Origin of the sequence: Aeromonas sp. (assembly GCF_050633025.1) — a bacterium.
Taxonomy (GTDB): domain Bacteria; phylum Pseudomonadota; class Gammaproteobacteria; order Enterobacterales; family Aeromonadaceae; genus Aeromonas.
Map to the genome: position 1 here is coordinate 1 of NZ_JBODRQ010000005.1, position 57,671 is coordinate 57,671.

46 protein-coding genes (1 of these 46 running past the window's edge) are annotated in these 57,671 nt (G+C 58.1%); 21 read left to right on the forward strand and 25 right to left on the reverse strand.

The features are described 5' to 3' along the window. From hrpA to rplY, 3 genes are all read left to right on the forward strand, one after another. Positions 1–2,927: ATP-dependent RNA helicase HrpA (hrpA, locus tag ACRAUW_RS01265; protein WP_431360845.1), on the forward strand; the 2,927-nt coding region annotated here is incomplete at its 5' end. 86 nt (positions 2,928–3,013) lie between these two features. Continuing rightward, positions 3,014–3,847: a hypothetical protein gene (locus tag ACRAUW_RS01270; RefSeq protein WP_431360846.1), complete on the forward strand. Its 834-nt coding sequence runs from the start codon at positions 3,014–3,016 to the stop codon at positions 3,845–3,847. 115 nt (positions 3,848–3,962) lie between these two features. After that, positions 3,963–4,250, forward strand: a complete 288-nt coding sequence (rplY, locus tag ACRAUW_RS01275; RefSeq protein ID WP_042030867.1) for a 50S ribosomal protein L25 — start codon at positions 3,963–3,965, stop codon at positions 4,248–4,250. 110 nt (positions 4,251–4,360) lie between these two features. On the opposite strand, the gene ACRAUW_RS01280 is transcribed toward rplY, so the two are convergent. Continuing rightward, positions 4,361–4,756: a MerR family transcriptional regulator gene (locus ACRAUW_RS01280; protein WP_431360847.1), complete on the reverse strand. Its 396-nt coding sequence runs from the start codon at positions 4,754–4,756 to the stop codon at positions 4,361–4,363. A gap of 122 nt (positions 4,757–4,878) precedes the next feature. On the opposite strand from ACRAUW_RS01280, the gene ACRAUW_RS01285 reads away from it, so the two are divergent. After that, positions 4,879–6,042: a thiolase family protein gene (locus tag ACRAUW_RS01285; RefSeq protein ID WP_431360848.1), complete on the forward strand. Its 1,164-nt coding sequence runs from the start codon at positions 4,879–4,881 to the stop codon at positions 6,040–6,042. Here the strand turns inward: ACRAUW_RS01285 and ACRAUW_RS01290 are convergent. The 11 genes from ACRAUW_RS01290 to ACRAUW_RS01340 all read right to left on the reverse strand — a co-directional run bounded on the left by ACRAUW_RS01290 (position 6,039) and on the right by ACRAUW_RS01340 (position 18,328). Beyond that, a complete protein-coding gene (locus ACRAUW_RS01290) occupies positions 6,039–7,262 on the reverse strand; it encodes an EAL and HDOD domain-containing protein (protein ID WP_431360849.1) in 1,224 nt (407 codons plus the stop codon). The genes ACRAUW_RS01285 and ACRAUW_RS01290 overlap by 4 nt on opposite strands. Positions 7,263–7,376: 114 nt before the next feature. Further along, positions 7,377–8,636 carry an outer membrane protein transport protein gene (locus tag ACRAUW_RS01295; protein ID WP_431360850.1) on the reverse strand — a complete coding sequence of 420 codons (1,260 nt, stop codon included), beginning with the start codon at positions 8,634–8,636 and terminating at the stop codon, positions 7,377–7,379. Between the two features lie 251 nt (positions 8,637–8,887). Beyond that, positions 8,888–10,210, reverse strand: a complete 1,323-nt coding sequence (locus ACRAUW_RS01300; protein WP_431360851.1) for an outer membrane protein transport protein — start codon at positions 10,208–10,210, stop codon at positions 8,888–8,890. 402 nt (positions 10,211–10,612) lie between these two features. Further along, positions 10,613–11,392: a DUF3379 family protein gene (locus ACRAUW_RS01305; protein WP_431360852.1), complete on the reverse strand. Its 780-nt coding sequence runs from the start codon at positions 11,390–11,392 to the stop codon at positions 10,613–10,615. Further along, on the reverse strand, positions 11,385–11,984 hold the full coding sequence (locus ACRAUW_RS01310; RefSeq protein WP_005333245.1) for a sigma-70 family RNA polymerase sigma factor: 600 nt from the start codon (positions 11,982–11,984) through the stop codon (positions 11,385–11,387). Before ACRAUW_RS01310 ends, ACRAUW_RS01305 begins: the two co-directional genes overlap by 8 nt. Before the next feature lie 13 nt (positions 11,985–11,997). Further along, a complete protein-coding gene (locus ACRAUW_RS01315) occupies positions 11,998–13,509 on the reverse strand; it encodes a BatD family protein (RefSeq protein ID WP_431360853.1) in 1,512 nt (503 codons plus the stop codon). Between the two features lie 20 nt (positions 13,510–13,529). Beyond that, positions 13,530–14,981, reverse strand: a complete 1,452-nt coding sequence (locus ACRAUW_RS01320) for a VWA domain-containing protein (RefSeq protein ID WP_431360854.1) — start codon at positions 14,979–14,981, stop codon at positions 13,530–13,532. After that, positions 14,972–15,964, reverse strand: a complete 993-nt coding sequence (locus ACRAUW_RS01325) for a VWA domain-containing protein (protein WP_431360855.1) — start codon at positions 15,962–15,964, stop codon at positions 14,972–14,974. Before ACRAUW_RS01325 ends, ACRAUW_RS01320 begins: the two co-directional genes overlap by 10 nt. Beyond that, on the reverse strand, positions 15,961–16,500 hold the full coding sequence (locus tag ACRAUW_RS01330) for a DUF4381 domain-containing protein (RefSeq protein ID WP_431360856.1): 540 nt from the start codon (positions 16,498–16,500) through the stop codon (positions 15,961–15,963). Before ACRAUW_RS01330 ends, ACRAUW_RS01325 begins: the two co-directional genes overlap by 4 nt. Then, positions 16,485–17,387 carry a DUF58 domain-containing protein gene (locus ACRAUW_RS01335; protein ID WP_431360857.1) on the reverse strand — a complete coding sequence of 301 codons (903 nt, stop codon included), beginning with the start codon at positions 17,385–17,387 and terminating at the stop codon, positions 16,485–16,487. Before ACRAUW_RS01335 ends, ACRAUW_RS01330 begins: the two co-directional genes overlap by 16 nt. Continuing rightward, positions 17,378–18,328: an AAA family ATPase gene (locus ACRAUW_RS01340; protein WP_431360858.1), complete on the reverse strand. Its 951-nt coding sequence runs from the start codon at positions 18,326–18,328 to the stop codon at positions 17,378–17,380. The genes ACRAUW_RS01335 and ACRAUW_RS01340 overlap by 10 nt, the downstream gene beginning before the upstream one ends. A gap of 182 nt (positions 18,329–18,510) precedes the next feature. On the opposite strand from ACRAUW_RS01340, the gene fadI reads away from it, so the two are divergent. Both fadI and fadJ read left to right on the forward strand, forming a co-directional pair. After that, on the forward strand, positions 18,511–19,821 hold the full coding sequence (gene fadI / locus ACRAUW_RS01345) for an acetyl-CoA C-acyltransferase FadI (protein ID WP_319888796.1): 1,311 nt from the start codon (positions 18,511–18,513) through the stop codon (positions 19,819–19,821). After that, complete coding sequence (gene fadJ, locus ACRAUW_RS01350) at positions 19,821–21,968, forward strand: fatty acid oxidation complex subunit alpha FadJ (protein WP_431360885.1); 2,148 nt, start codon at positions 19,821–19,823, stop codon at positions 21,966–21,968. Before fadI ends, fadJ begins: the two co-directional genes overlap by 1 nt. Positions 21,969–22,136: 168 nt before the next feature. On the opposite strand, the gene ACRAUW_RS01355 is transcribed toward fadJ, so the two are convergent. The 4 genes from ACRAUW_RS01355 to ACRAUW_RS01370 form a co-directional block, all read right to left on the reverse strand. Continuing rightward, complete coding sequence (locus ACRAUW_RS01355; RefSeq protein WP_431360859.1) at positions 22,137–23,657, reverse strand: SpoVR family protein; 1,521 nt, start codon at positions 23,655–23,657, stop codon at positions 22,137–22,139. Positions 23,658–23,666: 9 nt separating this feature from the next. Beyond that, on the reverse strand, positions 23,667–24,938 hold the full coding sequence (locus ACRAUW_RS01360) for a YeaH/YhbH family protein (protein ID WP_431360860.1): 1,272 nt from the start codon (positions 24,936–24,938) through the stop codon (positions 23,667–23,669). Between the two features lie 23 nt (positions 24,939–24,961). After that, entirely contained in the window at positions 24,962–26,884 is a 1,923-nt protein-coding gene (locus ACRAUW_RS01365; RefSeq protein ID WP_005333223.1) for a PrkA family serine protein kinase, read from the reverse strand. A 591-nt stretch (positions 26,885–27,475) separates the two neighbouring features. Continuing rightward, positions 27,476–29,392, reverse strand: a complete 1,917-nt coding sequence (locus ACRAUW_RS01370; protein ID WP_431360861.1) for a RecQ family ATP-dependent DNA helicase — start codon at positions 29,390–29,392, stop codon at positions 27,476–27,478. A 354-nt stretch (positions 29,393–29,746) separates the two neighbouring features. On the opposite strand from ACRAUW_RS01370, the gene sstT reads away from it, so the two are divergent. Then, positions 29,747–30,997: a serine/threonine transporter SstT gene (gene sstT, locus ACRAUW_RS01375; RefSeq protein ID WP_431360862.1), complete on the forward strand. Its 1,251-nt coding sequence runs from the start codon at positions 29,747–29,749 to the stop codon at positions 30,995–30,997. A gap of 493 nt (positions 30,998–31,490) precedes the next feature. On the opposite strand, the gene ACRAUW_RS01380 is transcribed toward sstT, so the two are convergent. From ACRAUW_RS01380 to pabB, 3 genes are all read right to left on the reverse strand, one after another. Next, a complete protein-coding gene (locus ACRAUW_RS01380; RefSeq protein ID WP_431360863.1) occupies positions 31,491–32,789 on the reverse strand; it encodes a serine/threonine transporter in 1,299 nt (432 codons plus the stop codon). 217 nt (positions 32,790–33,006) lie between these two features. Continuing rightward, on the reverse strand, positions 33,007–33,573 hold the full coding sequence (locus tag ACRAUW_RS01385; protein WP_431360864.1) for a CoA pyrophosphatase: 567 nt from the start codon (positions 33,571–33,573) through the stop codon (positions 33,007–33,009). 42 nt (positions 33,574–33,615) lie between these two features. Next, positions 33,616–34,899: an aminodeoxychorismate synthase component I gene (pabB, locus tag ACRAUW_RS01390; protein WP_431360865.1), complete on the reverse strand. Its 1,284-nt coding sequence runs from the start codon at positions 34,897–34,899 to the stop codon at positions 33,616–33,618. Positions 34,900–35,193: 294 nt separating this feature from the next. On the opposite strand from pabB, the gene ACRAUW_RS01395 reads away from it, so the two are divergent. After that, positions 35,194–36,720: a fumarate hydratase gene (locus ACRAUW_RS01395; protein ID WP_431360866.1), complete on the forward strand. Its 1,527-nt coding sequence runs from the start codon at positions 35,194–35,196 to the stop codon at positions 36,718–36,720. A gap of 203 nt (positions 36,721–36,923) precedes the next feature. Here ACRAUW_RS01395 and ACRAUW_RS01400 read toward each other — a convergent pair whose 3' ends face one another. Next, a complete protein-coding gene (locus ACRAUW_RS01400) occupies positions 36,924–37,502 on the reverse strand; it encodes a PhnA domain-containing protein (RefSeq protein WP_431360867.1) in 579 nt (192 codons plus the stop codon). Positions 37,503–37,686: 184 nt separating this feature from the next. On the opposite strand from ACRAUW_RS01400, the gene ACRAUW_RS01405 reads away from it, so the two are divergent. Then, positions 37,687–38,937 carry a methyltransferase gene (locus tag ACRAUW_RS01405; protein WP_431360868.1) on the forward strand — a complete coding sequence of 417 codons (1,251 nt, stop codon included), beginning with the start codon at positions 37,687–37,689 and terminating at the stop codon, positions 38,935–38,937. A 155-nt stretch (positions 38,938–39,092) separates the two neighbouring features. Continuing rightward, positions 39,093–39,701 (forward strand): histidine phosphatase family protein, encoded by a 609-nt coding sequence (locus tag ACRAUW_RS01410; RefSeq protein WP_431360869.1) that lies wholly within the window; start codon positions 39,093–39,095, stop codon positions 39,699–39,701. 130 nt (positions 39,702–39,831) lie between these two features. On the opposite strand, the gene ACRAUW_RS01415 is transcribed toward ACRAUW_RS01410, so the two are convergent. Together ACRAUW_RS01415 and smrB are read right to left on the reverse strand one after the other, a co-directional pair. Further along, complete coding sequence (locus tag ACRAUW_RS01415; protein ID WP_431360870.1) at positions 39,832–41,127, reverse strand: sensor domain-containing diguanylate cyclase; 1,296 nt, start codon at positions 41,125–41,127, stop codon at positions 39,832–39,834. A gap of 57 nt (positions 41,128–41,184) precedes the next feature. After that, positions 41,185–41,709 (reverse strand): endonuclease SmrB, encoded by a 525-nt coding sequence (gene smrB, locus ACRAUW_RS01420; RefSeq protein WP_431360871.1) that lies wholly within the window; start codon positions 41,707–41,709, stop codon positions 41,185–41,187. A gap of 65 nt (positions 41,710–41,774) precedes the next feature. On the opposite strand from smrB, the gene prmB reads away from it, so the two are divergent. Further along, complete coding sequence (gene prmB, locus ACRAUW_RS01425; RefSeq protein WP_058051987.1) at positions 41,775–42,710, forward strand: 50S ribosomal protein L3 N(5)-glutamine methyltransferase; 936 nt, start codon at positions 41,775–41,777, stop codon at positions 42,708–42,710. A 12-nt stretch (positions 42,711–42,722) separates the two neighbouring features. Further along, positions 42,723–43,811, forward strand: coding sequence for a chorismate synthase (gene aroC, locus ACRAUW_RS01430; protein WP_431360872.1), 1,089 nt, complete (start codon positions 42,723–42,725; stop codon positions 43,809–43,811). Between the two features lie 91 nt (positions 43,812–43,902). Here aroC and ACRAUW_RS01435 read toward each other — a convergent pair whose 3' ends face one another. Then, on the reverse strand, positions 43,903–44,718 hold the full coding sequence (locus tag ACRAUW_RS01435) for a substrate-binding periplasmic protein (protein ID WP_431360873.1): 816 nt from the start codon (positions 44,716–44,718) through the stop codon (positions 43,903–43,905). Positions 44,719–45,058: 340 nt separating this feature from the next. Between ACRAUW_RS01435 and ACRAUW_RS01440 the strand changes: the two genes are divergently transcribed. After that, positions 45,059–46,462 (forward strand): DEAD/DEAH box helicase, encoded by a 1,404-nt coding sequence (locus ACRAUW_RS01440; RefSeq protein WP_431360874.1) that lies wholly within the window; start codon positions 45,059–45,061, stop codon positions 46,460–46,462. Between the two features lie 501 nt (positions 46,463–46,963). On the opposite strand, the gene ACRAUW_RS01445 is transcribed toward ACRAUW_RS01440, so the two are convergent. Then, on the reverse strand, positions 46,964–48,394 hold the full coding sequence (locus ACRAUW_RS01445) for a methyl-accepting chemotaxis protein (protein WP_431360875.1): 1,431 nt from the start codon (positions 48,392–48,394) through the stop codon (positions 46,964–46,966). 82 nt (positions 48,395–48,476) lie between these two features. On the opposite strand from ACRAUW_RS01445, the gene ACRAUW_RS01450 reads away from it, so the two are divergent. Both ACRAUW_RS01450 and ACRAUW_RS01455 read left to right on the forward strand, forming a co-directional pair. Then, on the forward strand, positions 48,477–48,749 hold the full coding sequence (locus tag ACRAUW_RS01450) for an acylphosphatase (protein WP_431360876.1): 273 nt from the start codon (positions 48,477–48,479) through the stop codon (positions 48,747–48,749). Between the two features lie 15 nt (positions 48,750–48,764). Then, a complete protein-coding gene (locus ACRAUW_RS01455; protein ID WP_431360877.1) occupies positions 48,765–49,631 on the forward strand; it encodes a CHAD domain-containing protein in 867 nt (288 codons plus the stop codon). 137 nt (positions 49,632–49,768) lie between these two features. Here ACRAUW_RS01455 and metG read toward each other — a convergent pair whose 3' ends face one another. Continuing rightward, the gene (gene metG, locus ACRAUW_RS01460) at positions 49,769–51,802 is read right to left on the reverse strand and encodes a methionine--tRNA ligase (protein ID WP_431360878.1); all 2,034 of its coding nucleotides are present in this window, start codon (positions 51,800–51,802) and stop codon (positions 49,769–49,771) included. Positions 51,803–51,999: 197 nt separating this feature from the next. On the opposite strand from metG, the gene apbC reads away from it, so the two are divergent. From apbC to ACRAUW_RS01490, 6 genes are all read left to right on the forward strand, one after another. Continuing rightward, positions 52,000–53,082 carry an iron-sulfur cluster carrier protein ApbC gene (gene apbC, locus ACRAUW_RS01465; protein ID WP_431360879.1) on the forward strand — a complete coding sequence of 361 codons (1,083 nt, stop codon included), beginning with the start codon at positions 52,000–52,002 and terminating at the stop codon, positions 53,080–53,082. Between the two features lie 110 nt (positions 53,083–53,192). Continuing rightward, positions 53,193–53,837, forward strand: coding sequence for a uridine kinase (gene udk, locus ACRAUW_RS01470; RefSeq protein ID WP_431360880.1), 645 nt, complete (start codon positions 53,193–53,195; stop codon positions 53,835–53,837). Positions 53,838–53,900: 63 nt separating this feature from the next. Then, positions 53,901–54,482: a dCTP deaminase gene (gene dcd, locus ACRAUW_RS01475; RefSeq protein WP_025326971.1), complete on the forward strand. Its 582-nt coding sequence runs from the start codon at positions 53,901–53,903 to the stop codon at positions 54,480–54,482. A gap of 376 nt (positions 54,483–54,858) precedes the next feature. After that, positions 54,859–56,328 carry an inorganic phosphate transporter gene (locus tag ACRAUW_RS01480; protein WP_431360881.1) on the forward strand — a complete coding sequence of 490 codons (1,470 nt, stop codon included), beginning with the start codon at positions 54,859–54,861 and terminating at the stop codon, positions 56,326–56,328. Positions 56,329–56,569: 241 nt separating this feature from the next. Further along, on the forward strand, positions 56,570–57,157 hold the full coding sequence (locus tag ACRAUW_RS01485; RefSeq protein WP_431360882.1) for a tetratricopeptide repeat protein: 588 nt from the start codon (positions 56,570–56,572) through the stop codon (positions 57,155–57,157). Between the two features lie 390 nt (positions 57,158–57,547). After that, a protein-coding gene (locus ACRAUW_RS01490) for an Arm DNA-binding domain-containing protein (protein WP_431360883.1) crosses the window boundary here: on the forward strand, positions 57,548–57,671 show its start. The gene runs 170 nt beyond the window's last position; 124 of the gene's 294 nt are visible here — the first part of the coding sequence; its start codon is at positions 57,548–57,550; the stop codon falls past the right edge of the window.

Here is a 57,671-nt window from a genome sequence, read left to right on the forward strand (position 1 = left end):
CCAACGCCGAGCAGAACAAGGTGTTTCAGCAACACGCCGGACGGCGCATAGTGCTAGCCACCAACGTGGCGGAGACCTCGCTGACGGTGCCGGGCATTCGTTACGTCATCGATCCGGGTACTGCCCGAATCAGTCGCTACTCCTGGCGCACCAAGGTGCAGCGCCTGCCCATCGAGCCGGTCTCCCAAGCCAGTGCCAACCAGCGTAAAGGGCGCTGCGGCCGGGTGGCGGACGGCATCTGTATCCGTCTCTACTCCGAGGAGGATTTCAACGGGCGCCCGGCCTTCACCGACCCCGAGATCCTGCGCACCAACCTGGCCTCCGTCATCCTGCAGATGCTGGCGCTCGGCCTTGGCAACATGGAGGCGTTCCCCTTCGTCGAGCCGCCTGAGTCGCGCCATTTCAAGGACGGCTTGACCCTGCTCAAAGAACTGGAGGCGGTGAGGGAATTGCCCGCTACCGGCGATCGCGAAGCCAAACTGCAGCTGACCGAGACCGGACGCCAGCTCTCGCGCATCCCCCTTGATCCGCGTCTGGCGAAGATGGTGATCAGCGCGGCGCAGACTGGCTGCCTGAGCGAGGTGATGGTGATCACCGCTGCTCTCAGTATTCAGGATCCCCGCGAGCGGCCCATGGAGAAGAAGCAGGCCGCCGACGAGCAGCACAGACGTTTTGAAGACAAGGAGTCCGACTTCCTCGCCTTCGTCAATCTGTGGAACTACCTGAAAGAGCAGCAGGATACCCTTGGCAGCAATCCGTTCCGCCGCATGTGCCAGAAGGAGTTTCTCTCCTACCTGCGGGTGCGCGAGTGGCAGGACATCCATTTCCAGCTGCGTCAGACGGTCAAGGAGCTGGGTTTTAAAGCCAACCATGAACCGGCAGATTTCAAGACGGTGCACTGCGCGCTGCTGACCGGCCTCTTGAGCCATATCGGCAACAAGGATCTGGAAAAGCCCGAATTCCTTGGCGCCCGCAACGGTCGCTTCCACCTCTTCCCGGCCTCGGGTCTGTTCAAGAAGCCGCCCAAGTGGGTGATGGCCGCCGAGCTGGTGGAGACCTCGCGTCTCTACGCCCGCATCAACGCCAAGATTGAACCCGAGTGGGTGGAGCCGCTGGCGGGTCACCTCATCAAGCTGCACCACAGCGACCCTCACTGGTCGAAGAAAAACGGCGCCGTGATGGCCAAGGAGAAGGTGACTCTGTATGGCCTGACCCTGGTCAACGAGCGTACCATCAACTTCAGCAGCATCGATCCGGCGCTGTGTCGTGAACTGTTTATCCGCCGCGCCCTGGTGGAGGGGGATTTCGAGACCCGCCACCGCTTCTTCAGCGATAACCGCAAGCTGCTGGCGGAGGTGGAGGCGCTGGAGCACAAGTCTCGTCGACGCGATATCCTGGTGGATGATGAGGACTTGTTCCGCTTCTACGATGCTCGCTTGCCGGAGGATGTGATATCAAGCCGTCACTTCGACAAGTGGTGGAAAGAGGCACAAAAGCAGGATCCCGAGCTACTCAACTTCGAAAAAGAGATGCTGATGAAGGGGGATGCCGCCCACATCAGCGATCTCGACTACCCCAACTTCTGGCAGCAGGGGCGCCTCAAGCTCAAGCTGACCTATCAGTTCGAGCCGGGGGAGGCGGCGGATGGCGTGACCTTGCATATTCCGCTGCCGCTCCTGAATCAGGTGGAGGTGAAGGGGTTCGAGTGGTTGATCCCGGGGCTGCGCCATGAGCTGTTGGTGGCTCTCATCAAGTCGATGCCAAAGCCGATGCGCAAGAACTTCGTGCCTGCGCCGAACTATGCCGATGCACTGCTCGCCAGCATCAACCCCGAGCAGGGGCCACTCTTGGACGAGATGGAGCGCCAGCTGCGCCGTATGACCGGTGTCACCGTGCCCCGTGAATCTTGGGACTGGGCAGCGGTGCCCGATCACCTGAAACTCACCTTCCGGGTGGTGGACGACAAACACAAGAAGGTGGCGGAAGGCAAAGATCTGGAGGCCTTGAAAGAGTCGCTGAGGGGCAAGGTGCAGGAGACCCTGTCACAAGTGGCGGACGATGACATCGAGCAGTCCGGCCTCACTCTGTGGAGCTTTGGCGAGCTGCCGAAGGAGTACAGCCAGAAGCGGGGCGGCTTCGAGGTGAAAGCCTATCCGGCGTTGGTAGACGAGAAGGATTCGGTCGCCATCCAGCTGGTGGAGAGCCCGGTGGTGCAGCAGCAGCTGATGTGGGCCGGTCAGCGCCGGCTGGTGCTGCTCAACGTGCCATCACCCATCAAGTATCTGCAGGAGAAGCTGCCCAACAAGGCCAAGCTGGGGCTCTATTTTAACCCCTTTGGCAAGGTGGCGGAGCTGATAGATGACTGCATCGCCTGCGGCTGCGACAAGCTGATTGAGCAGCACGGCGGCATGGCCTGGGATGAGGCCGGTTTCGAGGCGCTCAGGGAGTTTGTCCGTGCCGAGCTCAACGATGCGGTGGTGGAGGTGGCCAAGCAGGTGGAAGCCGTACTGACGCTGTCCCATGAGATCAAGAAGCGGCTCAAGGGGAAGATGCAGCTCGACACCGCTTTTGCCATGTCCGATATCCAGCAGCAGTTGGGTAACCTTATTCACAAGGGCTTTGTCACCGAGACTGGCTGGCTGCGGTTGCCTGATCTCTTGCGCTACCTGCGTGCCATCGAGCGGCGTCTAGAGAAACTGGCTATCGATCCCAATCGGGATCGGGTCTACATGCTCAAGGTGCAGAGTGTGGAGTCGGAGTACAAGGCGCTGCTCGCCAAGATCCCCAAATCCCAGCTGATCCCTAGCGAGGTGGCCAATATCCGTTGGATGATCGAGGAGTTGAGAGTCTCCTTCTTCGCTCAGCAACTGGGGACGCCATACCCCATTTCGGATAAACGGGTGCTGAATGCTATTGCGCAGTGTTAAGCTGATATCTGTCTGTTTTAACTACTTGATATAGAGTGTGGGAAGGGGTTGCCTGTCAGGCAGCCCCTTTTCAACCGGAGGTAAGGATGCTGGGTATCTGGTTGAGTGTGGCACAGGTGGTGATCAGCGGTTATCAACCCATCGCGGAACAAACCTGGGTGCAGTTGAACCCGGAATATTATCCGCTGGTGCGCACGCCGCCAGCGATGTTTGCGGCCTGGCGGGGCAATCAGTTTCCTCCGCTGGCCCAAAAGCAGAAGCATGGTCGTTGGCAGATCCTCTTTCCTGCCCGGTTGGTGCCTCCTTTCGAGTTGTTCGAGGGGGAGGCACAGCTCTCCAAAACTTATCTGGCAAGGCTGCGACGCATCGATGAGATGGCTTACGGGGTGGTCTCTGACCAGACTGTTGCGGCTGTGGTACCCGCATTGAAGGGGAGTGGTGAGCCTGGCTATAGCGAGCAATATATCGCCCCCTTTATTGCCGAATTTCGCACGCCTCAAGACGCTTTGGGTGGCGTTGAGATTCCTGACAACAGTGGTGAGAGCGAACCCCTGCTGGTTCAGCTTGGGTTGACGTTGCGCACTGACGGGATGAGGGGGGTCAAAGGAGATGAGAGGGGGATGAGTGCCGATATTGCACAGTCCCACTCGGCTGGCGGGACAAAAAGCCTGTGTCATCAGGTCGCCACAGGGGAGACGCTATGGCGTATTGCCAATCAGCTCTCCGCCGCCCGGGGAGCCGATACCTACAGCTATTTATTGGCATTGGTGGCGGAGAATCAGCAGTACCTTGGCCGGAGCATTCGGGTCAGAACGGGGGATGTGCTTTACTGCCCGCGCCCCGAGACGCTGGCGCAATTTGATGCGCTGAGCCCGGCCCAGCGGCAACAGCAATTTGCCCGCCTTGAGCAGGGGCGTTAAAGCGCGGGATGAGCCTTGTATCCGCGATTGGCCCATGGTAGTATTCGCGCTCGTTTTGCGAGGTGCTGACCGGTCGCAGTTAGCACCATAAATTCATCCAAAAGAGATACATACTATGTCTTTCGTATTCCAAGCTGAAGTCCGTTCTGACCTGGGGAAAGGTGCGAGCCGCCGCCTGCGTCAAGCTGACCAAGTTCCTGCCATCGTTTACGGTGCAGGCAAAGAAGCGCTGTCCGTAGCTGTTGACCACAAGAAAATGATCCTGGCTCAAGAGAAGCCGGAATTCTATGAGTCCGTACTGACTCTGGTCATCAACGGCGAAGAAGTTAACGTAAAAGTGAAAGCTATCCAGCGTCACCCGGTACGTTACAAGCTGGTTCACCTGGACTTCGTTCGCGTCTAATCGCGAGCCGTCAGGTTGAAAAAAAGCCACTCTCAGGAGTGGCTTTTTGCTATCTGGCGTTTGGTTGTTTTCACTGTGTGAAAAGAGGGCATATTTGCCCTCAGGCTTCATTACCCCAGCTGGCTCAGTGCCTGCTGACAGCGTTGTTCGGCGGCATCCAGCTCCAGCAACACCATTCTGATATCTTCCATCTGTTGCTGCAGCGTCTCGCGTTTATCCGTTACCAGTACCAGCATGGTCTGTAGCTGGGTGCGGCTGCTCTTGTCTGCATCATAGAGATCAAACAATTCGCGGATTTCGGCGAGGCTGAAACCAAGGCGCTTGCCACGCAGGGTCAACTTGAGACGAACCCGATCCTGCTTGCTGTAGATGCGGGTCTGGCCCTCTCGCGTGGGATTGAGTAATCCCTGATCCTCGTAAAAGCGGATACTGCGCGTTGTAATATCAAATTCCCGTGCCAGCTCACTGATGCTGTAGCGCCGGGCTTCATCCCTGTTTTTGTTCATACAGACTTCTTGGCGAACTAAATCCTGCTGGCACCTTACCTAAACGTAAACTGTACTGCAACTCTTGTTCCTGTGACGCAGAAAACCTATGTTATAGCAATGTAACGAAAAGAGACTGGCAAATGGATATTGCGATTGTGGCGGCAAAGCGGACTCCTATGGGTTCATTCCAAGGGGCTCTGGCAGAGGTGACGGCACCTGAGTTGGGGGCCTGTGTCATCGAGGCTGCGTTGGTGCAAAGTGGCCTGCGTCCCGAGCAGATAGACGAAGTGCTTATGGGCAACGTGCTGGCGGCGGGGGTGGGGCAAGCGCCAGCCAGACAGGCGATGTTGAAAGCGGGACTGCCGCCATCTATACCTGCAACCACAGTCAACAAGGTGTGCGGTTCGGGTATGAAGGCGGTGATGTTGGCTGCTGATTCTATCAGGCTTGGCGACAACAGAATCGTAGTCGCAGGCGGCATGGAGAGCATGAGCCGAGCCCCCTATCTGTTGGATAATGCCCGCAATGGTTATCGGATGGGCCACCAATTGCTACAGGATCACCTTTTCCGTGATGGATTGCAGGATGCCTATGATGGCCAGCTTATGGGAATACATGCCCAGCGCAGCGCCGATCAGCACGCTTTGACCCGCCATGAGATGGATGCGTTTGCTCTGGCCTCGCTACATCGTGCCCGTGAGGCTCTGCAGGGCGGTTATTTTTCCTTGGAGCTGGCCCCTGTCTTCCACAATGATTGTCTGCTGCTGGCTGAAGATGAACAACCGGGCAAGGGCCGGCCCGAGAAGATCCCGACCCTGAAGTCTGCGTTTGGCCAAGAGGGCACCATTACGGCGGCCAATGCAAGCTCCATCTCGGACGGCGCGGCGGCGCTGATCTTGATGGATGGCGCAACAGCGCAAGCCTGGCAGGTGCCTGTGCTGGCACGTATTGTCGGTTATCAGAGCCATGCAGCATTGCCCGCCGAGTTTACCTCTGCGCCTATTGGCGCCATTTCTCGGTTGCTGGCGCGTCTGGCATGGTCGGTGGAAGAGGTGGATCTGTTTGAGATCAACGAGGCTTTTGCCATGGTAACCATGCTGACCATGAGCGGGGTCGGCATCCCTCATTACAAGGTCAATGTGCATGGAGGGGCCTGTGCACTCGGTCATCCGCTGGGGGCGAGTGGGGCCCGCATTCTGGTGACGCTGATTGCCGCGTTGCGGCTACGGGGTCTGCGGCGGGGTGTTGCTGCGCTCTGTATCGGGGGCGGTGAGGCAACGGCTATTGCGGTAGAGACCACTTAATCATCGGTATTCATCGCGTGCAGTTGCTCGTTAACCCAGGTCGTCGCTGCGAGATAAAGGTGGCTTACCTTATCTTCATTAAGCCCCAGCTGGGCTGTTCTGGCCGTTACCTGTGACCAGTTGGCACTCTCGTAATCTTCACAAAACGCAAGGTAGAAACCGAGATTGCCTTTGTGCTCAAGTAGTGCCATACGAATGTCATCGATAAGGGGGATAGTGCCAAGCAGCTTGTCCATTGGCTGCTCCATCAGTACATCCAGCAGGGAGAAGAGACCGGTGATAAAGGCTTGTTGTGCCTGCTGGCTCGGAGCGTGGGCGTGGGCCAGCAGTTCACAGAATCGGGCACGGATCAGCGACATCTGGTAAAGCTCGGCGCTCTTGCCCTTGCCCGCACTGGTTGCCGCGACCAGCGAGACAAAGCGTTTTAGTTGGGTGTGGCCCAGATAGATGGCAGCTTGGCGAAATGAGGAAATGGGGTTGGCATGGCCTTTGAGATGATTGACGTAGCGCAGCAGCTTGAGGGAGAGGGAGATATCCTGGTTTAGCAGCTGTTCAATTTTGTTGATATCAGGCTCTGCCTCGTTGACCACGTTGAGCAACTGCATCACCACGACTTGCGCTGGCTCCATAGTGGCTTGCTTGACCATCTCAGGACGACTAAAGAAAAAACCCTGGAACAGCTGGATCCCTAGCCGTTTGACCCGCTCGAACTCCGCCTTGTCCTCTACTTTTTCCGCCAGATAGGTGAGCCCCAGCGCTTTATGACGCTGGATAAACACCTTGATCTGCAGCAAGGAGGTGGCGCGAAGATCAAATTTGATGATGTGGATAAAGGGGAGGAAGCGCTCCCAATCCGGCGACATGGTGAAGTCATCAAGCGCCAGCTGATAACCCTGTTGGTGAAGCTGCTTCACTTTTTCCAGCAGGGCATCATCCGGTGGGGCATCTTCCAGGATCTCAATCACCACTTTTTGGGGAGGCAGGCACTCTGCCAACCCTTCCAGCAGCAGTGAGTGGGGGAAATTGATAAAGCAGGGGTGGCCGCCCAACAGCTGATCGATATTCTGTTGCAGAAACTGCTCGACCACCAACCGGGAGGTGGCTTGTTGTGAGGAGATGCTGGGGAAGACATTATTCAAACTATCGCGAAAGAGCAGCTCATAGGCATGGGTATTGAGATCTCTGTCGAGGATCGGCTGTCTTGCAACGTAAGAATACATGCCTTGCTCCAGTATGGGTACTGGATTGATTTTATGGTGTTGCAGAACACTATGCCAGTGTTCCCCTTGTCGGGTAAGAAATAACTGGCATAGTGTTTTTCTGCAGGAAGCAATTTAGAAGAGATAGCTCACTTGTGCACCGGCCAGCCAGGCGTCTCCTTCGGAGGTACCATCAAAGCGGGATTGATAGTTGCCTTGAGTGAAGCTTTCATGCACGTCTACTTTCTTGCCATCGAGCAGGGTCAGTCCCAGATCCACGGTCAGGTCGGGGGTGAACTGATATCCCATCCCCAGGCTGTACCAGAGCCGATCTGCATCGGGGATCGAGATAGTGCGATTGACTGCAGGCACCGGACTCTGATCATATGCGAGACCGGAGCGAAGTTGCCATTTGGCATTCAGTTGGTAGGTCATCCCCAGAGCATAGCGCCAGCTATCTTCCCAGTGCTCTTCTTTAATGGGCAGGGTACCGAGGTGATCGAGATTGGCCGTCAACGATGTAAACTTGCTCCAGTCAGTCCAGTTGATGCTGCTATGGATCGCCAGTTTATCGTTTATCTGCTGGAATACCGCCAGCTCAGTTGTCGCGGGCAGCGGCAGAACCAGATTGCCTTGATCGCTGATGCTTACAAATTTACCCGGCGCCACTGGTTTACTCAGAGTGGCATCTCCCTTGAGCTTGAGATCGACACCATTGCGGTAGGAGAGGCCGATCCGGGTCTGTTCGCTGGGGGTCAACAGAATACCTGTGTTCCAGCCCAGTTCGCGGCCATCACCTTTAACATGCTTGGCAATGACGCTTTGACCATTGGTGAGGGTAGTGGGATAGGTGCCGCCTACTTCCCCTTCTCCCTGAATGAGAGAGAGCCCCACCCCAATGGAGAGCATGTCGCTGACGCGATAAGCCAGCGCACTCCCCAAATCGACGGTTCTGATGTCAGAGACATTACCGAAATGACCGGCGTGATAACCTTGGGGCATCTTGATCCCCAAGCCGTAGTGAGAGGTGGCAGATAGCCCCATGCTCAGACGTTCGTTAATCGGCGCAATGAAATAGAGGTTGGGGATCCAGGCATCATCCGCGATATCGTTGGCTATGGCATTCTGGGGGCCGAAATTGTCGTGTACCTGACCGCCGATATTGACATCCGGTTTCAGGTAGATAACGCCACTAGAAAGAGTTGGGCTACGAAAACGGGTGATAGCACCGGGATTGCGGCCCAATACTGAGGCATTGTCCGCAATAGCGGCCTCACCGGCAAAAGCGCGGCCAAGACCCGTCGCTGATTGTTCTGATAACTGGTAGCCCGCGGCATGGGTCTGACCCGCGATCACCAGCAGGGCGATGGCGGACGGTTTGATGATGGGATGCATGGCAAAATCCTTGCTTTTACCCGAAGGTTCAATAGGTCATATGAATGAAGACAGAATTTTATATGGTATGACCAGCAAGACAACGGTAATGTCCGGTATCTGGATAAAACAAGATTTAATGCTGGAATGGTGCGATCTAATAGCTTGATTAAAAAAGAAAAATAAACACGTGTGTGCTACATGTGTGCGCTGAAATGGATTTTTTGAACAAAAAAAGAGCGCCATAAGGCGCTCTTTTCGAAGCGTTCTAATTAGAACTTCATATTGAACTGGGCAGAGGCCAGGAAGGCGTTGCCGTGGGATGTACCTTGCCAGCGGTTCAAACTGTCGTGGTTTGGCAGGCCTTCATTGACATCTACTTCTTTGCCGTCCAGATAGGCCATACCAAAGTCAACGCTCATATCGGTATTGATATGGTAGGTGGCGCCAGCGCTATACCAGATACGGTCTGAGTCGGGGATACTCAGGCTGCGATATTCAGCTTCGATAGGGCTGTTGTCATAGGCGAAGCCCAGACGCGCTTCCCAAGCAGGGTTGATATACCAGGTACCACCGATGGAGTAGCGAGTAGAGTCTTTAAACTTTTCTGGCTTATAAAGACATACGCCTGGTTTACCCGGAGAGTTACAACTGGCGCTTGTGGCATTCAATTCTTGGAAAGCACTCCAGTCAGTCCAGTTGACGGAGTAATGAACTGCAAATTGCTGATTCAAACGGTGATATCCGGCAAATTCAGCTTGAGCTGGCAAGTCCAGCTTTAGATTGCCATCTACTGTTTTAAATACAGGCTTGCCATTCTGGAGACCGGCTACACCGGCAGTCGCTCCCTGAAAATCACCATTAAAGCTCATATCCACTTGTGAGCGATAAGTCAGAGCAAAGCGATGGTTTTCGTTAACTTCATAGAGAGTACCGATGTTCCAGCCAAAGCCCCAAGTATCCCCCTTAAGATGAGCGACATTGGTATCTTTGGGCAACGTTGTGCCAGTGTAACCCGCAAAACGGTTGAGTTCTGCAGCACCGTAAACGGCGTTGATACCGGCACCGACACTGAAGTGTTCATTGATACGATAGGCAATGTTCGGGTTGATATTGAAGGTCATCAACTCGGTATTACCAGCACCGGCACCAGCCGCGAAGGTTTCCGTATATTCGGTTGCGAGACCGTAGTTGGAGAACAACCCAATACCCCAAGCCCACTGGTCATTTAGTGGCTGAATAAAGTAAGAGGCGGGGACGAAGGCTGCCGGAGCAATGCCTGACTCGCTTGCATCGGTTAATTTGGCAATTTTGTTCCCGTTTGCATCAACCAGATTTATTGCACCATCCACATCCACATCCGGTTTGATGTAGGTGCCGGAGACAGAAACCGCCATCTTGTCGAAGGTGGTCATGGCAGCCGGGTTACGGGCCAGCACGGAGGCGTTGTCGGCGATAGCCGCTTCACCGGCATAGGCGCGACCCAAACCGGAGGCCGAGTGCTCGTTCAACTGGAATGCCGCAGCATGGACTTGACCGGTGGCCAGCGCGATGGTGGCGGCAATCAGGCTCTTCTTGAAAATTGTTGTCGTCATGGAGTTCTCTCTTGTAGGCAGATTTTTTTGCCGATATTGGCTGCATGTTCAATGCAAACCTCGACAAAATCCGTTTTTATTTCAGCTTCTTCCCAATCAATTCTGGCGTGATTCTATGGATCTGGTAGGAGGTAAGAAATCAGACCAGTGACAGCAGAATACATAAAAGTGATCAATGTGTTAATCATTTGTTTTAACTTGCTGTTTAATTCATCATTTTCAGGGTCTAAAGGCGGAATATTGACCTGGATTGCCGATCTCCGTCACAAAAATAATTTTGTCAATTTCTCGAAGTTTGGAGGCAAATGAGTGACAAAGGGGAGTAAACAGGGGGGAAACAGGCAGCGGATTGTGACCGCCGCCTGCTATTGAGGATGGCTCTGAGGTTGTTAACCAGCGATGTTAAATGTCCCACTGCAGACGTGACTGCAGGGCGTTGGCAACAGGGGCAAGTGGCTCTTTCATCTCGCCAATCAGTACCATATTGGCGCCTTTGAGCTGGACTATCTCCCCTTTGAGGGTGCCATCTTCAAAGGTGGCCTGTTGCAGGGTTAATGGCACATGTTTGGGCACTAAAAAGAGGGTGACAGGCCCCATCTTTCCCTGGATAACCATGTGCAAGGCTGGTCCCTGATAAAACGAGCAGTGATTGACATAGGTCACCTTGAGCCCATCCATCCCGCTTAGGGTGGCGCCATACTTCTCCATCTTGGCATTGATGTTATGCAGATTGACCTGCTCATCGACACCTTCAATAAAGGGGTCTTCGCCATAGACATGAGCCATCGCCACTTGTGCGAGGGAGAGGGCCGCAGGAGCCGTCTCTGGCAGCGTGATCCAGCGGGTGCTCATTCCCAGCAGGAAGGCGACCGATGCAGCCAGGGTGATCTGGCGCCAGGATGTCGATGTCCGGAGCTTGACCGGCGCCGTGCCAAGGGGGGGGGATGGCGGCATATCATCTTGCGCGTCACAGTCTTGCAGCATGGCTTGCCTGAGCAGGAGCCGTTCGGCCAGACCGACGGGAACTTCTACCTGCATGGCGCGCTTGAGGGTTCTGTCGAACTGCTTCATCTCGTCGAGGTAGTTCCGATTGGCCTGGCTTGCTTCAGCAGTTTTGAGAAAGTCCGGCAGTTGATCGTGGGGCTGGATCATGGCATTGCGGCGAAATTCGAGTTCATCCATGTCCGTGTCCTCTTGCTTGGTTCTTCTGCTCCATTGCCTCCTTGATCTGGTTGCGGGCGCGAAACAGTCGGGTCATAACGGTGTTCTTGTTGAGGCCGAGCATCTCGGCAATCTCTTCACCACTGAATCCTCCCACGACTTGCAGCAGCAGTGGTTCCTGGTACTCCTCGGGCAACCGGGCGATGTGACGGTGCAACCACTCGTTCTCCATCTCCTGCTCGCTGTGCAGCGCATCGTGCTGGGGCTGAGGGTGATCGTCGAGATCCACCAGCTCCAGCTGTTTGCGTTCAAAGCGGCGGGCGTTCTCCCGTCTGAGGATGGTGATCAGCCACCCTTTGGCCGCCTTATCATCCTGCAGGGTGTCGATAGCCTTCCAGGCACGCAGGAAGGTCTCTTGCACCAGATCTTCCGCCACGTTGGGATCCCGGGTCAGCCAGTAGGCATACCGATAGAGATCGCCATGCAGCGCATGAACCAGTGCTTCAAATTTGGTTTGTTTGTCAGCCATGGGATCAGAGACCGGCGAAGTGGCCGGATCATTTCCACCAATATGCTGCTGAGCACGTTTTTTTCTAAAAAACAGCAGTGCCATAGGGCAATCCTTGTCAGGGGGCGTGGCGGCGGGAGCGGGAACTCCCGTGCGCCAGCAGGTAAATCAGATGCGCAATACCGGCCGTTTCATCAGCACTGAGGGTTCGCGCCAGAGCGCGCCACTCGATGGGCTGGCCAGAAGAGGGCCGCGCAAAACAGGCTCGCTCGAGTGCGGCGAGCGCGTTGCCGAGCCGATTATGCCCAGCGTCGGGCAACTGGCCTAATTGATAATAGGAGACCTGCCAGCGCATGGTCGCCCACTTGATCAGCGCCTTGCGACTGCCATCCGGCTGGTGTTGGGCAAGGGCACGTTGCAGTTGATAGAAGGCGCGCCAGCGGGGCCAGTGGCGCCATAGTGCACGCAGCGTTATGGCCAGCACGACCCACCAAAGGCTCTCTCGCAGTGCCACCTGCGATGTCTGCGGATTAGGTTGCCGATTGGTCGTTGCCTGAAACGTCAGCGTAATGGCGGGCAGGCTGGCCTGTTCAATCCGGCCGCTTTGGGTATTAAACCAGGGCAGATCAATGGGGGGGAGCTGATAGTCGCCGCTCTGCTCCGCGACCAGAGTCTGGCGCCACTGTCGCTCAAACAGCAGCTTGCCATCTCGGTAACGCTCCTGCTGTTGCTCGCCATCGGGATGTGCCTGTATGCCGCTTGGCAGTTGATGGGCCATCAGGGGGGCAAGCTGTATCTGGCCGCTGTCACCATTTTCCATGGTCAGGGTGAGGATCCGGATCAGCGGTTCACCCACTTCCCCCTTGGTGGCTGGTTCAAACCGTTGACTCAGGGTCAGCCGGGTGGCCACCGGCGTGGCGGGGGCCTTGTCGACCCTCACCTCGAGCGGTGCCGCACGGGCCGAGAGTTTTTGCGCTTTTCCCCCTTGCTGCGTGAGCTGCCCCTGCAAGCGGGGTGAGTCGAGGAGCCATAGCCCTGGCGCTTTTGCCTGAACGAGCCAGCTGCGGGTGAGCCGACCGGGTAGACCAGCCTGAACGGGGGCGATCCACTCGTCGCTACCGAGGCGACGTATGGTGAAGTGGGCAGAGCTAAGCTCGCTTAGCGCCGGGTTTTGCATGCTGGTGGGCAGCCACAGTGTCAGCCGGTAGATCACCGGCTGGCCGGGATAGAGTGGGCCCTGATGATCAAGGCTGGCCTGCATCTCGAGGGGCGAGGGGGCTGCGGGTTGCGGCAGCGCCGCTGTTTTCACCTCTCTCAATGGCAGGGTGAGCGAGGGGGTAAACTCATTTCCGAGCTTTAGCGGGGCAATTACCACCTTTGTATTAGCGGGTGAGTCGCTCTGGTGCAGCGGGATCTGCCAGCGAGTCAGTTGTTGTACCGGGGTGGTGACCCGGCTCATGGTCACTCTGCCCACTGCAAACTGGCGCAGTAGGGGGGAGATCTCCAGCTCGCTGCTCTGGCGCTCGCCATCCGCTTCGATGATCAGCAGCCAATCGCTGGGGTCGGACCCCGGCAGCAGCTCTGCCCGGGGGGGCAGGGCCCAACCAAGTGGACTCGTCAGTGCGAGCAACAGCCCCCATCCTGCCCGCGTCACCAGGACTCCTCCACCTTGATCAGATCCCGGCGCAGCGCCTCTTTGCGCAGCCGCTGCTCCAGCAGCAACACCGGGGGGGAGGGGGGCAGGGGCATTGCCGTCGCCTGCTGAGCTGCCGATGGTTCGTGCTGTTTGCTGCTGTTGGTGTCGAGAGCTGCGGCCGCTCCTCCCTGTAACAGTGAGAGGTTATAGAGCGCATCTTCATGGCCGGGTTCAAGCGCCAGAGCGGCCAGATAGGCCTCTTTGGCGGCCGCAAACTCCCCCAGTTGCAGCAGGGCATTGCCACGGTTGTAGTGGGCGGTGGCACTCGTCGCTTCCTGATAGGCTGAGATAGCTTGCCGGTAGGCACCAGCTCGATACCAGGCGTTGCCGCGCCAGACTGGATCGTTGAAGGTGCGGGCAGCCCGCTGAAAATCCCCCTCTTGATAAGCCTGCATCGCTTGCAGGTCTACCCTCTCTGCGGCTTGCAGGTCTTGTGGCGCAAGCAGCTGCGCTCCCACCATCAGCGCCATCATCAACCGTGCGCCGACTCTGGCCAGCAAGGCAAGCGGTAACAAGGGGATCAGCAACCAGGGGCCAAGATCCAGTGGCGCCGGGGTGAGGGCCGAGGTCGTGGTGGGCAGCGGTGCAAAGCGGGAGGCGTCGCTGCCAAGCCACTGCAGCTCACCACCGAGACGGTTGGCCAGAGCAGCAATGGCCTGACTATCGGGGGCGGGCAACTGAGCGGGCATGCGGGCGGCAAACCCCAACTCATTGGCCGGAATGGCGGGCATGGGGGCCGGTTGACCACTGCTGGCAAGCAGAATATCGAGGCGTGCCGACTGGGTGTCGCGGCAAAGAAGGCGTTGCTGGCAGGGCCACAGGGCGGCGATTTGGGTCATCTGATTCTGGGTGAGGTCGTCGGTGATCAGCAGCAGACGCGCTTGTTCTCCAGGGGCCAGCTGCTTCATGGCAAGTTCCACCGCCCGTGCCGGGTTGCTGCCCTGCAGAGGCATGATATCGGGGCGCAAGTCGGGCAGCAGCAGCGAAAGGGCCTGATGATCCCGGGTTGGCGGCATGGCGAGGTAGGCATCACCTGCGTAGAGGATCAGCGCAATGCGCTCGCCCTTGGCGCGGCTCAGCAGCTGCTGCAACTGCCATCTGACCCGGGTCGCCCGATCCGGTTTGAGGTCGGTGGCGGTCATCGAGCGTGACAAGTCGAGCAGCCAGATATCGAGCGGCGCCGCAGGCTGCTGTTGCAGCTCACCGCGCAGTGCCGGTCCGCTCAGGGCCAAAATGACGGGCAGGGTTGCCAGCCAGAGCCAGGGGCGCTGAGGACGGGAGGCTGGCAGCAGATAAGCCTGCATCGCAGGTGCGAGCAGCGGGGGCTGGCGACGGCGGCGCCATCCTTGCCAGAGCCAGGGGATGAGTGCGATCAGCCACAGGGGGCGGAGCAAGATCAGCTCCATCTGCGCGCGCCTCGTGTCAGCCAGCTACGCACCATGCGAAACTCCAGTCTGCCTTGCCCTGATGGCAGAAGCAGCAAGCCACAAAGCAGTGCCAACGGCCAGGGGTAGAGCTCGATCACCGGCTGGTACTGGGCAATCGGCATGGGGGCAGGTTCAAGGGCATTGAGAGTCGCGTTGATGGCATCGAGATCGCTTTGGGTGCGAGCCCGAAAGTAACGCCCCTGGCCTGTCTGGGCCAGCTCTTTTAGGAGTGGCTCGTCCAGTTCGCTGCTGGGATCGGCCTGACCGCTGCCTGCCTCATCATAGGGTTGGATAAAGGTATCGGGATCGGCCCCGACCCCCAGCGTGTAGATCCGTATTCCCTGCGCCGCGGCGAGTTTGGCCTCCTGCAGCGGGTCGGCATTGCCTGCGGTATTGCGGCCATCAGTGACCAGCAGCAGGGCGGTGGGGCGACCCGGATCCCCATGCTGACGTGCCAGCTGGATGGCTTCGCCAAGGGCGGTGGTTCGGCCGACCAGATCAAAATCGAGCTCGTCGCTCAAGGTCAACAGCGCCGGGATCTCCTGAGTGAGGGGAGAGAGCAGGTAGGCGTGATCGGCAAATACGATGAGGCCCACCCTGTCTCCGGCCCGTTTGGCGATCAGCGCCTTGATCTGCTGGCGCACCGCCGTCAACCGAGCTTGCTGCTCGCCGTTATCGAGCATATCAGGGGTGCGCATGCTGTCTGACAGATCCACCGCCAGCAGCAGATCCCGACTCCCCTCATATTGGATCACCGGTTCCCCCCACCACTGGGGGCGGCAGAGGGCGAGGATAAGGGCGCACCAGAGCAGCATGGCGCGCCAGAGCGGCAATCCGGCCTGAGGACGCAGCAGCGCAAACCCGGGGTGAGCCAGATAGCCGCGGCGCAGGGGCGGCAAGCCGAATCGCACCAGCAAGGGCAGCACCAGCGCCAGCGCAAACCAGGGCCAGGCCAGGATCATGGATGCCTCCGTGCGGCTTTACGCCCCGAGCGGGGAGAGCGTTGCAAGAAGAGGGTTTGACCCCAACGGCGATAATGTTGCCGAAGCTGTTCGCTCTGCTCGCTGCTCGGCTTCTGGCTGCCATAGAGCCAACTGCTCCAGTGAGGGGTGAACTGGCTGAAATCGCTGCCGCCGTGACGATCGACGAAGGCGAGCCACGCCTCTCCCTGCAACTGGCGCGCCTCGGGCCAGCGTTGTAGCGATTCGTGGCGCAGGGCCTCCTGTATGCGTGCCACCAGCAGTGCCGGATCTCCCTCCAGCTGACGACACCAGCGGCGATAACGTATCACCCTCTTGGCAATCAGGACGATCATCAGCAGAAGAAAACCGGCGATCAGGAGCCACAATAGCGCCTGCACTCTGGGATCAAGACTCTGTTCAATCAGATCCGGCCCCGGGTGGATGTCTCGCATCAGGGCGGCCAGCGGCGGAGTGATGGCGTCGGAGGCGGGACTGGCGCTGTCGAGTTCGGCGGGCGAGATCATCCCTGATGACATAACCCCTCCTGCCACTGCTGTTGCAGCGTCTGGCTGTTATCGAGCAGATAGAGGCGCTGCACCAATGGCAACAGCAACTGTTTGCCGTGGGCCAGCTGTTGCTCGGCGGCATGCCGGTAGCGCAGGGAGAAACCGGTATGGCTCCCATCCAGCCAGCCCTGATAGTGCTGCCCTGGCCGATCGATGGCCACTGGCAGCTGGCCGTCAGGAGGAAGGGCTGCCTCGAGGGGGTCACGGATCTGCCAATAGTGAATATCGTGGCGGCGGGAGAGCTGCTGCAACTGTTGGCAGAGCGCCGACTCGCAGGGTCTGTGATCGGTGATGATCGTCAGCTTGGCTCCGTGAGGCAGCTTCACGCCGGACAAGGTGTCGGCCAGCGAGTGAGAAAGCGCCCGGCGGGCCAGCCCTTGCTGATAGTGATGGCAGAGGGATTCGAGCAGGGGCAGCACGCTGCCGCGCTGGCTCTGGTGATGGGGGATAAGCCCGTGGCAGATCAGGGTGTTGTGCTGCTTCTCCCCTTGCCAGATCAAGGCTGCTGCCAGCTCGCACCCCAGACGCGCCTTGAGCTGCAGCGTGGAGCCGAAATACATGGCGGGAGAGAGATCGAGCAGTAGCCAGTGCGCCTGATCGAGCTCCTCGCTATAGAGGCGGGTATAGGGACGACCGAGGCGTGCGGTCACTCGCCAGTCGATATGGCGTACCTCGTCACCCGCCTGATAGGCGCGCAGCTCCCGAAACGTGAGTCCGGGAGAGCGGCCCGTTTTGCCGCGTTCGCTGCTGCTTCTGCCCGCGTGAGGTGGCTTCCTGGCCTTGGCCCAGAGCCGGATATTGAGCAGCCGTGGTAGCGACAGGGCGATATCGGGATGCAGATCGGGTTCTAGGGACATGGCACCCGATCCAGCAGTTGGGCGATCAGGATATCGTTATCCAGATTGTCGGCCAGTGCCTGATAGCTGGGAATAAGGCGGTGGCGCAGCACCGGATAGGCTTGCAGCTGGATATCTTCCGGCAGCACATAATCTCGTCCGGCAAGCCAGGCTCGGGCGCGGGCGGAGCGAGCCAGCCCCAGCGTAGCCCGAGGGCTGGCCCCCACGGCAATCAATGGTTCAAGGGCCGGGCAAAGACCACTGCCCGGGCGAGTGGCGCAGACCAGCTCCACCAGATAGTGCTCCAGTCGGCTTTGCATGGTCACCGCCAGCACTTCGCTGCGGGCATGCTGCAAGCTGGTCTGACTCAGGGTCACTGGCGCCGCGCCAAGTTGTTCGCCGCTGGCGTTGAGCTGCAAGATGGCGAGCTCCATCGTGGGGCTCGGGTAATCCACCATCAGCTTGAGCAGAAAGCGGTCTAGCTGCGCCTCTGGCAGGGGATAGGTTCCCTCCTGCTCGATAGGGTTCTGGGTGGCGGCCACCATAAAGAGGGGGGGCAGTCGCCAGCTCTTTTTGCCCACGGTGATCTGGTGTTCGGCCATGGCTTCAAGTAGCGCTGATTGCACCTTGGCCGGTGCCCGGTTGATCTCGTCCGCCAGCACCAGATGGTTGAAGAGGGGGCCTGGCTGGAAAACAAAACTGGCATCCTGCGGGTGAAACACCTCGCTGCCGGTGAGATCGGCGGGAAGCAGATCGGGGGTAAACTGGATACGGGCAAAGCGTCCCTCGACGGCGCCGGCGAGCGCCTTGACGGCGCGGGTTTTGGCCAGTCCGGGGGCCCCTTCGATTAACACATGTCCTTCACATAACAGGGCAATCAGGAGCCCTTCTATTAGCTCCTCCTGTCCCAGGATCTGACTGCCAAGATAGTTCCTAAGTGCTCTGAACTCGGCTGCTGCCATGCGATAAACCCGTTGTTTTTATGGAAGTTGATCTTTTTATACTCCAGTTGCTTCCCAAGGGCGAGCAAAGGGGCCTTGCCGTGCTTAATTTAGTTTCAATCAGCTGTATGAAACTTGTGATTGGATTGTTAAGATGTGGCGCAATGAGGTCAGACCTCTGCCTTTTAAACCAAGGAGCCAGGATGAAACAGCCATTGAAACTGACGACTCGCCAGGGCGAACGGATTGCCGTCGTGGCGGGGCTGCGTACCCCCTTTGCCAAGCAGGCTACCGCCTTTCATGGCGTGCCAGCAGTCGATCTCGGCAAACTGGTGGTGAGCGAGATGCTTGCCCGTACCGATCTCGACCCCACGCTTATCGACCAGCTGGTGTTTGGTCAGGTGGTTCAGATGCCGGAAGCCCCCAATATTGCCCGCGAGATCGTGCTCGGTACCGGCATGAGCGTCAATACCGATGCCTATAGCGTCTCCCGCGCCTGCGCCACCAGCTTTCAGGCGGTGGCCAACGTCACCGAATCCATCATGGCCGGTACCGTAGACATCGCCATCGCTGGCGGCGCTGACTCCTCTTCCGTGCTGCCCATCGGGGTGAGCAAGAAGCTGGCCCGCGCCCTGGTGGATCTCAACAAGGCGCGCAATCTGCAGCAGCGCTTCAATATTCTGCGCCAGTTGCGGGTCAAGGATCTGCTGCCGGTGCCGCCTGCGGTGGCGGAATACTCGACTGGCCTCTCCATGGGGCAGACCGCCGAGCAGATGGCCAAGAGTCACCAGATCAGCCGCGAAGCGCAAGATGCGCTGGCGCATCGCTCCCACACCCTGGCCGCGCAGGCTTGGGCTGATGGCAAGCTCAGCGGTGAGGTGTTTACCGCCCATGTACCGCCCTACAAATCACCGCTGGAGCGGGACAACAATATCCGTGAAAGCTCGGACTTGGCGAGCTACGCCAAGCTCAAGCCGGTGTTTGACCGGGTTCATGGCACAGTTACTGCTGCTAATGCCACCCCGCTCACTGACGGCGCCGCTGCCGTTCTGTTGATGCGGGAAGGTCGGGCGAAAGAGCTGGGCCTCGAACCGTTGGGTTATATCCGCAGCTTCGCCTTCTCGGCCATCGATGTCTGGCAAGACATGCTGATGGGCCCCTCCTATGCCACGCCGCTGGCGCTGGACCGCGCCGGTATCACCCTCAGCGATCTGACCCTGATCGACATGCACGAAGCCTTTGCCGCCCAGACGCTGGCCAACCTCAAAATGTTTGCCAGTGCCGATTTTGCCCGCGACAAGCTTGGTCGCGATCAGGCCATCGGCGAGGTGGACATGGAGAAGTTCAACGTCCTCGGTGGTTCGCTGGCCTATGGCCACCCCTTTGCCGCGACCGGTGCGCGGATGATCACCCAGACCCTGCATGAGCTGCGTCGTCGCGGCGGGGGACTGGGGCTCAACACCGCCTGTGCGGCGGGTGGATTGGGCGTGGCTATGGTGTTGGAGGTTGAATGATGAGCGCTAAGACTTTTTCCCTGGATGTTCGCAAAGATGGCATCGGTATCCTCACCATGGATGTGCCGGGCGAGAGCATGAATACCCTCAAGGCCGCCTTTGTGGAGGAGATCCGCTCCGTACTGGCCGAGGTGAAACGCAACAAGGATTTGATCGGTTTGGTGATCACCTCCGGCAAGAAGGACTCCTTCATCGCCGGCGCTGACATCACCATGCTGGCCGCCTGCACCAGTGCCAAGGATGCCGAGACCCTGTCGCGAGAAGGGCAGGAGATTTTCGCCGAGATCGAGGGCCTGACCATTCCGGTGATCGCCGCCATTCACGGCCCTTGCCTCGGTGGCGGGTTGGAGCTGGCGCTGGCCTGTCATGGCCGGGTGGTGACCGAGCACGGTAAAACCGTGCTGGGATTGCCGGAAGTGCAGCTCGGCCTGCTACCGGGCTCTGGCGGTACCCAGCGTCTTCCGCGCCTCATCGGGGTGGCCAAGGCGCTGGATCTGATGCTGACCGGCAAGCAGGTGCGGGCCAAACAAGCCAAGAAATTGGGGCTGGTGGACGATGTGGTGCCGCCGTCAATTTTGCTGGATGCTGCCATCAAGCTGGCCAAGAAGGGCAAACCGCGCCATCAGTTGAAACGGGATCTGCAGGGCAAGGTGCTGGAGACCAACAAGCTGGGTCGCAAGGTGCTGTTCGATCAGGCCAGCAAGGGGGTGAAAGCCAAGACTCGCGGCAACTACCCGGCGCCGGAGCGGATCCTCGAGGTAGTGCGCATCGGCGTGGAGGAGGGGATGAAGGCCGGTCTGGCCGCCGAATCCCGCCACTTTGGCGAGCTGGTGATGACAGCCGAGTCTGCCGCCCTGCGTTCCATCTTCTTTGCCACCACCGAGATGAAGAAAGAGGTCACCTATCAGGGGGCCGAGCCGCGCAAGGTGGCCCATGCCGCCGTGCTGGGCGGTGGTCTGATGGGGGGCGGCATTGCGTTCGTCACCGCTACCAAGGCGGGCGTGCCGGTGCGGATCAAGGATGTGGCAAGCGCCGGGATCGGCAATGCCATGCGCTACAGCTACGACATTCTGGCCAAGAAGCTCAAGCGCCGTCACATCTTGCGCAGCGAATTGGAAAAGCAGATGAGCCTGTTGACCGGTACCCTCGACTACTCCGGTTTTCACCGGGTGGACATGGTGGTAGAGGCGGTGTTTGAAGATCTCAATCTCAAACACCAGATGGTGAAGGACGTGGAGCGTGAGTGCGGTGAACACACCGTATTTGCTTCCAACACCTCTTCCTTGCCCATTAACCAGATTGCGGCAGAGGCGGCGCACCCGGAGCGAGTCGTGGGGCTGCACTACTTCAGCCCGGTGGACAAGATGCCGCTGGCGGAGATCATCCCCCACGCTGGTACCAGTGCCGAGACGGTCGCCACCACTCTGGCCTTTGCCCGTGCTCAGGGTAAAACGCCTATTGTGGTGAAGGACGAAGCCGGTTTCTACGTCAACCGCATCCTGGCGCCCTACATGAATGAAGCGGCGCGACTGGTGCTGGAAGGGGAGCCGGTGGAGGTGCTGGATAGCGCGCTGCTGGACTTTGGCTTCCCGGTTGGCCCCATCACCTTGCTCGATGAGGTGGGGATCGATGTGGGCGCCAAGATCTCCCCCATTCTCGAGAAAGAGCTCGGCGGCGAGCAGTTCCAAGCGCCCAAGGCGTTCGACAAGCTGCTGCAAAACGATCGCAAGGGACGCAAGAATGGCAAGGGCTTCTACCTCTATGGCAAGGCGGCACCGCGTAACAAGCTGACCGGCAAAGAGGGCAAGAAGACGGTGGACGAGAGCGTCTATGGCGTGCTCGGCATCAAGCCTTCTGCCAAGCTGGCCCGTCAGGAGATCGCCGAGCGCTGCGTGTTGCTGATGCTCAACGAAGCGGCCATGGCGCTGGATAGCGGTGTGGTGGCGTCGGCCCGTGATGGCGATATCGGCGCCATCTTCGGCATCGGTTTCCCGCCTTTCCTTGGCGGCCCGTTCCGTTATATGGACACGCTCGGGATCGATCATCTGGTTGGCCGTCTGGAGTATTACCAGAAGCGCCACGGCGACCGGTTCGCCCCCTGTGCCCGTCTCAAGGCGATGGCCGCAGAGCAGCAGACCTTCTACTGATAACCGCTGCAGAGTGACCGCAAGACAGAGAGGCCCGCACACCATGCGGGCCTCTTTCTATATTGTGGTTTGTTCGGGTTATTCAGGTGGTGCTGCGATGATGCAGGCAGAGGCTAAGGCCGAAAAAACGGCCCACCGAAGTGGGCCGTCGAGATATCACGTCACGGGTTAGATCCCCGGTTTGCGCTCCGGGCAACGACCTATGATATCGGGTGGCAACTCGCCGTTATCCTGCTCCAGCACTACATCAAACCCCCACAGCTGATGCAGGTGTTTGAGCACCTCATGGCGAGAGTCGCCAAGGGGGATGCGGTTGTGGGGTACATAGCGAAGGGTGAGGGAGCGATCCCCCTTCACGGCGACGTTGTAGACCTGAATATTGGGTTCCAGATTGCTGAGGTTGTACTGGGCCGAGAGAGTATTGCGCACTTGACGGTACCCCTCGTCATTGTGGATGGCGGAGACCTTCAGATAGTTCTTCAGATCGTCGTCATCAATGGCGAACAGCTTCATATCCCGCATCACTTTGGGACTGAGGAACTGGCTGATAAAGCTCTCGTCCTTGAAGTTCTGCATGGCAAAGTGGAGGGTTTCGACCCAGTTGCTGCCGGCATAGTCGGGGAACCAGTATCTATCTTCCTCGGTCGGGTTCTCGCAGATGCGGCGCAGGTCGGTAAACATGGCAAACCCCAGCGCATAAGGGTTGATCCCCGAGTAGTAGCGACTGTTGTAAGCCGGTTGATAGACCACATTGGTGTGGCTGTGGAGCACCTCCATCATGAAGCGATCGCTCAGCTTGCCCTCGTCATAGAGGTGGTTGAGGATGGTGTAGTGCCAGAAGGTGGCCCATCCCTCGTTCATCACCTGGGTCTGCTTTTGCGGATAGAAATACTGGCTGATCTTGCGCACGATGCGCACCACTTCCCGCTGCCAGGGCTCCAGCAAGGGGGCATTCTTCTCGATAAAGTAGAGAATGTTCTCCTGGGGCTCTGCGGGGTAGCGCCTGTCCTCCACTCCCGCGGCTTTATGCTGTTTGGGCAGGGTTCGCCACAGCTCGTTGACCTGAGTCTGCAGATAATCTTCCCGCGCCTTCTGGCGCCGCTTCTCCTCGGCCATGGAGATCTTCTGGGGACGCTTGTAGCGATCCACCCCGAAGTTCATCAGGGCATGGCAGGAGTCGAGCAACTGCTCCACCGCCTCGATACCGTGCTTCTCTTCACACTGGGTGATGTAGTTCTTGGCGAACAACAGGTAGTCGATGATGGAAGAGGCATCGGTCCATGCCTTGAACAGGTAGTTGTTCTTGAAGAAGGAGTTATGACCGTAGCAGGCGTGGGCCATCACCAGCGCCTGCATCGGCACGGTGTTCTCCTCCATCAGGTAGGCGATGCAGGGATCGGAATTGATGACGATCTCGTAGGCCAGCCCCATCTGGCCGCGCTTGTAGTTGCGCTCGGTATGGATAAAGCGCTTGCCGAACGACCAGTGTTGATAGCCGATGGGCATGCCGACGCTGGAGTAGGCATCCATCATCTGCTCGGCGGTGATCACCTCGATCTGGTTGGGGTAGGTATCCAGCTTGTAGAAACGGGCGACCCGGGCGATCTCCTGGTGATAGGTCTCCAGCAGATCGAAGTTCCAGTCTGGTCCGTCATCCAGTGGCGCTACACGTTTTTCAGTTTCGATCATGTGACCTCCTCACGCCGCTTGTTTCTTGAACAACTCGCGGAACACCGGATAGATATCCTCGACTTTACGAATGTGCTCCATCGCAAAGTGGGGGAACTGGCTGGCTACCGACTCATATTCGTGCCACAGGGTCTGGTGGGCACGAGTGGTGATCTCGATGTAGGAGTAGTACCTCACCCTTGGCATGATGTCCCGCGCCAGGATCTCCCTGCACTGTGGTGAGTCATCAGCCCAGTTGTCACCATCCGACGCCTGCGCCGCATAGATGTTCCACTGGTTGGCGGGGTAACGCTCGTTGATGATGTCATTCATCATCTTGAGGGCGCTGGAGACGATGGTGCCGCCTGTCTCCTGGGAGTAGAAGAACTCGTGCTCGTCTACTTCCTTGGCCTGGGTGTGGTGGCGGATATAGACCACCTCGACGTTCTTGTAGGTCCGGCTCAGGAACAGATAGAGCAGGATATAGAAACGCTTGGCCATCTCCTTGGTGGCCTGATCCATGGAGCCCGATACGTCCATCAGACAGAACATCACCGCCTGGCTGGAGGGGACGGGCCGTTTGACGAAGTTGTTGAACTTGAGATCGAAAGTGTCAATAAACGGCACCGCATCGATCCGTCGTTTCAGCTCCCTGATCTCCTTCTCGAGCAGGGCTATTTCGGCAAAGTGCTCGTTGGGATCGGTGGTCAGCAGGGCCAGCCGATCTTCCAGTTCATGCAGTTGGCGTTTCTTGCCAGCTTGCAGCGCCATGCGACGTGCCAGCGAATTTTGCAGGGAACGCACCACGTTGATGTTGGCGGGCACCCCGTTTGAGGTGTAGCCCGCCCGATAGGTTTTGACCTCCATCAGCTGATTGAGCTGGGTTTTCTGCAGCCTGGGCAGCTCCAGATCTTCAAACAGCAGATCGAGATACTCATCCTTGGAGATCTGGAACACGAAATCATCGGCCCCTTCACCCTGATTGGATGCCTGCCCCTCGCCGGAACCCTGTCCACCGCCCCCTCCTTTGGGACGGTCAATCTTGTCGCCGGAGATGAACTGATCATTGCCGGGATGCACCATCTCCCGTTTACCGCCTTGCCCCTGATGGAAATGGGGTTCACCGATATCCTTGGTCGGGATGCTGATGCTCTCGCCCTTGTCTACGTCCTGAATGCTGCGCTTGGATACAGCATCCGAGACCGCTTGTTTTATCTGCTTCTTGTAGCGGCGGATGAAGCGCTGCCGATTGACAGCGCTTTTGTTTTTGCCGTTGAGCCTGCGGTCGATAAAATGCGCCATAACTCCCCCTTGAACAGTCAGGGTCAGGATGACTTGCGTACCCTGAGATACCATTCGGAGAGCAGTCGCACCTGTTTGCGGGTGTAGCCTTTCTCCATCATCCGTTCGACAAAGTTATCGTGCTTCTTCTGCTCCTCGGCCGAGGTTTTGCTGTTGAAGGAGATAACCGGCAGCAGCTCTTCCGTGTTGGAGAACATCTTCTTCTCGATCACGGTGCGCAGCTTCTCGTAACTGGTCCAGTTGGGGTTACGGCCTGCATTGTTGGCCCGGGCACGCAGCACGAAGTTGACGATTTCGTTGCGGAAATCTTTCGGGTTGCTGATCCCGGCAGGTTTTTCGATCTTCTCCAGCTCGCTGTTGAGGGATGCTCTGTCAAACAGCTGGCCGGTTTCAGGGTCACGGTACTCCTGATCCTGGATCCAGAAGTCGGCGTAGGTGACGTAGCGATCGAAGATGTTCTGACCGTACTCGGAGTAGGACTCGAGATAGGCGGTCTGGATCTCCTTGCCGATGAACTCCACATAACGCGGAGTCAGATAACCCTTGATGAACTCAAGGTAGCGATCGTGCAGCTCTTGCGGGAACTGTTCGCGCTCGATCTGCTGCTCCAGCACATAGAAGAGGTGTACCGGGTTGGCGGCCACTTCCGCGTGGTCGAAGTTGAAGACGCGGGAGAGGATCTTGAACGCAAAACGGGTAGAAAGACCATTCATCCCCTCGTCCACACCGGCGTAGTCGCGATACTCCTGATAGCTCTTCGCCTTGGGATCGGTGTCTTTCAGGCTTTCGCCATCATAGACCCGCATCTTGGAGTAGATGCTGGAGTTTTCCGGCTCTTTCAACCGTGACAGTACCGAGAATTGGCCCAGCAGCTCGAGGGTGCCCGGAGCGCATTTGGCCTCGGTCAATTCGCTGTTGATCAGCAGCTTCTCGTAGATCTTCACCTCTTCCGAGACGCGCAGGCAGTAAGGCACCTTGACGATGTAGACCCGGTCGAGGAAGGCCTCGTTGTTCTTGTTGTTGCGGAACTGCTGCCACTCGGATTCGTTGGAGTGGGCCAGCAGAATGCCGTCAAAGGGGAGGGCGGAGAGCCCTTCGGTACCGTTGTAGTTACCCTCCTGGGTTGCTGTCAGCAGCGGGTGCAGCACCTTGATGGGGGCCTTGAACATCTCCACAAACTCCATCACCCCCTGGTTCGCTTTACACAGTGCACCTGAGTAGGAGTAGGCATCGGCATCATCCTGGGCGAAGTGCTCCAGCATGCGGATGTCGACCTTGCCGACCAGTGAGGAGATATCCTGGTTGTTGTCATCACCGGGTTCCGTTTTGGCGATGGCAATCTGATCGAGGATGGAGGGGTTGACCTTCTCCACCTTGAACTTGGTGATGTCGCCGCCAAACTCGTGCAGGCGTTTGGCCACCCAGGGGGACATGATGGGACGCAGATAACGGCGTGGGATGCCGTACTCTTTTTCCAGGATTTCCCCATCCTCTTCGATGTCGAACAGACAGAAGGGGTGATCGTTGACCGGTGAGCCCTTGATACGATAGATGGGCACCTTCTGCATCAGGGATTTGAGTTTCTCTGCCAGCGAGGATTTACCGCCGCCAACGGGGCCCAGCAGATAGAGGATCTGTTTCTTCTCCTCCAGCCCCTGGGCGGAGTGTTTGAGGTAGGAGACGATCTGTTCGATAGCCTCTTCCATCCCGTAGAAATCCTTGAAGGCGGGATAGCGTGCCACGACGCGGTTGGAGAAGAGTCGGCTCAGTCTGGGGTTGGCTGAGGTGTCTACCATCTCCGGCTCACCGATGGCGGTCAGCAGACGTTCGGCTGCGGAGGCGTAGCAGGCTTTATCCTGCTTACACATATCCAGGAACTCCTGGATGGTATATTCCTCTTCTCTCGCTTTTTCATATCGCTGTTGGTAATGCTCGAATATGCCCATAACTTTGCCCTCGTTATAGTCGCTTACCCTGAAAAAAGTGGATGACTGCTTTTGTGTTGTGCGCTTTTAAAGCCTAGTCAACAGACTCCAGTAATCCATCACGGTTGATAGGTTAAATTCTGAAGAAACCTGCCCGATCCTTGTGCGGGGAGGGTCAGTCAACAACACCGCTATGTTACTGACTGTTAAATTATTTTTGCCACGATAGTGAGGTAAATGTCAAAGACATAAAAAATAAATGTTTATGGGAAAGAGGGAACTTATTGCGAAAAGATTAAGGGGTTTGACGAAAGGCAATGGGGCTGCGGGTTGGCGGGGTTATGGATGAGATTATCATTACGTGAACGTCAACGTAAATCACTTTGTTTGGAGTTTTGGCTCTAATTTTTACATTGACGCTACATTTTGGGTGCCCTAGATTGGCGATGTGTGAGCAGCAAGATGCTTTAGCAAGAGAGTTGACTGTTGCCTCACCAAGCTCTGTTTAAGCACGTTTCCGTTGGCTTGACCCTCGCAACCGCGAGGGTCTTCTTTTTCTGCGTCTGTAAACGCTTGTTTCTGCTGGTGGCTATTGACGCCGCCAGCACTCATCTAGCAAGGGTAGGCTTGTTGCACCGCTGTCAGGACGCGGGCAAACGGGTACGCGGCCAACTGGCCTGCACCCGCCAGCGATTTGGCTTTGACCCGGCTGGTCAGCGGGGTGGTGATGCCGCACAGGAAACGGGCCAGAACACGAGCATCCACGGAACCGGTTTTGGCAATCAGCGGATCGCACCAGGCGCGGATCCCCGCCTCGTTTGGCATGGTCAGTGAGGGCAGGGGAGGGAGATGTGCCACCTCGCCGCGACAAACCGAACAGTGGCCACAATGAACCGGCGCCACCTCATCGGCAAAATAGCGGGCGAGGCGGTGGCTCAGGCACTCACTTGAGGTGAAAAAGTCGAGCATGGCTTGCAGTCTGGCCAGCTCGCTCTGCTCTTTTTGCAGGAACAGGGCGTGCAGGGCTTTTGCTTCCTGCTCGTTGTCCCACCCCTGACGGGTGATCCGGTAGACCTCGGTCATCTGTTTGCTTTCAAGCTCGATCCAGCCTTGCTGCTGCAGGTAGTCGAGCGCCGCAACGGCCCGCTGTCGCTCCCCCTGATAGCTCTGCCAGAGGGCGTCAAAGTCCATGGTGCACCAGCTGCGCGCTTGCGGGGCGCAGGCGAACAGCTGCTCCAGAAACTGACGGCGATCCGGATTGAAGCGGCTCACTATCTCGCGTTTATCCAGCACAAACTTGAAGCGGTAGTCGGCGTAGTAGCTGTAGGCCGGGGTGATGATGCCCGCCATCTCCAGATAGACCAGCAGGGTTTTAAGGGGCAACTGACGGATATTGGTGTCGTTGGAGAGGCGCAGCAGGGTGAATTCCCACTCGCTCCCGTTCTGCTTGATGAGGGCAAGGAGCTGGAGGATGGCACTCAAATCCGGCGTATCGCCGTAGACGAAGTTTTCCAGCACCGGCAGCTGGCTCTGGTTGGCCAGCACGATACAGCGCGATGGTTGGCCATCTCGTCCGGCGCGGCCAATCTCTTGGCTGTAGTTCTCGATGGATTTGGGCAGATCGTAGTGAATGACCCGCCGGATATCCGCTTTGTCGATCCCCATGCCAAAGGCGATGGTAGCGACGATGCAGTCCACCTTGCCCGCCATGAAGTCGTGCTGGATCTGGCTGCGCAGCGCCGAGTCGAGTCCGGCATGATAGGCGCGGGCGTTGATCCCTTCTCTAATGAGTTGCTCGGCACAGGCTTCGGCGGTGTGCTGCAAGGTGACGTAGACGATGGTGGGGGCCGCCGGATCGTTGGCCAACTCCCGCGCGAGCCAGCTATCCCGCGCGTCGGGCGCCAGGGGAATGGCCGCCAGATCAAGATTGGAGCGGTAGAAACCGGTGACCACAACCTCCTCCGGTTCGATGCCGAATTTGGTCTGCATATCCTGAATAACCGCTGGTGTGGCGGTGGCCGTCAGCAGCAACACCTGCGGGATCTTCAGGTCATGGCGATAGCTCGGCAGCTTGAGGTAGTCGGGGCGAAAGTTGTGGCCCCACTCCGAGATACAGTGCGCCTCATCGACGACCAGCAGCGAGAGCGGCACTTGCTGGATAAAGCGGCGAAAACGCTCGTTCTTGAGCCGTTCCACCGAAATCATCAGGATCTTGAGTTGGCCATCCAGCGCCTGCTGCATCACTCGTCGGCTCTCCTCCGGGCTCTGGCTTGAGTCGAGGGTGGCGGCGCTTATTCCCTTGCTTTTGAGGAAGGCGAGTTGATCGTGCATCAGCGCCAGCAGCGGCGAGATCACCAGGGTCAGGTGAGGCAGGGCGAGGGCAGGCAGTTGATAACAGAGGGACTTGCCGGAGCCGGTGGGAAAGATGGCGGCGGCACTCTGACCAGCTAGCACCCGGCTGATCACCGCCTCCTGACCTGGCCTGAGTGCGGAGAAACCAAAATATTGGTTGAGCAGGGACGGGATCATGGCAAGGCTCCGCAGCAAATGGGGGATGATAGCACAGCAACGCCGGTCACGGATGGCACAGTATTGCTTGTCAAGTTGATGACAGCGCGTGTCGATAAAACGTACAAAAATGGGTGTTTGTGCCAAGGTTAGGATTTTGTTGCGGCTTTTTGTGGTTAAAGCGGGATATTTTTTGGTGGATCTCTGGAAAAAAAAGATGGCGGATGGGATATTCCCACATGCAATCCGATGACTGGTGGATCGGCTCGACAGAAGGCTGGCCCCAGGCACCCTATTCGGGCGACAGGGTCTCCCTATGGGGGATTGCAGACAGGACTCATGTTTCATGCACCAAGGTGCTTAGGGATTTTTTTGATGACACAACAACACCCCCTTATCAGACTGGTCAATAGCACCAGTCTGGTCAGCCAGATCCTGGTTGGTCTGGTATTTGGTATCTTGCTGGCACTGTTTGCGCCCGAGTGGGCGAAAACGGCAGGTCTGCTCGGCAGCCTGTTTGTTGGCGCACTGAAAGCGGTGGCGCCGCTGCTGGTATTCGTACTGGTCATGGCTGCCATCATTGGCCACAAGCAGGGTCAGAAGACCAATATTCGCCCGCTGCTGGCTCTCTACCTTTTTGGTACCTTCTCTGCGGCCGCGGTCGCGGTGATTGCCAGCTTCCTCTTCCCCTCCAACCTCCATCTGGTGGCCAATACTGCCGAGATCACTCCGCCGGGCGGGATCACCGAGGTACTGCAGACGCTGCTGTTTAATGTGGTGACCAACCCGGTCAAGGCGCTGATGGATGCCAACTATATCGGTATTCTGGCGTGGGCTATCGGTCTGGGTATCGCCATGCGTCATGCCAACGAGAGCACCAAGGCGCTGATCACTGACCTGTCTCACGGTGTCTCCGCCATCGTGAAAGCGGTGATCCGCTGCGCACCGCTCGGGATCCTGGGCCTGGTTGCCTCCACCCTGGCCGAAACCGGTTTTGATGCCCTGTTTGGCTATGCCCAATTGCTGCTAGTGCTGATCGGTTGCATGCTGTTTATCGCCTTCGTGATCAACCCGCTGATCGTCTTCTGGAAGATCAAGCGCAACCCCTATCCGCTGGTAATGACCTGCCTCAAGGAGAGTGGTGTGACGGCGTTCTTTACCCGCAGCTCGGCCGCCAACATTCCGGTCAACATGGCGCTGTGTGAAAAACTGCGTCTGCCGGAAGATACCTATGCAGTCTCCATCCCGCTGGGTGCCACCATCAATATGGCCGGTGCGGCCATTACCATCACAGTGCTGGCCATGGCGGCGGTACATACCTTGGGGATGGAAGTGGACATGGCAACCGCTGTGCTGCTCTCCGTGGTTGCCACCATCAGTGCCTGTGGCGCCTCCGGTGTCGCCGGCGGCTCCTTGCTGCTGATCCCGTTGGCCTGTAGCCTGTTTGGCATCAGCAACGACATCGCCATGCAGGTGGTGGCCGTCGGCTTTATCATCGGCGTGTTGCAGGATTCTGCCGAGACAGCGCTGAACAGCTCCACCGACGTGCTGTTTACCGCCGCAGCTTGCATGGCCGAAGATGAAACCTTGCTGGAACCTTCCGCGCTGCCCGGCAGCGAGGCGTGAGTTGCAGCGCGCGTTTAACATCAAGATAATGTTCGCCCTCTTCGGAGGGCGTTTTTTTGACCTCTTTGCCCCCTGTGCTGGTTCATTGGCCGTTCTGTGCGTCACCTGACACATCCCCCTCTGTGAATAGCACTCTGCCGCCATCGTTGGCCACACACCTGTGTAGCCTGCCCGGCTCTGAACCGCAGGGCGTGATAGTCATGGTATGTTCCGAATATGAAGAGAATGCTGCGTTTCCCACGAACGATGATGGCTGGTTGCGGCAGATTAACCCGCCTATCAGGCTCGCCATCATGGAGAGCGAGAGAGGGGGATGTTAAGCAGATAGCATGAGGAGGCATGGTGAAATCCCCGGCATGTTGAGTCATGACGCGAGTGTGCAGTAAGACAAAACAGCACGGAAGAGTCACAACGGAGGGAGGCACAGATTGCAAGGATAAAAAAGCCAGCCGAGTGTTCGGCTGGCTTTTTGCTATCAGTGGCAGGTGGGGGATTAACCGACCAGCTGATAGAGGATGGCGGAGATGGCGATCATCCCCATCACAGCGACAAATACGTTGCTGATATGGCCCTGATACTTCGCCATGGCCGGTACGCGCTTGATGGCGTACATCGGCATGATGAACAGGATGGTGGCGATGATCGGGCCGCCCAGCGATTCAATCATGCCCAGGATGGAGGGGTTGGCAATGGCGGTGCCCCACAGGGTCAGAATAAAGAAGGCGATGATGAACACCTCGACTTTCTTGGCGTTTGGCTCTTTGCCTGATTGGCGCATGTTCTGCACGATCATCCCCTTCAGACCTTCACGGGCACCCAGATAGTGACCGAAGAAGGAGGAGACGATGGCGACGAACGCAACCAGTGGACCGAAGTAGGAGATGACGGGGCTGGCGTGCTGGTTGGCCAGATAGGAGAGCACGGCGATGTTCTGGGCTTTGGCTTCAGCCAGCTGAGCCGGTGTCAGGCTCATGACGCAGGAGAAGACGAAGAACATCACGAAGCCCAGCAGCACTATGGCGGTACGTTTGAGGATGGCATCGGCCTTCTCGACCGCCTGATCACCGTGGTCGCGGCGCTGGGCCAGCGAGAAGCTGGAGATGGCCGGGCTGTGGTTGAAGGAGAAGACCAGCACCGGGATGGTCAGCCACAGGGTAGTGGCGAAATCCTTGGCAGAGGGCACTTGCTCCAGCGCGGCACCGGTCCAGTCCGGGATCAGGTACAAAGAGATACCGGCCAGAATGGCGATCAGCGGATAAACCAGCAGCTCGGTCACTTTCAGCATCAGCTTTTCACCGGCCAGCATCACCGACATCATGCCCATGATCAGTACGATGGAGAGGAGCCAGCGCGGCGGGGCACTCATCTGCAGCTGGTTGACTATAAAGCTTTCAACGGTGTTGGTGATACCCACCCCGTAGATCAGCACGATGGGGTAGATGGCGAAGAAGTAGAGCAGGGTGATTAATTTCCCGGCACCCACGCCAAAGTGCTCTTCCACCACTTCGGTGATGTCTGCGTTTGGCTTTTTGGAGGAGAGCACGAAGCGGGCCAGACCACGGTGTGCCAGATAGGTCATGGGGCCAACCAGTAGCGCCATCACCACCAGCGGCCAGAACCCTCCCATACCCGCGTTGATCGGCAGGAACAGGATCCCCGCACCAACGGCGGTTCCGAACAGACTGATGACCCAGGTAGAGTCACGTTTTTCCCAACGAGTAGCTTGAGTAGAGCAGGTCCCTTGCTCTGTTGGTGACGCAACTCCCTGCGTGCCAGAGACTGTGTTTGACATCTATCCAACCCCCGAATGTGTGGTTCTTGTTAAGTCGGGGCAAGGATACGGTTTTTTTAATCAAAAATGTTGATCAAATTCACCTTTACGGGATGAAAAACCACACTTTCTTGTTGGAATGTGATCAAAACAAGAAATAATCAATAATTGTTTATCAATCGATACGTTATTTTAGTGTTGCAGAGCAAATGTTGTTCTGGCCGACGCAGGTAACTTGTCATCTCGCAAGATGCTGGGCAAGCTGGTGGATCATGCTGGCGGTAGCCCCCCAGATAAAGTGCTGGTGCCAGGAGATCCAGTAGAGGGTGTGCGGTTTTCCCCCTCTGACAATGGTCAGGGGGAGGTGGTTGCGCCGATCCAGCAGATGAGTCAAGGGTACTTCGAAGGCGTACTCCACCTCATCCGCATTCGGGATGAGGGGATAGTTGCCATCGAGCAGCCCCAGCACCGGCAGTACCTCGAATCGTGACACCGTATTGAGCGGATTGAGGGTGCCGATCACTTCAATAAGCCGAGGCGGAATGCCTAGCTCCTCTTCGGTTTCCCGCAGTGCGGTGGCAATGAGGTTTTCGTCGCCGGGATCCTGCCGCCCGCCGGGAAAGCTGATCTGCCCCCCATGATGGCGCAGCCGGGGGCTGCGCCGGGTCAATAATACGCTGAGCCCCTTATCGCGCATCACCACCGGGATCAACACCGCCGCCGGACTGAGCCCGCCAATGGCGAGGCGATGGGCCGGGGCGGGTTGCTGCAACTGGAAGCGGGTCAGCAGTTCGTTGCGATCCATGGCGGTGAGCTCTCCTGTGCGTTGGCCTGACAGTGGGGAGGGTTACAGCGCTGACAGCGGCGGCAGGATGCGCGCAACCTTGTCATAGGTCTCCTGATATTCGCTGTCGGCATCGGAGTCGGCGATGATACCCCCACCGGCCCAGCAGTGCAGGCGACCCGCTTCGGCGATCAGGGTGCGAATGCAGATGCTGGTGTCTATTCTGCCATGCTGGCTGAGATAGCCGATACTGCCGCAGTAGGCATTGCGGCGCTGGGGTTCCAGCTCCTCGATGATCTCCATGGCGCGGATCTTGGGGGCGCCCGTGATGGAGCCGCCCGGGAAGCAGGCGCGCAGCAGATCCACTCCTTGCCATTGCTTGTCCAGCTCCCCATGGATCGTCGAGACCAGATGATGCACCGCCGGAAATGACTCCACCCTAAAGAGATGGGGCACGCTGACGGAACCCGGCCGGCTGACCCGGCCGATGTCGTTGCGCAGCAGATCAACGATCATCAGATTCTCAGATCTGTCTTTGTCTGACCCTGACAATTCGTGAGCGATCTCCTGATCAGTTGCGGGATCGGGGTGGCGTGCGCGAGTCCCCTTGATAGGCTTGGTCTCGATATGGCGGCCATCGAGCAGCAGAAACCGCTCGGGAGAGAGGCTCAGCAGCGCACTGCCCGGCAGGCGGATAAAGGCTGAGAAGGGGGCCTTGTTGGCGGTTGCCAGCAGGCAATAGGCCTGCCACTCATCCCCCTGATAGGGGGCGCTGAAACGTTGTGTCAGGTTGATCTGGTAGCAATCCCCAGCGGCGAGGTATTCCTGGATGCGGGCAAATTTTTTACCATACTCGACGCGGCTTATATTGCTCTGCCACGCCCCCAGCAAGGCAAATGCGGGGGCCGGTTTGGTCTGTTGCTGTTCAAGCCAGGTCAGCCGTCTGGCAAGGCCCTCCGCATCCCCCCAGTGCACCAGTTGCCAGTCGCCGGTCGCCACATTGCGCAGTAACGCCCAGTCGTAGATGCCCACCGCCATGTCTGGCACTGCGATATCCGCGGCGGCCTGCACAGGCAGTCGCTCGAAGCGGCGGCCGAGATCATAGCCAAACAGGCCGAGGGCGCCGCCAATAAAAGGAAGGCGAGTGGCGAACAGATCCAGTTTCCCCAGCAGCTGTTGCTGAGTGCGAGCCAGCAGGGCGAGGGGCTCCTCATGGTGTTCGCTGCTCTCGCCATGCCGGGTAATCGTGGTGATTTGGTCGCGGGTCTCGAGGGTCGCCAACGGATCGGCGCTGATGATATCAAAGCCGTTGTCGGCACCGAGTGGCCCCGCCGATTCCAGCAACATGGCCCACGGCTGATGTTGCAGGCGGGCAAAAAGCTGATGGAGTTCAGCACTATGGTCTAGATGATAGATATGAAGTGTTGGCGTCATTTTATGTTACACAGGCAACAGTTTGGTTCCCGAACCCTAGTCGGTGCTGGTGGGCAAGCGTATCATAGGTGTCGGTGACTTAAGAAAAAACTGCCGTGTCGTTCGTTTTTTGCTGGTTGATAGTTTTTAGCCAGCACGTCAGCACGGCCCATCATATGGAAGCCCTTGCCCTGCTCCGTGGCAGAGACAAGGACCAGTGAGGATGATATGAGCATTATAAAAAAACAGGATTTCATCGATTCTATCGCAGATGCCCTCCAGTACATCTCCTATTACCACCCGTTGGATTTTGTTCAGGCTGCCAAAGCGGCGTATGACCGTGAGGCCAACCCGGCCGCCAAAGATGCGCTGGCCCAGATCCTGATCAACTCCCGCATGTCCGCCGAAGGTCATCGTCCGCTCTGCCAGGACACCGGCATCGTGACCTGTTTCGTCAAGATCGGCATGCAAGTCCAGTGGGACAGCGACATGACAGTGCAGGAGATGGTGGACGAAGGGACCCGTCGTGCCTACACCAATCCTGACAACCCGCTGCGCGCCTCCGTGCTGGCCGATCCGGCCGGCAGTCGCAAAAACACCAAAGACAACGCCCCTGCCGTGGTCCATATCGATATGATCCCCGGCAACAAGGTGGAAGTGAGCATCGCGGCCAAAGGCGGCGGCTCCGAGAACAAATCCAAGATGGTGATGCTCAACCCCTCTGACGATATCATCGAGTGGGTGCTGAAAACCGTGCCGACCATGGGGGCAGGCTGGTGCCCACCCGGCATGCTGGGCATCGGCATCGGCGGTACTGCCGAGAAAGCGGCGGTGCTGGCCAAAGAGGCCCTGATGGAGCACATCGACATTCAGGCGCTGATCGCCCGTGGCCCGCAAACCACCGAAGAGAAGCTGCGGGTCGAGCTCTACGACAAGGTCAACAAGCTGGGGATCGGTGCCCAGGGTCTGGGCGGCCTGACTACCGTGCTGGATGTGAAGGTGAAATCTGCCCCGACTCACGCTGCCTCCAAGCCGGTGGTGATGATCCCCAACTGCGCCGCCACCCGTCACGTTCACTTCGAACTGGATGGCTCTGGCCCCGCCGAACTGACCCCGCCGAAACTGAGTGACTGGCCGGAGATCACCCGTGAAGCGGGTGGCAACGTGCGCCGCGTCAACGTCGATGGCATCACCAAGGCCGAGCTGGCCAGCTGGAAGAGCGGTGATACCGTGCTGCTTTCCGGCAAGATCCTCACCGGTCGCGACGCCGCCCACAAGCGCATCGCCGACATGCTGAAAAATGGCGAAGGGCTGCCGGAAGGGGTCGATTTCACCAACCGCTTTATCTATTACGTTGGCCCGGTCGATGCGGTGCGTGACGAAGTGGTTGGCCCGGCGGGCCCCACCACCTCCACCCGGATGGACAAGTTCACCGACATGATGCTGGGTGACACCGGTCTTATCGGCATGATCGGCAAATCTGAGCGTGGCCCGAAAACCGTCGAGAGCATCAAGCAGCACAAGGCCGTCTATCTGATGGCCGTCGGTGGCGCAGCCTATCTGGTGGCCAAGGCTATCAAGAAGGCGCGCGTGGTAGCCTTTGCCGATCTCGGCATGGAAGCGATCTACGAGTTTGAAGTGGAAGATATGCCGGTGACCGTTGCGGTCGATTCCGAAGGCAACAACATCCACGAAACCGGCCCGGCCTACTGGTCGGCCAAGATTGCCGAGCTGGACGGCAAACTCTCCTCCTGAGTGACCGTTTCCGCTGCCGGTTAACGGCATCGGCCATGTAAACAAGGCGCGTCCATCCGGATGCGCCTTTTTGCTTTGGCTGGCCTGTTATGGGCTCAAGTTGGCCGTTTGCGGCCAGCAGTTATAAAAAAGGATGGCGTGACGCCATCCTTTTTCGTTGTGCTTGTGCACTGGCAGTAGACAGCAGAGCAATCGCCCTTTGCTTAGGCCTTTTTCAGGTAGGCCGCAACCAGTACGATCTGCACGCCGTTGACCTTGCCTTCGATATGGAGCGGGTTGTTGGTCAGACGGATGCCCTTGACCAGAGTGCCGCGCTTGGCGGTGAAACCGGCGCCTTTCACGTCCAGATCCTTGATCAGGGTGACGGAGTCGCCCTCTTGCAGCACGGCGCCGTTGGAGTCAACGGTCGGTACGCTGTCATCATCTTCGTCAACCAGTCCCGCTTCGGCCCAGGCCTTGGTCTCTTCTTCCATGTACATCATGTCCAGCAGATCCTGAGCCCACACCTCACCCTTGCCGGAGAGTGCTTTCAGCTGGCGCCATGCCATCACCTGCACCGCAGGCACCTGGCTCCACATGCTGTCGCTCAGGCAACGCCAGTGGTTGACCACCAGGGTATCCGGTTGTTCCAGCTGACCACGGCAGGTGTCACAGATAGCAACGTTGTGATCATCGTCGCTGGCGAGGGAGTGAGGCACCACGAAGGCGGTCAGCGCCTGCTCGGCGCTGCACAGTTCACACTTGGCGCCCGCGCGCGCTTGCAGAATGGCGTTGATGGTCATGTTGTTGGTCCCATAGCTAGTGGTAAAGCGACCCGCATCGGGCGGGGCGCGTGAAAGAGGGGGCGGAATATAGCATAAAAGCCCGCATTTTGTCAGGTCTGCCCTGGCTCACAAGGTTGGCTGTGCTGTTGCGCGGCGCTGATCGTCAGGTATTGAGAGTGCAATTTGAAGCGGGATCGCTAGAATGAGCCTCCTTTTTGACTGCAAGGCAGGGGCATTCGTGCTGGCTCAACGTTTTCAACAACTGGATCGACTGCTCACCCGCTACCGACGTTGGTGGCAATATCAGCCATATCATCATCTGACCATGGCCTTTGCCGATGAGGCGCCCGAACTGGCGGCACTGCTCAATGGGCTGACCCTTGCCCAGTTGGCGGAGCTCGATGCGGATATGGATGCACTCAGCACGCTGCTTGCCCCCTGGATTGCCGAGGGTGCCGAGTTGCAGCAGTTGAGCCAACTAGCCCAATTTACCCCGGAGCCCATCACCTGCAGCAAGGAGATGGCGCTACATATGCCGGGGCGCAAGCAGGCCCAGATCGAGTCGTTCACCGCCTGTCTGCCGGCCCATCAGGGCCCCTATCTGGAGTGGTGTGCCGGTAAGGGCCACCTTGGGCGGTTGGTATCACTTCATCGACAGGCTCCGATCCTCAGTCTGGAGTTGCAAGAGCAGCTTTGTGACGAAGGTCGGCTGCTGGCCGAGCGGGATGGCGCCAATATGACCTTTACCTGCGCCGATGCCTTTGCCCCCGAATCGGCGGCGCGGATCGCCCCAGAACATCACGCTATGGCACTCCATGCCTGCGGCGAGTTGCACACCCATCTGCTGGAGCGGGTGGCCGAGCGCGGTGCCAGCGGCGTGACTATCTCTCCCTGCTGCTACCACCTGATCCGTACCAGCCACTATCGCCCGCTGTCGGCCGCGGCCAGTGCCAGCGAGCTGGTGTTGATCAAGGCGGATCTCAAGTTGCCGCTACAGGAGACGGTGACTGGCGGCGCGCGGATCACCCGCTTGCGCGAGCAGGAGGTGGTGTGGCGACTCGCCTTTGATTGTCTGCAACGGGAAGTGCGCGGGGTCGATGAGTATCTGCCGGTACCCAACATGCAAAAGAGCCTGCTGACCGGCAGTTTCGCTGCATTTTGCGACTGGGCTGCCGAGCGCAAGGGGATTGTGCTGCCCGTCGGGCTCGACTATCTCGCCTGGTTGGAACACGGGGAGCGCCGCTTTGGTGATGTCGCCCGCATGGAGCTGGTGCGCCACCTGTTTCGCCGTCCCCTCGAGATCTGGCTGGCGCTGGATCGCGCGCTCTTTTTGCAAGAGCAGGGCTATCGGGTCGAAGTGGGGGAGTTTTGTGCCAAGCCGATGACGCCGCGCAATATCCTGATCCGTGCCGTTCGCACTGGACATCCGGCTATTTTTGAGCATTTTTCTTGAATATTGATGATGGTTGACTGGCTGAGCGTGTCAGCCATTTTTTTCTTAGCGAATAATGAGTGGGTGGAGATTGTCCTCTCCTTATCCGAAAGGGAATTAGCTTGCAGCTTTAACCAAGAAACCGAAAACAAAAAAACAGGATAGAGGAGTGCACCATGGAACTGGTGGTGATCCGCCATGCAGAGACGCAGGCCAATGCGGAAGGGCGTTATCAAGGCTCGCTGGATATCGGGCTCAATAACGATGGCGTTCGCCAGATCTCCCGGCTGGCTGAGCAGGTAGCAGTGACACTACCACCGTTTGATCGGCTACTGGCATCCCCTCTGCTGCGAACAAGAGAGAGCGCTGCCATCTTGTCTCGTCAGTTGGGGTTGCCTGTGGAGCTTGTGCCATCTTTTCGTGAGCGGGATGTCGGTCAGTTTGAAGGGCTAACGCAGGTAGAGGCAAGAACACGCTATCCCGAACTGTGGGCGCGCAATATCACCCGGCGCTGGGCTGAAACTCCTCCCGGTGGTGAAACCATTGATGAGGTGATTGCCCGGGTCTCGCAGGGACTCACGGAACTTACTTCGACCATGCAAGGGGAGCGGGTATTGCTGGTGGCGCATGGTGTAGTCGCCAAGGTGATCCGCGCCGTCACGATTGCCGGATTTGATGACTTCTTTGAGTGGCAATTGCCCAACGGCAGTATGCTGTCGGTGAGGCTCTCTCTGGCGGATGGAGGCCCACAGCGCTTTAGCCGCCCCCTTGATGGTTGTGATTGAAAAGTGCACCAAAAGCAGGACGAAAAAAAGCGCAACCGAAGAGAGTAGCGCTGTCTTTTGTATTCGTTGCGGTTGGTTATCTCTGCAGGCACAGGTTAGCGATGTCACCAGAGAGCAGGGGCGTGCACCATCAGGTTGACTCCGGCTCCTCTTTGCGGCAGCAGTTGCGCCCCTGCTTTTTGGCCAGATAGAGGGCGGTGTCGGCCCGTCCGATCATCTTTTCCACGCTGTCGTTGCTGCCCTTGTTGGCGCTGATCCCGATGCTGATGGTGAGGGAGACCTCAAGAGTCCCCTCAAGTGCATGGCACTGGGATTCGATGGCGAGCCTGAGCCGCTCGGCACTGGTCCAGGCCAGTTCCAGCGAGGTCTCCGGCAGCAGCACGATAAACTCCTCGCCACCCCAGCGCCCCAGCATGTCCACCTCCCGCAACTGTTTGCCGAGCCGCTTCACCAAGCTCAGGATCGCCAGATCCCCCTGCTGATGGCCAAAGGTGTCGTTTACTTCCTTGAAGTGGTCGATATCGATCAACAGCAGGCTCATTGTGTGACCAAAGCGTTGGCAGCGCTGCATCTCGGCGTTGACCAGCTCGTTGAAGCGGCGCCGGTTGGCAATGCCGGTCAGAGGATCCGTGGTGGCGGCGATCTTCAGCTCTTCCACCAGCCGCGCCCGCTCGGAGATATCCCGCATGATGGCGGTCATCTCGGTGGTCTGGCCCAGATTGATCTTGGCGATGGTCACCTCGAGCGGAAATTCGCAGCCGTTACGGCGCAGCCCCACCACGGAGGCGCGGGCATGCATGGGCCGGGAATTGATGGGGGAGCTGCTGAAGGCTTTGAAATAGGTCTCGTGATTGGCGCGAAAACGCTGCGGCAGCAGGGTCTCCAGCCGTTTGCCAAGATAGCTATCATCGATCCCGAACATTTCGCAGGCAGCGCTGTTGATAAGCTCGATCCGCGATTCACTGCTCACGCTGATGATGCCGTCATAGGCGGAGTTGACCACTGCCTCGAAGCGGCGGCGACTGGTGGTGAGCGCCTCTTCCAGCTGCTTTTTGGCAGTGATATCGATGGCGGTGACGATGATCCGGTTGATCCGTGCCTGCTCGGGGATGATGGGGGAGAGAATAAAGCGCCACCAACTGGTGCGCGACAGGCTGTCGATGGGCAGCTCGCTCTCGAGCCCTGTCTGCATGCGCACACATTCGTGCATTGGCGGCTCGATGGTATTGGTGATGTAGCGGGGAAACATCTCGCTCAGCTGTTTGCCAATGCTGCCAAGGACATCCAGCTCGAACGCCTTGGCAAAGGTATCGTTGGCAGAGACCAGCACAAAGTGATCATCCTTGTCGAGGCTGAACACCGCCACGGCAGCGCCGATGGCGTCGAGAGATGACTTTATGTCGGCATGGGAACCCTGTGTAAACATGCGACCTCCACGGCGAATAACATATTGATATTCAGTATAGTGTGGTCGTTTGGCTAACTACTCTTCGATATCCAGCAACACCAGAATGGCGCTGTCGCCACCCCATTCGCGGGGGGCCTGATGGAAGGCGCGCACATTGGGGTGCTGGGCCAGCCAGCTGGGAATGCGCTGCTTGAGAATATGTTTGCCAATGCCGTGCATCACCGAGGCGACGTGAATGTTCTCTTTCTGGCAGAGGGTGAGCAGGGCGGCCAACTCCTGTTTGGCCTGCTGCTGGTTCATGCCGTGCAGATCGAGATAGATCTCCGGCGGATAACTGCCCCGCTTGAGCTTTTTCAGCTCAAATTTTGACACATCTTCCCGCACGTAACGGGTCGGTCCATCATCGTCGAGATGGGGTTGATACTCATCGCTGAAATAGTGGTCAATCCCAAGCTTTTCGCGGCTTTCACGCTGTTCGCGTTTCTGCTTGACCGGGCGCAACTCGGCCCTTATGGTATCTTGCTTGATTTTCCGGGTACCTTTTATCGCATCGCGAAACAGCAGGGTTTCCTCGTCTGTCGGTGAGGGCGTTTTTTTCATCAGGTACTCGTCTTGCTCGCTGTATAAAATTCTCGGGCCGGATATTACTCGACTTGGAGGTGGATTTGGACAAGATATTTATCGATGAGGTGGTTGCCGAGATGCACACCATCCAGGACATGTTGCGCTGGGCCATGAGTCGTTTCAACGACGCCGGTATCTTCTACGGACATGGTACCGACAACGCCTGGGATGAGGCTGTGCAGCTGGTACTGCCCGCGTTGCATCTGCCGCCGGATGTAGACCCGGCCATGCGCCACTCCCGTCTCACCAGCAGCGAGCGTCACCGCATCGCCGAGCTGATTATCCGCCGGGTACAGGAGCGGGTACCGGCCGCCTACCTGACCAACAAGGCCTGGTATGCCGGTTGGGAGTTCTACGTGGACGAGCGGGTGCTCATTCCCCGTTCCCCCATTGCCGAGATGGTTGCCAACCGTTTCGCGCCCTTCCTCAAACATGAACCGACCCGGATCATGGACTTGTGCACCGGCTCCGGCTGCATCGCCATCATCATGGCTCACGAGTTCCCGGAAGCGGAAGTGGATGCCATCGACATCAGCGTCGATGCACTGAACGTGGCCGAGCGCAACATCAACGATCACGGGCTGGAGCAGCAGGTCATTCCGATCCGCTCCGATCTGTTCCGCGATCTGCCGGCGGGCGACAAGTACGATCTCATCGTCTCCAACCCGCCCTACGTGGATTCCGAAGATATGTCGGATCTGCCGGACGAGTTCCGTCATGAGCCAGAGCTGGCGCTGGCGTCCGGCTCCGATGGTCTCAAGCTGACCAAGCGTCTGCTGGCCCATGCGGCAGATTTCCTCAAGGATAACGGCGTGCTGGTGGTCGAAGTGGGCAACAGCATGATCCATCTGGAAGCCCAGTTCCCCGAGATCCCCTTTACCTGGGTTGAATTCGAAAACGGCGGTCACGGCGTCTTTGTGATGACCCGTGACGAGCTGGTGCAGTATCAGGATCATTTCGCCATCTACAAGAACTAAGCAGGAGCGCGCATGGCAGGGAACAGTTTTGGTCAACTCTTTCGGGTCACTACCTTTGGCGAGAGCCACGGTTTGGCGCTGGGCGCCGTGGTCGATGGTTGCCCGCCGGGGCTGGAGATAAGCGAAGCGGATCTGCAGGGGGATCTGGATCGGCGCAAGCCCGGTACCTCCCGCTACACCACGCCGCGCCGTGAGCCGGACGAGGTGAAGATCCTCTCCGGAGTGTTCGAGGGCAAGACCACCGGCACCTCCATCGGACTGCTCATCGAGAATACCGATCAGCGCTCCAAGGATTACTCCGACATCAAGGATCTGTTCCGGCCGGGTCACGCTGACTACACCTACCACCAGAAGTATGGTCAGCGGGACTATCGTGGCGGTGGTCGCTCTTCTGCACGCGAGACCGCGATGCGGGTGGCTGCGGGGGCGATTGCCAAGAAGTACCTGAAACAGGTGCATGGCATCGAGATCACCGGTTTTCTCTCCCAGCTCGGCCCCATCAAGGCTGAGGCGTTTGACGCGGCGCAGATTGAGCAGAATCCCTTCTTCTTCCCCGATGCGGGCAAGCTGGAAGAGCTCGATCAATACATGCGTGACCTGAAAAAAGAGGGCAACAGTATCGGTGCCAAGGTACAGGTCATCGCGCGCAATGTGCCGGTGGGCCTGGGTGAGCCGGTGTTTGACCGCCTCGATGCCGACATCGCCCATGCCATGATGGGCATCAATGCGGTGAAAGGGGTGGAGATCGGTGACGGCTTTGCGGTGGTGGAGCAAAAAGGCTCCGAGCACCGTGACGAGATGACTCCGGCCGGGTTTGCCAGCAACCATGCGGGCGGCATTCTGGGTGGCATCTCATCCGGGCAGGATATCGTGGTGAGCATGGCGCTCAAGCCTACCTCCAGCATCACGGTACCGGGCAAGACCATCACCACCGAGGGTGAGGCTACCGAGATGATCACCAAGGGGCGCCACGATCCGTGCGTCGGCATCCGTGCCGTGCCCATCGCCGAGGCGATGCTGGCGCTGGTGCTGATGGATCATCTGCTGCGTCACCGCGCCCAGAATCAGGGCGTATTGACCCAGACGCCGCAACTGCGCTGATCGGCATAACGACCAACTGGCGGATCAACTCTTGATTGGCCAGCATGAAAAAGGCGATCTTTTGGTCGCCTTTTTGTTTTGTCTGTTCGGGTTAATGCAGCGGGGGCTCATCGCCATCGGGGGCGGCGCTCAGGCGGCATGTGGGGGGAGGAAAGTTGCGAGCGGTTTTGGGCAGGGTGGCGATCGCCTTGTCGATGCTGACGAGCTGCTCATCGCTGATGCTCTCTTTGGCAAACATCAGGCTGACCGGCTGGTGGTGGAGCAGCAATTGGCAGCTGATAAAACCGGTGGCGCCGAGCTGGTCGAGGCGATAACGGGCGTATTGCCACTCCATGATGACACCGTCGAGGCGGCGGGCGAGCAGCAGATCGATCAGCCGGTAGTCGGCGTTGTACTCGGTTACCTCCTTGAGTGCCGGGCAGTTCTCCAACTGCTGCATCGGGCGGGTGCCGCGCAGCTTGCCGATCTTGAGCCCCCTGGCGTTGCACAGCGCAGAGAGGGTCGGGTAACCGGCCCAGCGATCCTGCTGGCCGGGAATGGGATCGTTGCTGAGCAGCACGTAGGCGCTGTGGCGATAGGGGGCGGAGAAGCGGGCGTATTGCTTGCGCTCCGGCAGTGCCAGCGCGCCCATAGCTACATCAAGTTGGCCATGCTCCACCAGATGGAGTGCCCGCGCCCAGGGGATCTCGCGAAATTTGGGGGCAAAGCCGGCCTGAGTGAGGATCTGGCGGGTCAGGTTGATATCGAGCCCTGCCAGTTCCCCTTTATTGTTGAGCTGACTGAAGGGGGGCCAGTGGCTCCAGGCTACGGTGAGAACCGGCTTGTCGGCTTGTGCCGGCATCATCCACAACAGCAGCAGGGCAAGCCAGAGTGGCCAGCTGATGGGAAAGCCTGATCGCTTCTTCATATAAACCTCATCATCCCAGATCTTTTTGATCTCCGTGCCTTGCTGACAATAGAGTGTTTTTATTATGTCTGATGTTAATAGGGCAGTGGTAAAAGATCGGGTAAACGGGAGCAATTGGGGCAGGTAAGTCGGGATTTTATCCTTGTGCTGGGAGGAACATCACATTTTTCTCGTTTCTCCCCAATAACTCCGTTAGACTGCACCCCTATTCTTTCCCCTTTGCTCTGCTCCCCGGGGAAATCGTTGTGTTCTCAACAGGCCCGAGTCTGGCGAGATGGCATCGGCTCAGCAGAGGAGCCCCATCCCGGATTGTCGGCGCCCCTATCCCTAGCAGGTAACTATGAGTTTTACTTCCCTCGGTCTGGCCGAACCCTTGTTGCGTGCCGTTGCCGAACAAGGCTACGACACCCCGTCTCCCATTCAGCAACAAGCGATCCCCGCCGTTCTGGCTGGCCGCGATCTGATGGCGGCGGCCCAAACAGGGACCGGCAAGACCGCAGGCTTTACCCTGCCGATGCTGCAACGTCTGATGGAGAGCAAACGCAAGGTCTCTCCGAACCGCGTCCGCGCGCTGGTACTGACCCCGACGCGCGAGCTGGCCGCCCAGGTGGGCGAGAGCGTGCGTAACTACGGCAAACACCTGCCAATGCGCAGCCACGTGGTGTTCGGCGGCGTCAGCATCAATCCGCAGATGATGGCGACTCGCCGTGGTCTGGACGTGCTGGTGGCCTGTCCCGGCCGCCTGATTGATCTTTACAACCAGAACGCCGTCAAGTTCGACGAAGTGGAGATCCTGGTACTGGACGAAGCGGATCGAATGCTCGACATGGGCTTTATCCGCGACATCCGCCGTATCCTGGCTCTGATGCCGAAGAAGCGTCAGAACCTGCTCTTCTCCGCCACCTTCGCCGATGAAATTCGCGAGCTGGCTACTGGCCTGCTGGACAACCCGGCAGTGATCGAAGTCGCCCCGCGCAACAGCACCGCCGAGCGTATCGAGCAGCTGGTGCACCCGTGCGACAAGGCCAACAAGATTGCCCTGCTGAGCCACCTGATCTCCAGCAACAACTGGCAGCAGGTGCTGGTCTTTACCCGAACCAAGCACATCGCCAACCGCGTTGCCGAGAAGCTTGAAAAAGACGGCATCAGTGCCGCCGCCATTCACGGCAACAAGAGCCAGGGTGCCCGTACCCGCGCACTGGCCGGCTTCAAGGATGGCAGCGTGCGCGTGATGGTCGCGACCGACATCGCCGCCCGTGGTCTGGATATCGACAAGCTGCCGCAGGTAGTGAACTTCGAGCTGCCGAACGTTGCGGAAGATTACGTACACCGTATCGGTCGTACCGGTCGTGCCGGTGCTGCCGGTCACGCCATCTCTCTGGTTGCGGCCGATGAAGGGAAGCTTATCAAGGCCATCGAGCGTCTGACCAAGCAGAACATCCCCTGCGAGCAGGTGCCCGGCTTCGAAGCGTCCCGCGAGACCCTCGACAACATCGCCCGTGGGATCGGCGCGCCGCTGCGCAAAGAGCCCCGTGATCCGAGCGAGCAGCGCCGTGCACCGCGTCCGCAAGGTCAAGGCCAACGTCAGGGTGCCGCTCGCTCCGGCAACAACGGTGGCAACGCAGGCGCTAACCGCTCCGGCAACGGCGGCAAGCCCAAGCCCCAGGGTGGTCAGCGTCCGGCTGATGGCGCCGCCAAGCCGGCTCAGGCCCGTCGTCCCCGTCGCGCCAGCCATAACCAGTAAGGGCAAGGAGAGCCACTTTTCCGCTCTGAACGGTTAAACGAAAAGCCCTGCCATATCGGCAGGGCTTTTTTATTTCTGCTTTTGCAGATCCGCCTTTGGCTGATCCGCGAAGGGGGTAGGGAGAATGCGGATGGTTTTCATGAAATAGTTCAGCGGTGGGGCTAGGGTATTTATAGGTAAAAATGGTGTGTATCCAGATCACGTGCTCTATGGCATCCCGTTTTTCGCAGGATCCCTTGCTAGATAAAAGCCCTACCGCTTTGGCGTATTGCAGGTCAGTTTAGGGAATTTGAGTGTCGGTTTGCGAGGATGATGGCCAACGAGTGAGGGAGGCATAATGCCTCCCTCTTCTAATTGCAAGGCCACTGAGGGCAAGTGGAAGCAGCAGTAACTCGGTCATGATTGAGTCGTGTCCAAAACTCAACATTGTGAATATGTACTCACACAACTGCCGAATTGTTTGACATTAGCCCATGAGATGGCTTCTGTTCGCGACAAGGGTCAGAGCGTGATCCCCTTGAGTGCCTGGGTCAGCTCGTTGGCAGTGGCTTTGAGCCCCTGAGTGCCGGCTACCGAGGCGCTGGCGGACTCCTCCACCTGCGCCGCTTCATGGCGCACCTGATCCAGATTGTGGGTGATCTCGGCGGCGACCGAGCTCTGCTCTTCGCTCGAGGTGGCGATCTGGGTGCTCATCTCCAGCACCGCATCGCTGTGGTTGCTCAGCTTCTCTATATCGAGCCCCACCTCGCTGATGAGCTGCTGGCTGCTGGCGGCACGCCCCACGGTTTTCTCCATGATCTCGTTCAGCGCCCCGGTACCGGTCTGCAGCTCCTCGATCATCTGCTGGATCTCGACCGTTGCCTGCTGGGTACGGCTGGCGAGGGTACGCACTTCATCCGCCACCACAGCAAAGCCGCGCCCCTGCTCACCGGCACGGGCCGCTTCGATGGCGGCGTTGAGGGCCAGCAGGTTGGTCTGCTGGGAGATAGCGTTGATGACGTTGACCACCTCGTTGATTCGGTTGGCGTTGTGGGTCAGGCGCTCGACCGCGCCGGAGGCGTTGCCAATCTCATCGGCCAGGGTGCGGATCGCCTCTATGGTGCGGGCTACCCGGTTGGCGCCATTGGCCGCCTCTTCGCTCGACTGGCGGGTCTGCTGCAGGGTGTCGTTGGCATTGCGCGCCACTTCGCGGATCGCTGCCGACATCTGCTCCATGGCGGTGGCCAGTGAATCCATGTGCTGGCGCTGGGAACGCGCCATAGCCTCGCCTTCGCGGGCATGGTCACGAAACTCGTCGGCGGCCATGGTCAGCGCTTCGGCAGACTCTTCCACCAGCTTGACGATCTGGTGCTGGCGCTCGGTAAAGCGGTCGATGCTGCCAGCTAGGGTGGAGAACTCGTCCCGCACCGGGAAGAAGTTGAGACGGAAGGTGAGATCCCCGTCCGCCACTGTTTGCAGCGCCTTGTTGGTGGAGTAAAGCGCACCGGAGACAAAAGTCATCATGTAGTGGATCACCAACGCCATCAGGGCGGCCAACGCGCCGATCAAGGTGAGCGTGGTGCCCTGATCATCCCACATTGAGAACGTACTGGTGTCGAGCTCGCCGGTCACATAGCCAGCCTGACCCGCTGGCGCTGTGAAGCGGTAGCGGTCGCCCTGTTGCTCGAGCCCGCTCACTCCTTGTGGCTGGAGGCGCAGATCGGCTGGCAGAGTGAGCGTTGGCTGCTGGCTGACCATTTGTGCGGTGGTATCGACCCGTTGTTGCAACTGCTCAATCTTGAGTTTTATCTCCTGATCGTGGCTGTTTGCCAGCAGATACCAACTGAGAAAAGCGATGATCAGCAGGGGAAGCCAGAAGGCGATATGGAATTTTTCACTGATGGTGAGGTGAATGAGATAGCGGTCAACCCACCGGAATTTAACTTCTTTCATAATGGAGCTGCATCCTGCAGAGATAGAGTGTCGGGCACATTATCGTCTCGGGAATTTTTTTCTTAAGCAGAAGGTGTGAGAAATGGGAGAGCAATCGTTTGTTATTCGGGTGTGGGGGCAGGTGCAGGGGGTGGGATTTCGCTATTTCACCCGTGAGCGGGCGCTGCAACTGGGTTTACGGGGCCATGCCTACAACCTGGAGGATGGCTCGGTGGAGATCCTCATCAGCGGCCCCGCGCAGGGGGTGCAGATGATGCTGGGTTGGCTGGAGCATGGCCCGCGCACCGCTAGGGTGACCCGGATGGAGTATGAAGAGGCGTTGCCGCCCATCGGTCAGGGCTTTCATACCAACTGAAGGGGCGGGGACGAAATGGACGCTGACAAGGACGGTCTGTTGCTGATTCAGGCAACAAGCTGGGTCGCCCGTTATCAGGAGGCGGCGCGGGCGGTGCGCGAAGAGGCCTGCGAACCGGCCGTGCATAGCTATCGCATCGCGGCGCGCCGCCTGCTGGCGCTGCTCGCCCTGTGGCGGTCACTCATCTATCACCCCGAGCTGGAGCGGCGTCTGCTGCGCTCGGTCGGGCGGCTCTCGGCGCTGCGGGATGCTCAGGTCTACGCCGATCGTTTTGGCAAGCCGCCTGCCAGCACGGGCAATACCCACAAATCGGCTTGTCGCGTGCCTCTGTTGTCGCGGCGACTGGCCCGCTGGCTTGCGGCGGTGGCGCAGGTGCAGGATGCGCGGGCATTGGCGTTCCTCTATCAACAGCATCTGGCCCTGCGCCTTGATGAGGCGCAGAGCGCTCTCGATGAACCTATTCCCTGCCTTGGGAAATCTGCCAGCTCCCGTCAGCAACAGTTGCGCCGCTGGCATCGGCTGCGCCTCGAGATCAAGCAGGCCCGTTATGGCGTGGAACTGTTGCTGGATCTGGGCAGTGGAGATCCCGGCTGGTTGAGCACTCTGACTCACTGGCAGGAGCGACTCGGCCAGTTGCAGGATTGGCGTCAATGGTGGCGGAGGTTGCGAGCAGAGCAGGGGAACACCCGCAAGCAGACGAAACTGCGGCAGCAGTTGAAGGGGAAGATCACCACCCGTTTGCGTCAACTGGACTGCCAGCAGGCGGAGCTGGTGGCGCTCAAATTGGCGATGCTGGCAGGCCACAACATGAATGACATGCCAAGTCGGCTGGTCAGGTATTCAGAACAAAATGTATCGCCCGCGAATCCCTGTTGTGGATAGCCCCGAGACCGCAATCTGTGGAAGTCATCCGCAACCAGCATCTACAAAAACTATCCAGGCCAAACAGCTGAGACAAAAAAAGAGAGGCCGTTTGGCCTCTCTTCTCTATCTGGCGGTGGTCGCAGTCAGCGATGCGCTTACTTGACGCGCATGCCCGGCTGGGCGCCTTCCTGCGGCTCCAGGATCCAGAGATCCTTGCCGCCCGGGCCTGCGGCCAGCACCATGCCTTCGGACATGCCGAAACGCATCTTGCGCGGGGCCAGGTTGGCCACCATCACGGTCAGCTTGCCTTCCAGATCTTCCGGGTTGTAGGCGGACTTGATACCGGCAAACACCTGACGGGTTTCGCCGCCGATATCCAGTTGCAGCTTGAGCAGCTTCTCGGCTTCCGGTACCGCTTCGGCCTTCTTGATCAGTGCCACCCGCAGGTCAATCTTGGCAAAGTCGTCATAGCTGATGGTTTCGCTGATGGGGTCATCAGCCAGCGGACCGGTCACTTTCGGTGCCTGCTCCTTGGCCAGGTCTTCCTTGGAGGCCTCGATCATGGCTTCAATCTTCGCCGGCTCGATGCGGGAGAAGAGGGCCTTGAACGGCGCAACGGTATGGCCGACCAGCGGCATTTCGATGCCATCCCAGCTGAGGGTTTCGGCCAGGAAGGCTTCGGCACGCTCGGCCAGCAGCGGCATGACGGGCTTGAGGTAGGCCATCAGCACTCGGAACAGGTTGATACCGACGGAGCAAACCGCTTGCAGCTCGGCGTCAGCCCCTTCCTGCTTGGCGATAACCCAGGGAGCCTTGTCATCCACATAGCGGTTGGCCTTGTCGGCCAGCGCCATGATCTCGCGGATGGCGCGGCTGAACTCGCGGCTCTCATAGGCTTCGGCAATGGCGGTACGGGCATTGGCGAATTCGGCGTAGAGCTCGGGCTCGGCGCAGGTTGCTGCCAGCTTGCCGCCAAAGCGCTTGGCAATAAAGCCGGCGTTGCGCGACGCCAGGTTAACCAGCTTGTTGACCACGTCGGCGTTGACGCGCTGCACGAAATCTTCGAGGTTCAGGTCCAGATCATCGATGCGGCTGTTGAGCTTGGCGGCGTAGTAGTAACGCAGGCACTCCGGATCCAGGTGGTTCAGGTAGGTGGATGCCTTGATAAAGGTGCCCTTGGACTTGGACATCTTGGCGCCGTTGACGGTCACATACCCGTGCACGTTGACCTTGGTCGGCTTGCGGAAGTTGGCACCTTCCAGCATGGACGGCCAGAACAGGCAGTGGAAGTAGGCGATATCTTTACCGATGAAGTGGTATAGCTCGGCGTTGGAGTCCGCTTTCCAGTAGCTGTCAAAGTCGATGTCGCCACGCTTGTTGCACAGGTTCTTGAAAGAGGCCATGTAGCCGATCGGGGCATCGAGCCAAACGTAGAAGTACTTGCCCGGTGCGCTGGGAATTTCAAAACCGAAGTAGGGGGCGTCACGGGTGATGTCCCACTGCTGCAGGCCGCTTTCGAACCACTCCTGCATCTTGTTGGCCATCTCTTCCTGAATGGCGCCGGAGCCGCGCACCCACTCAGAGAGCCATTTTTCAAACTGCGGCAGGTCGAAGAAGAAGTGCTCGGAGTCCTTCATTACCGGAGTGGCACCGGAGACGGCAGATTTCGGATCGATAAGCTCAGTCGGGCTGTAGGTGGCACCGCAGCTGTCACAGTTGTCGCCATACTGCTCCGGAGACTTGCACTTGGGGCAGGTCCCCTTGACGAAGCGGTCCGGCAGGAACATCGATTTTTCCGGATCGAACAGCTGGGAGATGGTGCGGCTCTTGATAAAACCACCATTTTTCAGGCGGCCATAGATAAGCGTGGCCAGCTCGCGGTTTTCGTCGCTGTGGGTGGAGTGATAGTTGTCAAAGCTGATGTTGAACCCGGCGAAGTCGGCCTGGTGCTCCTTGGAGACAGCGGCAATCATCTCTTCCGGGGTGATCCCCATTTGCTGTGCCTTGAGCATGATCGGGGTGCCGTGGGCATCATCGGCACAGATGAAGTGCACCTGATGACCGCGCATTCGCTGATAACGAACCCAGATATCGGCCTGGATGTGTTCCAGCATGTGGCCAAGATGGATGGAGCCATTGGCATAGGGGAGGGCGCAGGTTACCAGCATTTTACGAGGATCAGTTGCCATATTACGTTCTTGATGTGCTTGTTTGGATGATAGAGTGCCGTGCATGTTACCCGAATAGGGGGTAGCCTGCCTAGGGTTGTGGCTGTGCCGGGCTTGGCCGGATGCACCATCTGTACCGCAGGCAACCCACTGATTTGTGTGCGGTAACCGTTCACCTCAAGATAATGAGAAGATAATGACAAGATAATGAGGAGTTAATGGTGATTGATTCAGTAAAACAGATCCTCGCCGAATTTAAGCCAGCAGGTTGGCACAAGGATCTGGTGGATGCCGGATTCGTTCGCGAGATCATCAATCAGGGTCAGGGGCTCACTATCCGGCTGGTATTGCCGTTTGCCGGTCTCTCGCTGCTCGATCAGCTCAAAGAGAACTACGATGCCAGGCTGCGCAGCGCCACCGGTGCCGCCCGTATCGACTGGGCACTGGAGATTGACGTCGCCAGCATGCCGCGGGCGCAGGGCCTCAATGCCGTGCAGGGCATTCGCAACATCATCGTGGTCGCCTCCGGCAAGGGGGGGGTGGGCAAATCCACCACTGCGGTCAACCTGGCGCTGGCCCTGCAAAAAGAGGGGGCGCGGGTCGCCATTCTCGATGCCGATATCTATGGCCCTTCCATTCCCACCATGATGGGTACCCTCAAGGAGCACCCAGTCAGCCATGACGGCAAGCTGATGGAGCCGGTGATGGCCTGTGGCCTCAAGAGCAACAGTATCGGTTATCTGGTGGCCGAGCAGGATGCCACCATCTGGCGCGGCCCGATGGCGAGCAAGGCGCTGGCGCAGATCCTCCATGAGACCCGCTGGGGCGAGGTGGATTATCTGGTGGTAGACATGCCGCCGGGTACTGGCGACATCCAACTCACCATGGCCCAGCAGGTGCCCACCTCGGCGGCGGTGATCGTCACCACCCCGCAAGATGTGGCGTTGGCCGATGCCCGCAAGGGGATCGCCATGTTCAACAAGGTCAATGTGCCGGTGCTTGGCATCATCGAGAACATGAGTTACCACGTCTGCAGCGCCTGCGGTCACCATGAGCCGTTGTTTGGTACTGGTGGCGGCCAGAAGATGGCAGAGCAGTATCAAGTGGCGCTGCTTGGCCAGTTGCCGCTGCACATCGACATCCGCCAACACATGGATGATGGCTGCCCGACGGTGTTCGGCGCACCGGAAGGAAGCCTCGCTCAGGCCTATTTGAAGCTGGCACGCAGGGTTGGGGCTGAACTCTTTTTCAGCGCAAAACCGATTGCGACCCCCCTCTATGCCATAGCGCTGGATGAATAATCGGCGGTCGGTCACTTGAAAGGGAATTGAGGGTGGGAATGACCCACCCTTTTTTATATAATGGATCGGTTTAAACCATCCCCACTGCTCTTCTCTTTTAGGTATTTGTCATGTCTGATACTCAACATTCGTGTGTGATCATCGGTATTGCGGGCGCATCTGCGTCTGGCAAAAGTCTTATAGCCCAGACCATTTATGAAGAGCTTGTGGCCGAACTGGGCGCAGGTCAGATTGGTGTGATCACCGAAGATTGCTACTACCGTGATCAGACCCACATGACCATGGAAGAACGGGTCAAGACCAACTATGACCACCCTAATGCGTTGGATCACGATCTGCTGGTGCAGCACCTGAGCCAGCTGGTCAAAGGTGACGCGGTTGCCATCCCCCAGTACTCCTATACCGAACACACCCGGATGAGCGACGTGACCCCGTTTGCGCCGCGCCGGGTGATCATTCTGGAAGGGATCTTGCTGCTGACCGACAGCCGTCTGCGGGATCTGATGGATGCCTCCATCTTCATGGATACCCCGCTCGACATCTGCCTGCTGCGTCGTCTGGTGCGTGATGTGCAGGAGCGTGGCCGTACCATGGACTCCGTACTCAAGCAGTATCAGAAGACGGTGCGTCCGATGTTCCTGCAGTTCATTGAGCCGTCCAAACAGTATGCCGATGTGATCGTGCCCCGTGGTGGCAAGAACCGCATCGCCATCGACATGCTCAAGGCGCGTATCCGCCACATGTTGATTGGTTAAGATGAAACAAGCCGGGTGATGCCCGGCTTTTTTAAAAGCACAATTTGTCAGGAGAGTCGCCCAATGCGTCTGTGTGATACCGATATTGAACGCCATCTGGATGAAGGCAAGATAGTCATTGAGCCACGGCCTGGGGTAGAGCGGATCAGTGGTGTCAGTGTCGATGTGCTGTTGGGTAACGAGTTTCGTGTGTTTCGCGATCATACCGCGCCCTATATCGACCTGAGTGGCCCGAGCAGCGAGATGGCCGATGCCATCGACCGGGTGATGAGTGACGAGATCCACATCCCCGATGGTGAAGCCTTCTATCTGCACCCGGGTCAGCTGGCGCTGGCGGTGACCTACGAATCCGTCACCCTGCCTGCCGATATCGTCGGCTGGCTTGATGGCCGCTCTTCACTGGCGCGGCTGGGTCTGATGGTGCACGTGACGGCGCACCGGATCGATCCGGGTTGGTCCGGTCGCATCGTGCTGGAGTTCTACAACGGCGGCAAACTGCCGCTGGCGCTGCGTCCGAAGATGAAGATCGGCGCCTTGAACTTCGAAATGCTCTCGGGCGCTGCTGCTCGCCCCTACAACAAGCGGGAAAATGCCAAGTACAAGAGCCAGCAGGGTGCCGTTGCCAGCCGCATCAATCAGGACTGATTACAGGCCGCACAGCAACGATTCGAGGGAGCAGAAGGTGCTCCCTTTTTGCATATGGAAGCAAACGGGTATGGCATTGGTGATCTAGTCGGATGAGTTCGGCGGGAGTGGTACGTTTTATCACCATTCCAGCCCATTTTTCTGTCATAAAAGTGTCATAAAAATGAAATTTTTGGTCTGATAATGAGCGTTTATTCTCTTCTTTTCCAATCGCCGATGGCTTTAATTAATCAATGGCAAGTCGCATAAATGCTGGCTATAGGATATTTTTTTCCAAAAAGCTCTTTTTTTTTATGGCTGAAATATTTCAAGGGTGGCTATGGTGTGGGCCGCCATCTGGCATAATCCGCCGCAACTCATAAACAGGCTTTTTTTTATGTTTGAAATGTTTAGTGGTTTGGGTTTGTGGTGGTCAATCGGTTTGGTATTGGCCGTTTTTTTTGTGCTTGCCTATGAATTTATCAACGGCTTTCACGATACCGCCAACGCGGTAGCAACGGTTATTTATACCAAGGCGATGCCAGCTCACCTGGCGGTCGTTGCATCGGGGATCTTCAACTTTTTTGGCGTCATGTTCGGCGGTCTCGGTGTGGCTTATGCCATCGTTCATTTGCTGCCCATCGACCTGCTACTTGGGATGGACTCCTCCCAAGGATTGATCATGGTCTTCTCCTTGCTGTTTTCCGCCATTGTGTGGAATCTGGGTACCTGGTTCTTCGGGATCCCGGCCTCCAGTTCACATACCTTGATCGGTTCCATTCTGGGGGTAGGCGGCGCCTATGCCTGGATCAGCCATAAACCGGTGACACAGGGGATCAACGTAGGTAAAGCGATCGATATCATGCTTTCCCTCATCATCTCTCCCACCATAGGTTTCGTCATCGCGGCGCTGCTGCTGCTGGCGATGAAGCGCATCTGGACCAGCAACAAGATCCACAAAACGCCGGAAGAGCGTCAACTGGTGGATGGCAAGAAACACCCTCCATTTTGGGCGCGTCTGACTCTGGTTGCCTCGGCCATGGGCGTCAGCTTCGTGCATGGCTCCAACGATGGCCAGAAGGGCATCGGTCTGGTGATGCTGGTGCTGATCTGTATGGCGCCAGCCTATTTCGCGCTGGACATGAACAGCCGCTCTTATGATCTGGACCGGACTCAGGATGCCAACCATCGCATCATGGAGATCTATCAGCGCAACCAGCCCGCCCTCGCGGATATTATCAACTTCTCTGCTCCTACAACGGCTCAGGAAGAGCTGATGACCCACTGCTCCGCCGATAGCGCGTTGCAGGTGATGGCCACCCTGGATGCCCGTCTGGGTGCTGTGCGCACTTATGACGAATTGAGCCTGACTGATCGCCGCGAAGTTCGTCGTCTGCTGCTCTGTATCGATGACACCGCCCGCAAGGTCGCCAAGTTGCCGCTGCCGGCCAAGGAATTGACTGATCTGGCCAAATGGCGCAAAGATCTGACCGCCACCGCTGAATACGCACCGACCTGGGTGATCGTCTCCATCGCACTGGCGCTCGGTTGTGGCACCATGGTGGGCTGGCGTCGTATCGTCCATACAGTGGGCGAGAAGATAGGCACCACCGGCATGACCTACAGTCAGGGCATTGCAGCCCAGATCACGGCTGCGACTTCTATCGGCGTCGCCAGCCTGACAGGCATGCCAGTGTCCACCACCCATATTCTCTCTTCTGCGGTGGCGGGTACCATGATTGCCAACAAAGCTGGCCTGCAGAGCCAAACCATCAAGACGATCCTGATGGCCTGGATATTGACCCTGCCGATGACCATGCTGCTTTCAGGCGGCTTGTTCATCATCAGCCATCATCTGTTTGGTTGATCTGTCGCACTCATAACAGGTTTCGTGATGCCGATGCCGCCCGGTCAACAGATCGGGCGGTATTTTTTGTGGCTATGCCATAGTTGCACCGTGCTATCTGCCCCTGCTGTCGCACTTCTGACACTTGGCTGTGGTCATCACTCACCGATGTTCAATTGCATCGGCAGGGCATCTTTGACTTGATCCGGTGACTACATTTCATATAAATAAAAGAAATGCGAACTTGATCACGGCAATTTTCATGAGCCCCACTATTTCCCGTTGGCTGTTTATCGGCCTGCTTGCCTTGGTTATCTGGCGCCTGCTCCCGCTCTCTACCGCGCAGGAGATGGCTGCGGCCAACCGTGCTTGGCGCACTGGTCATTTTGATGAGGCCACCCGGATCTGGTCGCCGCTGGCCGAGCAAGGGCAACCAAGGGCACTGGCGCTGATGGGCTGGAGCTATGAAGTGGGGCAGGGGAACGAGCAGGATATCCATCAGGCCATCACGCTCTATCGTCAGTCGGCGCAGGCGGGTGATCCTTTTGGCCAATATCGGTTGGCGGATGCCTATTTGCGTGGCGCTGGGGTCAAGCGGGATCTGCGTCAAGCCTTTCGCTGGATGGAGCTTGCTGCTCGCAATGGTGACGTCCCCGCCATGCTGAAAGTCGGCGTACTTCATCTGATGGGGGTCAGCGGCAGAGTCGACCTGCCTCAGGCGAAACAGTGGCTCTATCAGGCGGCACAAAAGGGCAACAAGCTGGCGCTTCAGGTGCTGCAAGAGCTGGCGCTGGCAGAGGAGGGGAGCAGTGACTTTGACTTCAACTGGCAGCCGCTGCTTGCTGAATAGTCGGAAAGCGACTCATTTGGGCCCATAAAATATCTGCAAATCCGATACAGCGCGCCTGAGTTTTGATAGCATGGGGCCGTTTTGGCTTGGTTTGTCACGTTTAGACATGCTGTTTACGTGTCAGGCCGTCTTCGCAAAGTGCTGTGGAGAACCAGAACATCACCCATTTCGAATTTATTTTCCATCCCGCATGTGACCTTTGGTAGTAGTCACCACTCCCGATAAATCCTGTTTATTTCCATTTTTTTTAGCACTCTAACTCATTGTTTTTTTTAACGATGAAAGTGCCATTTCTGTTCCAAGCTGTTCAAGTTGGCTCTGCCTTGTGTATTTAAAATTGTGTACCAAAGTGTGTACCATGGACACAGTACACAAGGCGAGAACAGTGCCATGGCATTGAGTGACGTAAAGCTTCGCAAGATTGCTGGTAAACCATATGACGGGCCTAATGAATTGCCGGGCGGACAGGGGCTGTCTGCCCGCATCAGCCCATCCGGGAATATCAGCTTTCAGT

What these genes read in the sequence shown, in the direction of transcription:
- ACRAUW_RS01480 (WP_431360881.1), top strand. Translation starts at nt 54,859, where the DNA reads ATGTTTGAAATGTTTAGTGGTTTGGGTTTGTGGTGGTCAATCGGTTTG.
- apbC (WP_431360879.1), top strand. Translation starts at nt 52,000, where the DNA reads ATGGTGATTGATTCAGTAAAACAGATCCTCGCCGAATTTAAGCCAGCA.
- ACRAUW_RS01290 (WP_431360849.1), bottom strand. Translation starts at nt 7,262, where the DNA reads ATGTATTCTTACGTTGCAAGACAGCCGATCCTCGACAGAGATCTCAAT.
- aroC (WP_431360872.1), top strand. Translation starts at nt 42,723, where the DNA reads ATGGCAGGGAACAGTTTTGGTCAACTCTTTCGGGTCACTACCTTTGGC.
- ACRAUW_RS01405 (WP_431360868.1), top strand. Translation starts at nt 37,687, where the DNA reads ATGAGCCTCCTTTTTGACTGCAAGGCAGGGGCATTCGTGCTGGCTCAA.
- ACRAUW_RS01415 (WP_431360870.1), bottom strand. Translation starts at nt 41,127, where the DNA reads ATGTTTACACAGGGTTCCCATGCCGACATAAAGTCATCTCTCGACGCC.
- ACRAUW_RS01440 (WP_431360874.1), top strand. Translation starts at nt 45,059, where the DNA reads ATGAGTTTTACTTCCCTCGGTCTGGCCGAACCCTTGTTGCGTGCCGTT.
- ACRAUW_RS01455 (WP_431360877.1), top strand. Translation starts at nt 48,765, where the DNA reads ATGGACGCTGACAAGGACGGTCTGTTGCTGATTCAGGCAACAAGCTGG.
- fadI (WP_319888796.1), top strand. Translation starts at nt 18,511, where the DNA reads ATGAAACAGCCATTGAAACTGACGACTCGCCAGGGCGAACGGATTGCC.
- ACRAUW_RS01355 (WP_431360859.1), bottom strand. Translation starts at nt 23,657, where the DNA reads ATGATCGAAACTGAAAAACGTGTAGCGCCACTGGATGACGGACCAGAC.
- rplY (WP_042030867.1), top strand. Translation starts at nt 3,963, where the DNA reads ATGTCTTTCGTATTCCAAGCTGAAGTCCGTTCTGACCTGGGGAAAGGT.
- ACRAUW_RS01445 (WP_431360875.1), bottom strand. Translation starts at nt 48,394, where the DNA reads ATGAAAGAAGTTAAATTCCGGTGGGTTGACCGCTATCTCATTCACCTC.
- ACRAUW_RS01435 (WP_431360873.1), bottom strand. Translation starts at nt 44,718, where the DNA reads ATGAAGAAGCGATCAGGCTTTCCCATCAGCTGGCCACTCTGGCTTGCC.
- ACRAUW_RS01285 (WP_431360848.1), top strand. Translation starts at nt 4,879, where the DNA reads ATGGATATTGCGATTGTGGCGGCAAAGCGGACTCCTATGGGTTCATTC.
- sstT (WP_431360862.1), top strand. Translation starts at nt 29,747, where the DNA reads ATGACACAACAACACCCCCTTATCAGACTGGTCAATAGCACCAGTCTG.
- ACRAUW_RS01410 (WP_431360869.1), top strand. Translation starts at nt 39,093, where the DNA reads ATGGAACTGGTGGTGATCCGCCATGCAGAGACGCAGGCCAATGCGGAA.
- ACRAUW_RS01295 (WP_431360850.1), bottom strand. Translation starts at nt 8,636, where the DNA reads ATGCATCCCATCATCAAACCGTCCGCCATCGCCCTGCTGGTGATCGCG.
- ACRAUW_RS01485 (WP_431360882.1), top strand. Translation starts at nt 56,570, where the DNA reads ATGAGCCCCACTATTTCCCGTTGGCTGTTTATCGGCCTGCTTGCCTTG.
- ACRAUW_RS01365 (WP_005333223.1), bottom strand. Translation starts at nt 26,884, where the DNA reads ATGGGCATATTCGAGCATTACCAACAGCGATATGAAAAAGCGAGAGAA.
- fadJ (WP_431360885.1), top strand. Translation starts at nt 19,821, where the DNA reads ATGAGCGCTAAGACTTTTTCCCTGGATGTTCGCAAAGATGGCATCGGT.
- ACRAUW_RS01270 (WP_431360846.1), top strand. Translation starts at nt 3,014, where the DNA reads ATGCTGGGTATCTGGTTGAGTGTGGCACAGGTGGTGATCAGCGGTTAT.
- ACRAUW_RS01330 (WP_431360856.1), bottom strand. Translation starts at nt 16,500, where the DNA reads ATGTCATCAGGGATGATCTCGCCCGCCGAACTCGACAGCGCCAGTCCC.
- ACRAUW_RS01325 (WP_431360855.1), bottom strand. Translation starts at nt 15,964, where the DNA reads ATGATCCTGGCCTGGCCCTGGTTTGCGCTGGCGCTGGTGCTGCCCTTG.
- ACRAUW_RS01370 (WP_431360861.1), bottom strand. Translation starts at nt 29,392, where the DNA reads ATGATCCCGTCCCTGCTCAACCAATATTTTGGTTTCTCCGCACTCAGG.
- metG (WP_431360878.1), bottom strand. Translation starts at nt 51,802, where the DNA reads ATGGCAACTGATCCTCGTAAAATGCTGGTAACCTGCGCCCTCCCCTAT.
- ACRAUW_RS01335 (WP_431360857.1), bottom strand. Translation starts at nt 17,387, where the DNA reads ATGTCCCTAGAACCCGATCTGCATCCCGATATCGCCCTGTCGCTACCA.
- dcd (WP_025326971.1), top strand. Translation starts at nt 53,901, where the DNA reads ATGCGTCTGTGTGATACCGATATTGAACGCCATCTGGATGAAGGCAAG.
- ACRAUW_RS01380 (WP_431360863.1), bottom strand. Translation starts at nt 32,789, where the DNA reads ATGTCAAACACAGTCTCTGGCACGCAGGGAGTTGCGTCACCAACAGAG.
- pabB (WP_431360865.1), bottom strand. Translation starts at nt 34,899, where the DNA reads ATGTTGCTGGAATCGGCGGGGCCACTCGGTGCCGACAACGGCTTTGAT.
- ACRAUW_RS01340 (WP_431360858.1), bottom strand. Translation starts at nt 18,328, where the DNA reads ATGGCAGCAGCCGAGTTCAGAGCACTTAGGAACTATCTTGGCAGTCAG.
- ACRAUW_RS01320 (WP_431360854.1), bottom strand. Translation starts at nt 14,981, where the DNA reads ATGGAGCTGATCTTGCTCCGCCCCCTGTGGCTGATCGCACTCATCCCC.
- ACRAUW_RS01305 (WP_431360852.1), bottom strand. Translation starts at nt 11,392, where the DNA reads ATGGATGAACTCGAATTTCGCCGCAATGCCATGATCCAGCCCCACGAT.
- udk (WP_431360880.1), top strand. Translation starts at nt 53,193, where the DNA reads ATGTCTGATACTCAACATTCGTGTGTGATCATCGGTATTGCGGGCGCA.
- ACRAUW_RS01385 (WP_431360864.1), bottom strand. Translation starts at nt 33,573, where the DNA reads ATGGATCGCAACGAACTGCTGACCCGCTTCCAGTTGCAGCAACCCGCC.
- ACRAUW_RS01400 (WP_431360867.1), bottom strand. Translation starts at nt 37,502, where the DNA reads ATGACCATCAACGCCATTCTGCAAGCGCGCGCGGGCGCCAAGTGTGAA.
- smrB (WP_431360871.1), bottom strand. Translation starts at nt 41,709, where the DNA reads ATGAAAAAAACGCCCTCACCGACAGACGAGGAAACCCTGCTGTTTCGC.
- ACRAUW_RS01300 (WP_431360851.1), bottom strand. Translation starts at nt 10,210, where the DNA reads ATGACGACAACAATTTTCAAGAAGAGCCTGATTGCCGCCACCATCGCG.
- ACRAUW_RS01310 (WP_005333245.1), bottom strand. Translation starts at nt 11,984, where the DNA reads ATGGCACTGCTGTTTTTTAGAAAAAAACGTGCTCAGCAGCATATTGGT.
- ACRAUW_RS01360 (WP_431360860.1), bottom strand. Translation starts at nt 24,938, where the DNA reads ATGGCGCATTTTATCGACCGCAGGCTCAACGGCAAAAACAAAAGCGCT.
- ACRAUW_RS01450 (WP_431360876.1), top strand. Translation starts at nt 48,477, where the DNA reads ATGGGAGAGCAATCGTTTGTTATTCGGGTGTGGGGGCAGGTGCAGGGG.
- ACRAUW_RS01395 (WP_431360866.1), top strand. Translation starts at nt 35,194, where the DNA reads ATGAGCATTATAAAAAAACAGGATTTCATCGATTCTATCGCAGATGCC.
- ACRAUW_RS01280 (WP_431360847.1), bottom strand. Translation starts at nt 4,756, where the DNA reads ATGAACAAAAACAGGGATGAAGCCCGGCGCTACAGCATCAGTGAGCTG.